Here is a 57671-nt window from a genome sequence, read left to right on the forward strand (position 1 = left end):
ATTCGGCAAGCCCGTCGGATCCTTCCAAGCCGTGAAACACATTGCGGCGTCGATGGCACAGGCGGCCATCTCGATGGAGGCGCTCTGCGAGGCAACGGTTTCCGATATTGCCTCTGCCGAGGTTGATTTCGACATCGAGATGGCAACGTGGACGGCCAAGGCCTATGCCGCCGGCGCCGGACGACAGGTGGTCGAGGACGCCTTGCAGTTGCATGGCGGGATCGGCTTCACCACCGAATACGACCTACACTGGTACTACCGCCGCGTCCTCGCCCTGCGGACCTGGTATGGGGACGAGCACGAACTCCACGCACTCATCGGTTCGCGGCGCCTGACCGACGGAGTCGACCGATGATCACCGCAACTCACACCGATTCCGCGCGCCGCGACCGCTACCTCACCAGCGGCGAGTGGAGCCACAGCACGATCGATTCTGCTTTGGCCGAGTATGCACACCATCATCCCGATCGGCTGGCTGTGGTCGATGGCGATCGTCAGGTCAGTTATGCCGAACTCGACGCCATGATCCGCCGGTTGGCCGGCGTGCTACTCGAGCGTGGGATCCGGCCGGGGGACTCGGTGGTCTGGCAGTTGCCGAACTGGCTTGAAGCGATTGTCGTACATCACGGCGCGCTGCGGATCGGCGCCGTCTCCACCCCGATCATCCCGATCTATCGACATCGCGAAGTGCAGTTCATTCTGAAGCAGTCGCGAGCGCGTATCGCGTTTGCGCCCGGCATGTTCCGCACCTTCGACCACCGCGGGATGTTCGACGAGCTGGCGCCCACGCTTCCCGACCTCGAGCATGTGATCACCGTTCGCGGTTCCGACAACGAGTTCGACCACCTCCTCTCGGGCGCAACTCCACTCGACAATCCCGTCGAGCACGCCAGCACCGATATCGCATTGCTTCTGTACACATCCGGAACCACCTCCGATCCGAAGGGTGCTCTACACACCCACGAAAGCCTGGATTACGAGAACCGGAGCATCATCGAACTCTTCGATCTGACCGGCGAGGACATCGTGTACATGCCCTCACCGGTCGGTCACATCACCGGAATTCTGTACGGACTGCAGTTGCCGTTCATGCTCGGCAGCCATGTCGTGTTCCAAGATATCTGGGACCCCGGCGCCGGTCTGGAGTTGCTGCAACGCCGACACTGCACGTTCGTCGTCGGTGCCACACCCTTCTTGCACGGACTGGTACACCACCCGGATCTCGCCGAGTACGACATCGCCCTGCGGGTTTTTGGTTGCGGTGGCGCCGACGTACCCCCCGAACTGATCCGGCAGGCCGAGGAGCAGCTGGGCTGCACCGCGACCCGCATCTACGGATCGACCGAATTCCCGACTCTGTCCGGCGGAAACGCGAGCGATCCGCTGGACAAGCGCGCCACCACAGACGGGCGTCCTATCGGGTCCGCAGAAGCGAGGACTGTCGATGAGCACGACACTCCGGTCCCCCCGGGCGCGGTCGGCGACCTGCAGGTTCGCGGCCCTGACCTGTTCACCGGATACCTCGATTCGAGACTCAATGCGGATGCCTTCGCCTCGGGTGGCTGGTTTCGGACCGGTGATCTGGCGGTGATCGACGAGGACGGGTACATCCAGATCACCGGTCGGCGTAAGGACATCATCGTTCGGGGCGGGGAGAACATTTCCGCCAAGGAGATCGAAGACCTGCTCTTCGAATATCCCGGTATTGCCGATATCGCGGTGGTCGGCATGCCCGACCCGATCATGGTCGAACGCATCTGCGCCTATGTGGTACCGAGCGACCAGGCGCATCCACCTGCGCTGGACGAGCTCACGTCGTTCCTGCGCGAACATCGGATGGCTACCCAGAAGCTGCCCGAGCGGCTCGAAGTCGTCGAACAACTACCGCGGACGGCGACAGGCAAGATCCAAAAGTTCATCCTGCGTGACCGAATCCGGGACGCTCTGACCTCCGACAACGCTGTCTGATTGCACTCCCCATCTCCCTCGTACCCCTTCCGGAAGGAAATCCAGTGAACACCACACTCCTCGAGGAGCTCGACGTCCTCGTCATCGGCGGCGGCTTCTCCGGCGTCTACCAGCTCGACCGGCTGCGCACCCTCGGCTACAACGTCAAGATCTACGAAGCCGGCACCGGACTCGGCGGCGTCTGGCATTGGAATTCCTATCCAGGTGCACGCGTCGATACCTGGGCGCCGGTCTACCAGTTCTCGCGTGAAGAGCTCTGGCGCGACTGGAACTGGAGCGAGATGTACCCCGGTCGTGACGAGCTGGTTCGCTACTTCGAATACGTCGACGAGAAGCTCGACCTGAGCAAAGACGTCCGCTACGAGACCCGTGTCCTGGCAGGCCGATTCGATGAAGAAACCCATAGGTGGACATTGGTCTCCCGCAACGAGCGCACCGGTGAAGAATTCACCACCCAGGCGCAGTTCGTGATCATGTGTCTCGGTGCCGGCTCCAAACCCCTCTTCCCCAACATCCCTGGCCTCGAGAAGTTCGGGGGCGACTGCTTCCACACAGCACGCTGGCCACTGGAGGGCTACGACCTTGCGGGCAAGCGGGTCGCCGTCATCGGCACCGGAGCCAGCGGCGTCCAGGTAATCCAGGAGGCCTCGAAGGTCGCAGATCATCTGACGGTGTTCCAGCGCACCCCCAACACCGCGCTTCCGATGAATCAGCGGGCGCTTGGCGAGGCGGACAATGCCGAGATGAAGAAGACCTACCCGGAGCGATTCGCCAATCGCAAGAACACCTGGGCCGGTTTCGATTATGACTTCCTCAAAGAGAACATCCAGGATCTGACCGAGGAACGTCGCAACGAAATACTCGAGGAACTCTGGACCAACGGTGGACTGCAGCCCTGGCTGGGCGGCTTCCTGAATGTCCTGTTCGACAAGGACGACAACGACATCCTGTACGCGTTCTGGCGGGACAAGACACGTCAACGTATCACCAGGCCGGAGCTGGTGGAACTGCTTGCACCGACCGAGCCGATCCATCCGTGGGGCGTCAAGCGTGTCTCCCTGGAGCAGAACTACTTCGAGAGCCTGTGCCGTGACAATGTCGAGCTCGTCGATACCTCTGCCAATCCGATCCGGGAGGTCGCCAGTGACGCCATCATCACCGCGGACGGTACCCGACACGAAGTCGATGTCATCGTGCTGGCCACCGGTTTCGACTCGGTCACCGGAGGCTTGACTGCCATCGATATTCGCGGCACCGGAAATGAGACCTTCGAGGAGGTGTTCCGCGGCGGCAGCCGTACAGCACTAGGCAAGGCGACAGTAGGCTTCCCGAATCTCCTGTACGTCTACGGACCCCAGAGCCCGAACGCATTCTGCAATGGTCCGACATGCGCCGAACTTGAAGGCGAGCATCTGATCCAGATCGTCGAGCACATGCGGAACAACGGCTACACCCGTATCGAGGCCAAGCCGGAAGCCCAGCAATATTGGGGTGCGCATATCGCAGAGCTGACCTCGGCCACCCTTTTCCCGCTGGCCAAGTCTTGGTACATGGGCGCCAACGTGCCCGGCAAAACCGTCGAAATGCTCATGTATCCCGGCGGACTTTCGGTATACCTCGAGATCCTCGAGAAGGCTGCTGCCGGTGGATATCAGGAGCAGTTCGAACTCGTCTGATCTCACCTGACCAGCCACCCGATCGGAACCCGAGGGTAGACATGCTCATACATGTCGTGACATTCACCTTCAAGCCGTCCATCTCGACCAGTTGAAATCGACGAATTCCAAAGGGACTTCAAATTTTTCGGCGACCCAATACCGTACGCGCGCAATGTCCGACACGGTATCGACCTCGGAAAGCGACCGAACAACGCCAGCTACGCACTGGTTCCCCATTTCCAGGACGAAGCCGACTTCCAGCAGTATCTCGACCACCCTCTCCACAAGGAGCTGATCCAGTCCACAATCGTGCCCAAGTGTGAATCCTGGCTCGGGGACCAATTCCTGACAGCCGAGTGACAATCACCCAGTACCTCAACCCGCACGGACTAAGGAGTTCACGCGATGGCTATCTACCAACCCACAGTATTCTCGACCGGGCATCAGTTTCTCGAGGCACCTCGCTGGCATGACGGAAAATTCTGGGCCAGCGACTTCTTCAGCGAACAGGTGCTCACCTTCGCCGAGGACGGCACCGCAACGCCGATAACCAAAGTGCCCGGACGACCGTCCGGACTCGGTTTCCTACCCGACGGGACCCCCCTTGTCGTCTCGCAGAACGAGCGGTTGGTGTATCGCATCACCGCCGGCGGCAAGCTCGAGCAGTATGCCGACTTCAGCGCACTGGCTGGAGGGATCGGCAACGACCTGTATGTGTCACCGGCGGGCGACGCGTATGCCGGCAATTTCGGATTCGCACTCGGTGAAGAGGATCCCAAGCCGACCCACCTCGTGCACATCCGGGCCGACCGCAGCGTCTCGCAGGTTCCTGGAGATCTGATCTTCCCCAACGGCTGCGCACGTACCCCCCATGGCACCCTGCTGGTCGCGGAAACCTTCCCGCACCGCATCAGCGCGTTCGACATGGCGGAGGATGGCGGTCTGACCAACCACCGAGTATGGGCGCAGCTCGACGAATCGTTTCATCCCGATGGCATCGCCCTGGACAGTGACGGCGGCCTCTGGTTCGGGAACGCGTTGACCCTCGGCGCCGACAGTGGCTTCTATCGCGTCGTCGAAGGCGGCCAGATCACCGATAAGGTCGAGGTCACCGACGCGTGGGCAGTGGCGTGCGCATTCGGCGGAGAGAACCTCGACACCCTCTACCTCTGCTGCAACACAACAACGCTCGACGAGTTTCACGAAGGACGCTCGACCGCTCATGTGGCCGTCGCGCAGGTCGGGCGCACCGGAGTTCCGGCGTCCATCTGAACGTGAGGAGACAGGCGTGAACACCATGATCGTCACAGAAGGCCGCGGCGGGATCGGGCTTGCGACAGCGCGTACCCTTCAGAAGATTGTCCGAAGCGCCAGGTCGTCCTGGTGGACCTCGACGCTGGCGAGGCCCCCGGCCTTCACTGATCGAGTCCCCGCGACGGCCGGGTTCATCGCGGGCGATCTTTTCGACCGGGCGGATTCATGCGGTCGTTGCACCATCGAGTAGTTCGTTGAGCTTTTCGGCTGGAGTATGCCAGTCGTGGGTTTTGCGGGGTCGGTCGTTGAGTTCATCGGCAACGAACCGCAGGTGCTCCTCGGAGTGCACGGACAGATCGGTGCCCTTGGGGAAGTATTGGCGCAGCAGCCCGTTGGTGTTCTCGTTCGAGCCTCGTTGCCACGGGGAGTGCGGATCGCAGAAGTAGATCTGCACCCCCGTGTCGACGGTGAACCGGGCGTGTTGGTGCATCTCGGTGCCCTGATCCCAGGTGATCGACCGGGCCAACGCCGACGGGAGCTCGCCGATCTTCGCCGCCTTCGCCTCGCGCACGTTCCGGGCGGAGTGCCCGTCGGGCAGGTGCAGCAGCAGCACGAACCGGGTGCTGCGTTCGACGAGGGTGCCGATCGCCGACCGGTTGGCTTCGCCCATGATGTAGGGGTCGGACCGGGGCGCGGTGCCGGGGTTGCTCCCGGTCCGTTTCCCCGGCCCGCCCTCCGCACCGGACGTGCGACTCTTCGGAATAAGTCTTTCCGCCACCGGCAGAGGAGCAAAGGTCCGAGACTTCAATTGGTCTCGAACCTGCCCCAGGAATGCGACCGTCTCGGCGTCCCCGGTGATGGATACAGGTGCCAGACGGTCGACACCGGCCGAACGTGCGCCCTTGTTGCCCCGCACCCGCTCCCACGCGACGGTGAGAAAATCTTCGGTGGTGGACGAGGTTGAACACATCATCGAAGAGGCGGTCGGGATCGTCGACCGCCCAGTGGTGCAGCTTGCGTTGCATCTGTCGTACCCGCCATGCCGCCCGATCGGGATCGGGCCATGACAGCTCACCGGTATTCACCAGCGCCTCCGTTCGTGTCGTACTCGCTGCATCAAATTCCGCTGGGGCCCTTCGCCATGTGCGAGGCTTTCCCCGCTCGGACTACTACGGCCCCTCCGCCCCACCGCGTGGCCATCGTCAGACGACGCGTCAACCCGACCAGCCGACCCCTGGAAGAGGCCGATGCTCGGGAGCCTCGCGGTGGTTCATGCTTGCCGGACCCAGACCATCCGGTAGTGCTGGCCTGTCCCGTCGTCCCACGTTCACTGCTAACCGCTCGAGGAGTGAGGTGCCCACCTATGCCCCTGCGATATCGCCACGGCTACGCCGCAGGCATTCACCGTGGCCTCCGGAGCCGACGACCTAAACCGACGTGGCGATTGAGCCGGTCACCGACGACGCTCGCGAACGAGACGGCGGATGTGACGCCAGTTACTTTCGAGCGATACCCTTCAGTATCGTTCGCCGTGTCGCTACCATCAATTGCACACCGTTTACCACCTCGTTAGAGGTGGCCGAGTGTGGATCATCCGGGTTCGTCCCGGCCCCACCGATGTCGAGCCCAGGCATCAACGCACCGAACCGCCCTGCGGACGTGGTGCCGCACCGATCACAGTCCCGGACCCAGGTCTGTCGCTGCCGCTACCCGACTGCCGCCTCCCGGGCATCAGAAGTGACACCGCGATGTGTCGAGGGGTCATGTCGCACAACATCTTCGGATGAAAAGTATGACAACGTGGTTGTTCCCGGGAGGCCACGCCAACCCACACCGATCCGCTTGGCATACCACGACAGCAAGCAAGCCCACCTCCGCCGGCCACACCCACGCGCTCCACCCTTACCGACAGATCGGCCCACCGCTCCACTCCGAAAGCGACCCAGCCCGCTGTGCCTAATCACTTCCACCACTCCCCCGCCCGGGACTGGCAACACCGCGCCTCCTGCCGCGGCACCGACACCGACCTGTTCTTCTCCCCCGACGGTGAACGCGGCAACGTCCGCGCCCGACGTGAGCGCGCCGCCAAACAGATCTGCCAAGACTGCCCCGTACTCGCACAGTGCCGCGCCCACGCCCTCACCGCCACCGAGGCCTACGGCATCTGGGGTGGCATGTCCGAAACCGAGCGCACCCGCCACATCCGACGCACCCGTTTCCCAGCCCGCCACCGCGACGCCACACACGCCCCGGCACCACACCACCACCGCTCTACCACCTGCTCGCGCACGTGACGAACACGCGGGCGGTGACATCGATACCCCCGTCACGGCTCCGCCTCCGAAACCTGCGAACGTATCTCCGCAAACCGGCAGACGGCACTCCTGAAGTCCCCATCCTCGACAACGGACTTTCTCCCGGAAGGAGTGACAACGAGCGGATCGATCGAATCATCGCCCCACGACGGTGCCCGTGTGCTCGTCGTCATCCTCTCCGCGGTGGTGGCGGTCGTGGGTTCGATCATCGGTTCAGGGGCGCCTGGTGGGAACCCCGATCTCCCAGGTCGCCGACGCCACCGCAGTGGCCCCCGGCGGAGCCTGCCTTCTTCTCCAACTGGACCCTGATCTACCTCGGGTTCCTCACGCTCGCGATCTGGCAGGCACTGCCCGCGCACCGCACCGATCCTCGGCAACACCGCGCCGGGTGGTGGCTCGCCGCGGCGATGATCCTGAACGCGGCATGGATAGCCTAGGTGAACGTCGTCAACGGCGCGAAGACGTTCATCGCCGGTGGCCGCCATGCCGGACGTGTCCTGGTGGTCTGCCGCACCTCGCCGCCGGAGAAGGCCAATCGCCGCGCCAGGTTGACCATCCTCGCGATCGACAGCACCTCACCGGGGTTCACCATCGGTCGTATGCTCGACAAACTGGGCCTGAAAGCTCAGGACACGTGCGAACTTTCGTTCGACGACGTCTGCGTCCCGGTCGAGGACCGCATCGGGGAAGAAGGGCACGCCTTCCGGTACCTTTCTCAGAACCTGCCGCAAGAGCGCCTGGTCAATGCCATCGGCGCCGTCGCCTCCGCCCGCCGGGCAGTCGAGCACACGGTGGACTACACCCGCAGCCGTACAGCGTTCGGCACGCCGATCGCTGGGTTCCAGAACACGAAGTTCGTCCTTGCCGACTGCGCAGCCGACATCGCGGCGGGACAGGCACTGATCGACGACGCCATCGAGAAGCACGACACGAACGCACTCACCCCTGCACAGGCCGCACTGGTCAAGCCGTCGACCACCGAAATGCAAAGTCGGGTCGTCGACAAGTGCCTACAGCTGCACGGCGGCTACGGCTACATTACCGAATACCCCATAGCCAAGCTTTACGCCGATGCGCGGGGAAACCCGCATCTTGGGTGGAACCAGCGAGGTGATGTGACACGCACGACCAAGGCCCCCGCTCCCGCAAGGGATCGGGGGCCGTTCGCGTCTTCCACCGTGTCGGTTCGGTCAGGTGAGCACAGCGGCGGGTGCGCCGCCCGGTGCGCCGGTGACTGCATACACGGCGCCGTCGGCGTAGTCGGTCACGTACAGCGTTCCGCCGGTGTCCGGATCGACGAGCAGGATTCGGTAGGGTCCATACGATCCGGAGGTCGAGCCGTCCGGGTCGGTCACGAAGGTCCCGAGCACGGCGTGTGTCGAGGTGTCGACCACCGAGACGGTCCGGCCGTCCGCGCCGGAGACATACAGCAGATCGCCGTCCGCGCTGATCGCCACGTCTTGTGCTCCCTCGGGCAGCCGGACCGTCGCGAGCTGGGTCCCGTAGGTGGTACTGGACGGGTCGACGTCGATCACCGCGACGACCTCGTATCCGCCCGTCACACGCCAGAGCCGTCCGGTGCCGTCGACGATGAACTGTCCGTTGGAGTAGCCGCCGCTGGCGAGCTCCACCGTGCTGACGTGGTACGTGGCATAGGCCCGGGTGCCGACCGCGTTGACAGCGACACTGCTGACGACATCGGTGAACTCGCTGCTCGAGCGGGTGAGGTCCCACACCGGCCCGACGGTGACCTCCGCCGTCCTGGTCATGGACTCGGTGTCGATCACGGTAACGGACGCACCGCTCGTGCCGTACAGGTGACGGCCGTCCTCGCTGACGGCCAGATCGGTGAAGTATCCGAGGGACTGCGAGGTCACGAGGGTGTTCGTTGCAGTGTCGACCACCGACACCGTGCCGTCCTCACCGCTGGCGTAGAGGCGCGTCCCGTCGGGGCTGACGGCCAACTCCTGCGCCAGGGAATAGCCCTGGTAGTCGGGGGAGGTGGGCAGCCAGATCGTGTCGACGACGGTGTCGGTGCTCGTGTCGATCACCGAGATGGTGCCGGTATAGGGACTGTTGACGTACACGCGGTCGACCGCCGGGGCGGCCGCGATGTTCGACGACGCCCAGTCGACCGTGATCGGCGCACCGACGACCGTGTTGGTGTCGCGGTCGACGACCTGCACGAAGCCGTCCTCGCTCACGACGTACAGCCGGTCGCCGACGAGAACCGCGCCGGTCGGGCTGCCTCCCGCCGGGATCGATGTCGAGTCGATGTCGAACCCGCCCGCGGCAGGCGCCGGCGTGACCGGGACGGTGACGTCGACGTTGGTCACGTACTGGCCGTCTCTGACGGTGAAGGTGACCGTGTCGGTGTCCGGTCCCTCCGACTGTCGGGCGAGGTCGCGGGCGGCGGCGGTCGGGGTGAAGACGAACGCCCCGTCCCCGGTGGCGACGACGGAACCGGACGGTGGTGCGGTGTAGGTGAAGGTCACGGGGTCGCCGTCGGGGTCGGGAGGGAGCGTGATCGTGACCGCGCCGTCGGACGTGCTAGGAGCGCCGACCGTCGATGCCGCGGATGGCGCGGAGTTGACCTGGGTGAGAGACAGTGCCCGCACCCGCCCGTCGACTGCGTCGGTCACACGCCACCGAGTGCCGTCGGCGCTCATGGCGATGCTGTGCGCGCCGGCCTCGGGGGCCGAGTCGATACCGACATTCGACACCACCTTGGCGGTCGCGGTGTCGATCACCCACAACCGATCCGAGTCGGTCACGACGTACGCGGCGCTGCCGTCGTAGCTGACACGCACGGCGGTCGGCCGAGCCCCGACGGCCACGGTGCCGACGACTTTGTTGGTGGCGGTGTCGATGACCGAGAGGGTGTTGCTGCCGCTGTTGGTGACGTACGCGCGGGTGCCGGTGGGGTTGACGGCGACGGCGTTGGGTGTGGTGCCGACCCCGACGGTGGCGAGGACGGTGCTGGTGGCGGTGTTGATCACCGACACGGTGCCGCTGCCGCTGTTGGTCACGTACGCGCGGGTCCCGGCCGGGTTGACGGCAACGGCGTTGGGTGCGGTGCCGACCCTGACGGTGCCGACGACCTTGTTGGTGGCGGTGTCGATCACCGACACGGTGCCACTGCCGCTGTTGGTCACGTACGCGCGGGTCCCGGCCGGGTTGACGGCGACGGCGTTGGGTGCGGTGCCGGTCGTGACGGTGGCGACAACCTTGTTGGTGGCGGTGTCGATCACCGACACGTTGCCGCTGCCGCTGTTGGTGACGTACACCCGGGTCCCGGCCGGGTTGGCCGCGACGCCGGTCGGCGAGGTGCCGACGGGCACCGAGCCGACGACGGCGTCGTTTGCGTCGAGCACGGAGACGCTCTTCGAACCCTGGTTTGCCACATAGGTTCTGGTGCCGGCGAACACCACACCGGACGGGTTGGACCCGACAGTGGTGGACTGCACTTCCTGCATCCGTGCCGCAGATACCGGAACCTGCACCTGCACGTCCACCTGGTTGCTGGACTGGACGTCGGTGACGGTGACAGTGAACGAGTCGTAATTGGCGTTCGGGTCCAGCGCGGCCGGGTTCAGCGCGGCCGCAGAGGCTGCCTGGCGCGCTGCCTGGGTTGGGGTGTACTTGAAGCCGCCGGTACCGTCGACGGTGACCGTTCCGCCGCTCGGCGGTCCGGTGACCTCGTAACGAAGTTGGTTGCCGGACGCATTGATCGAGCCGAGCACCGTACCGGTGCCGCGATCGGGCGCATAGACGATCGGCCCGGCAGTGGATGCAGAGCTCGTGCCGGTGGATGCGGCGCTCGCGACGGCGAACGATTCGATCGGCTCGCCGGTCGCAACGGGGGATGTTCGTGTTCCGGCGACCGATTCGATCGGCTCGCTGGTCGTGACGGGGGCGGCAGCCAGCGCTCGGCTCGCGTCGGTGGTGATGGCCTTCTCCTGTCGACGGCACCACGCCGCGGCCAGTGCCCAGAACGTCGGCGACTCGATCGGAACCTGTGGGTCATTCGACAGGAACGGACGAAGACCGAGGGCGCCGAGCACCTTCGACACGACGCTGGATGCGACATCCACCGCCGGGGTGGGCAGAGACGGGGCCAATGCCTGCGTCCCGACCTGCGGCGCGTCCGCACGGGCGTCGGATACCCGGCGCGCCAGGGCCGTCGTCCCGTCGATCGTGGTGATCGCGGGAGCCACCGCCGAAACTGCAGCCGGAATCACTGCCGGCGCGGCCGGGACGGGTCCGCGCATTGCCGGGCCCTCCACCATGGCCGGCGGGGCGAGTGCCGTGCCGAAGCTGCCCGTCACCGGGGTGGTCGATGGGTTCGACGCAACGGCGCTGCCCGCAGGTGCGCGGTCGTGACCCTGTGCGGGTGCCGAGGACGAGGACGAATCCGATCGCTCGGCGACTGCTCCCGCCGGAGGCCGGTCGGCCGGCGCGATCGCGGCCCCGGACACGTCGATGGTGTCCGGGGCCGTGGTGGCAGAACTCGATCCGACCTGCCCGGACTCGTCTGCTGTCGTGCCCGGATCCGGCATGCCACCGCCGTCCGCCGTCGACGAGCCGTCGGGTGTCGTGGGGTCGGGTGGCGTGCCGGTGTCGAGGGTCGTCGCGCCGGACCCGTTCGCCACGTCGTTCGAGGTGGAGGACGTGGATTCGGTGCCCGCGGTGGAGTGGGTATCGGTGCCGGAGGTGGATTGCGAATCCGTGTTCGAGTCGCCGGTCGTCGACGATCCGGATCTGCCGCTCGCCGAGTCCGAGTCGGTACCCGATGCGCCGGATGACGTCCGGTCCGACGAAGTCCCGTCCGTGGATCGGTCCGTGGATCTCCGGTCGGACGACGTCTTGTCGGAGGATGCCTGGTCGGAGGAGTCGGAACTCGACGACGTGGACGAGTCGCCGACGGACGGTGCTGCCACCGCCATGCCCGCCGGCGCGACCGCAAGCCCTATGCCCACTGCCACCGCCAGCTCGCCGAGGTGCTTCAGATGCTTGTCGTCAATCATGGGTTACTCCTCCATGAGGACGCTTCGAACTGCAGTCCGGACGCACCATCCAAGGGCTGGGCTGGCTTATCGCCTCGAAGCGCTTCTCGAGTTGCATGGGACAGCAATGATCGTCTCGCTCAGTCGCGGATCTGAACCGCGTAGTCGACTACGCGATTTTTCTGGTTACTGCGGCGACGCGCGATCAGCGCAGTCTGGCGTGGTAGCGGTGGCCTTCGACTGTGCGGACGGAGACTCCGAGGCGTTCGGCGATCTCTTTGTTGGTGAAGCCCTGGGAGACGAGGGCGACGATTTCGCGCTGCCGTCTCGTCAGTGGGGTGGTTTCGACGGCTTGGCGCAGTGCGGGGGTGTTGACTCCGCGGTGGGTGCCTGCCAGCGTCCTGGCACGTTCGATGGCTGTCAGTGCGGAACCGTGATGTTGCTGTTCGCGGAAGAGAGTTCCGGCTTGGGCCGAGGCATCGGTCGCTGCGACAATGTCACCGATTTCTTCGTACCGCCGTGAGGCTTCGGCGAGTTTTTCGCCGTTTACGCTGGTCAGACCATTGGCATGCAGTGCAACGGCGTGGACGCGTGGCCCGTCGACGAGCGCGGTGAGCTCGTTCACCCGGTGCGCTGTGGTGCGATCGCCGAATTGCGATGCGGCTTGCAGACACAGGAGTTCTTGGCCGAAGTGGCCGCGTTCGGCCGCGATCGAGGCCGCCTTCCGGGCGATGCGGATTGCATCGGCGATCATCTCCTGGGCGGCCGCAGCCCATGCTTTGGCGAGGGTGCACGCTGATCGGAGGAAGCCGTAGGGATTCAGCGTGTCGAGATCGCGCACCAGCTCCGCTGCGCGTTTCCCGTCCCCGCGACGCGATAACGCGAGAATCAGGTAAACCCGGCAGCTGACGACAGCTGATCTGTCGTACGTGGTGGTACGGAATTCGCGATCCGCCCTGTTCAGAACCTCGAGCGCAGCGCTCAGATGACCTTGGGACAGGTCCACATAGCTGTAAAGCAATGAGACGAACAAGCCTATGGTTCCGGGAGTGTTCGCGGCATACTCGACAAACTGGGTCATGACTTGTTCCGCGGCCTGAAGGTACCCCGCGATGAACATTGCTTCGATGTGGAAGTAGACGATCCCGTACTCCAGCGCGGAAGCATCACTAGATGTTGCGACCAAAGCGGAGGCACGCTTGGTCAACGGAGAAACCTTGGCGGCATTTCCCGAGTAACCGTGGGCAATGACCAGGGCGCATGAGGTGAGCACGAATGCCATATCGCTCGGCGCAGCCTGAAAGACCACGTTTCCTGCGGCGATCGCGCGGTCAGGTCGGCCTTGCACCGACTCGAGGAGTGCTTCGAATGCGGCTAGCTCGGATGATTTGTGGTTATAGGGCGCTACCTTGGCGATTGCCAGTTCGTGCCTCGCCCGTTCGGGATCGCCGAGGCTCCAGCAGAGGGTGCCGACTCGCATAACGGACAGTCGCCGTTGCTCCTCGATCGTTAGCGCGTTCTGATCGAGCGCCTCGAGCAGGGTGAATGCATCCTGCGCCCGACCGACGTGATGGAGCACCCAGTAGTGCAGCATCGCGCCTTGGAAGCCGCTGTCAGATATATGTCCGGCGTCCGCGAAACGAAGGGCGAGGGGAGCATCGTGGAGCCGTAGTGCGGTGGCGGTGGCGGCGAGGTGAAGCCCCAGGTCGGGTGGCAGGTCGGATTCGAGGGTCAGCAATGCGCGTCGCAACAAAGCTGCGGGTGTTGGATCAGGACGGGTGGACAGAGCGGTTGCGAGACGACCGCGCAGGCGGCGCAGTTGTAGGAGGTTGCCAGTGCTGCGACGGACTTCACCGTAGAGGGGGTGGCTGAGGCGGACGGCGATATCGCCGTTGTCGCTGGTCATGTCGATGAGGCCGCGGGAATGCACTTCCTTGACCGCATGCGGGCTGGTGAGGATTTCCAACACCGTGCCGTCAATGGGTTCGCCAATCGCGAGGTAGTCGAGGACTTCTGTCGTGTCATCGGTCAGCGAACCAAGCTGGCCGGTAATGAGTTTGGCGAGGGTGGGTGAGACGACGGGTTCACCGCTCCACCGCCAGGTGCCGACGTCGCGCACGAGCCGTCCGGCGTCCCGTTCCTGGCGAACGAGATGCCGGAGGAACAGCACATTGCCGCGGGTCAGGTTCCACAGTTCGGCCGCCGTTGCGGGGGCGACGGGCCCAGCTAGCGCTTGCGAAAGCAAGCGTTCAGTGTCGTTCTCGCCCAAGGGATCTAAATCGATCCGGTTGAGGAACCCGTCTTTCCAGAGGGTGGTGATGGTGTCGGGGACCGGTTCGGTGCTGCGCAGGGTGAGCACGACCCGGGCAAGGCCGCGCTGCACGAGTTGCTGGATGACGACGACGGACAGGTCGTCGAGCAGGTGAACGTCGTCGACGGCCACGACTACGGGCTTGTCGCCAGCAGTGAGCGCTTTGATGACGGTATGGATGACCATCATCGGGTCGGCCTGCGAGATCGGCGCCCATTGAGCAAACGCTCCCAACGGAAGAGTTCGGGCCGAGGCCGTAGCCGTGACCCACCGGACGGCGTGCCGTTTGGCAAGTACGGCGACGGCGGCACTCGCCAACCGACTCTTGCCAACACCGACACCGCCCGCCACAAGGACCCCAGAGTCATCACCAGAGCCTTCGATAACCGCCCAGATGCGCCGCAGTTCCTCATCCCGGCCAACAAGTGGCCAGACACCGTCCACGGCGCAATCTTAGCTACTGCGTTAGTAGGCGGCGGGAAATCATCGATCCCTGACGCTCCGCGTCTTTCAGCGGTAGTTGGCGCGACGGATCCCCCGCATTCACGCCGAAGCGATGAGACGCCAATACACCGCGCCATCTGTCATCGACCCTGAGACGGGTAAACGCCGTGCCGGCCAGGTCCATGGTCGTCCGATGCGACTTCGTGCACTCGAAGATCCGATTCTCCAACCAGTGCTTCGTAGTGACAGTCGCGGTTGGTACGACAGCCAGGACTTTTACCAGCGGGAGTACCTGTACGAACTGACCGATTTACCGCAAACCCGAGACCTGCCGCTGGTCGCTGAGTGGCCCGAGATCGGACTCGAACCTGTGACCACGCACCTGGTGCTTCCTGACCCGTCAGAGCTTGCCGGCGCGATCATTCCTCTGCCTTAGCGGAATTCGACGACCGTTGGTGGATCCGCTCGCGGGAACCACCTGTTCGCCGACGCGTTTCCGGACCGTTCCGCAGGTGGTTCGGTGACCTGTCATTGAGCGTCAGCGGATCCTCCGGCGGGTACTCGAAGATGGTTACAGAGTCGATCGGACTGGGGAAGGTGAGACGAGTGCGATACACGGGCGGCGCAGAGGTCGACCGCATGTTCTGTCTGAAGGACGAGGATGAACGCGCATGGGAGGAGCTTCCGCCACTTCCGGAAATCGGTTTCGGCCTAGCCGGCAGCGATCCCGGGATGGTCTACGTCTATACCGGGATGTACATGGGTCCGCTCGATCTCGAGGTGCAAGTGCTCGGCGACCGTCCAGTCACTGTCGACGACGGTTGGGAAGACATCGAGGAGGTTTCGTTCGAGACATTTTCCGACACTGTCACCGTGCTGACCGACTCGGAGACGCCGATCGCTGGTTTTCCGCCTACCGTTCTCTCCGCCGGCGCGGGAACCTATCGCGTCCGAGTCCACTCATTCGGGCGTGACCTTATGTGGGACCTCGTCGCGGAAGTGCCGTTCGAGCAGTACAAGATTCAGATCTGGCCCGCCAGACTAGCTGGCCCGGTCGTGGTCCAACATCGGAGTGTGCACGCAGTGATGGGCCGCTGAAAGGCCTCCGATTTTGTCTGCTCATCGATGGTTTAGCGGGACCGCACGCCGACGCCTCGCATGGTGTTGAGTTCTCGCAAAGGCCCGAGGTGAGGTCGCCGAGCGGATCGGCGGCTTCCGCGGAATGGACCGGGGGGCGGCGGCGTGTCAGCCGGATGCGGGGCCTGGCTGATCCGACGTGGGGCGGGGGGTGTGCTGGAGTTCAGCGTTGATGCGTCGGGCCTCGACGAGTTGGTCTTCCAGGATGATGATGCGGCACGCGGAATCGAGCGCGGTGCCCTGGTCGATCAGTTCGCGGGCTCGGGCGGCGAGACGCAGCTGGTACCGGGAGTAGCGGCGGTGGCCGCCCTCCGAGCGCCCGGGGGTGAGCAGCTTCGCGGCGTCGAGGCTGCGCAGGAATGCCTGTGTCACGCCGAGGATCTCGGCGGCGTGACCCATGCTGTACGCCGGGTAGTCCTCGTCGTCGAGCTTCCCGGCCGCGCGTCGGTCGGGCGAATCTTCCGGAATGGGGTGACACCTTTCCAACGGACAGGGCCCCCGGCGCCGTGAGGCACCGGGGGCCGGAGCGGGTTTCACTTCCTTGTTCACTGCACTTCTTCCGGCTGTCGGGCCTTCGTGCCGCCCGGCAGCCGCCGGATATGCCGGGGCCTTACACACTCATATCAACCCTTGCCCGGCACATCCTGGTCTTGCGTTACTTCTCTGCGGGCAGTTCATTCTCTCCCGCACCTCGTGAACTCTTTCCTTGCGACGAGAGGAACTCTACAACGGCGACGCCTCAATGTCTACAGTCACCACTACAGATATTCTGGAGCGGTTGACCGGGGATTTCACACCCGGCAGCCGACTTTTCTGTCCACGTCGGCGGCCGCTCGCTCGACGGACCGGCTCTCGTTGATCGATGACGGACGACGAAGTCAGCAGTCGCAGTAGGCGTCGAGATGTCCGTTTCCTCAGATCAGGTGTGGTCGTCCCGATCCGTCGTCGGCCGGATTACTGGTATCGAGATCGGGAATCAGATGTGAGTGCCGGATCGATATTCAGGGAGTATCGGCATGGCGCAGGGCATTACGAAGTGCGCAGAGTTCGGCGTGTACGGGGACCGGGACGAAGCATTCCGGGTCTGCGCCGGGCTACGCGCCCAGGGATACGACGCGGGCGTATGCGGCGGTACCGGTGAGCGGATCGAACACGTCGATCCCACGCAGCCGGCCCCCGATACGGACGCACATCTCGCACCTGCACCCGAGGGGGCGTCGGAGAGCACGCCGTGGGAAGCCGGGGTGGACGTGGTCGCTTGCCGTCCCCGGTGGGGTTGGCATCGTCGCGGAGTCCCTCCTGCAGCCGTCTTTTGCTGCAGCGGAAGGACTCACAGCATGTTCGCGCCGGCGCGAGCCGCGTAGCTCGGTGGCGGCTGCAGCAGCTACTGGTCTGAACTGATGCAGCCTGGACCGCTCCGATGCTCCGGACCATCGGAGTGCCTGCCTGGTGAATACCCCGGCTGCGCCGCACCAACGCGAACACCTGGGCGGAGATCCGGCGGGGCGTCGGGCGGCCCCGCAGATGCTGCGGGCACCTGCTGTGCCCGGCGTTGTGAGCGCCCGCTTCCCCATCACCGGTCGCGGGCACACGGACGCCACCCCTACGACAGAGAGCGTGTTGGCCGTGCCGGCCAAACAGGAACACCACACCCCCGGTTCCGATCAGACGGTGGCCTGAGAGCCCGCCGCCAGCCACCGGCGGCATCGAGGTCCACCGTCGGCGCCCTCTGGCCGCACAAACACACCTGACGCTGGAGTTGGTCCGGATCACCTCGTTCGACTCCGGGCTGAGCGTGCATCTGACGCTTACCGCCAACGGTCGACCCGCGGTGGCGGCGCGGATGTAGACCCGCCCCCTCACCGACGCCCGCGACAGCTCCAGGCACTGGTCGTACCTCGATGTCTGGATCGGAGCCGATCAGCTTGCGGTCGCCGACCCGTACCGTGCCCGTCCGGACCTGCGCGCCGGGGACGGCGGCGTGTGCATGTACCGCACCGAACCGCATTACTGGATCCCGATTTCCCCACCCACACCGTTCCTGACGATCACCGCCGAATGGGCCCAGATCGGCCTCGAATCCGTCGTCACCACCTTGAACCTGACCACCCAGCCCCGCAGCTGACGTTCCCCTCAAGGAACGCGGTCGCGACGTCAGGCGGCCAGGTCCGGGGGATCGGGAGCATCGACGTCCAGGAGGAAGTCGAGCCAGATCAGGGCGTCGGCGAGCAGCGTGGCCCGCTGCACCGGGTCCAGCTCCCGCCCGGCCGCCGCGAGCCGCTCCGCTCCTGCCTCGGGGTCGTCGGCCAGGAACGCCCCGGCCGTGCGCAGCACCCAGTCCCCGGATTGCGGAAGCTCCGCGGGGTCGACTACACCGCCGTCCGTGCGATGCACGTCAACGGCGAACTCCTGTCCCGACGGCGCGGGTCCGAGACGGGCCACGATCACCTCCGCGATCGCCTCGATCACCCAGGCCAGCACCTGCTCGTAGTCCGGATGCCCGGAACCGGGATGAGGATTGCACCCCATCGCCGACAGCGCATGCGAGAGGGTGGCACTGTCGCGGTCTCCGACCAGCTCCACCAACCGTCCCCCGATGACCGCCGCATCGACCGGCCGCGCCGCCTCTGAATCCATGACCACCGAGTGCCCCGCCACACCGGCGTGCACACCGGCACCCGCGTCCGACGCGACCGGACCGGCGTGCACGCTCGCTCCGGCCGTGTTCGGTGGTGACCCCGCCCGCGCCTCCATTGGGTTACGACACGATGGTCGGATCCGACTCCGTTTCCCACACCATCTTCATGGAGCAACCAGTGTTGCGAAATAGGACACAAGTCATCTCATCCCTACTTTTACCCTTCTCAGGTGCGCACTCCATATGCATATTCGGAACCGTTCCATGTCCCATCCCCCCGCTAGAGGAGGTCGCGAACTCGCACAGCCGGGCGATACTTCTACCTCGGCCCGCGCCCCACGTTGGTGCGCCCACGGCGGCGGCCCTCCCGAGGTGATCAGAACCGATTTCGGGATGGACACCGCAGCGTTCTGTCGGGCACTGGTCGCGTATCTCGACGTCGCCGCGCCGGCACCGCTGCGGCCGCTTGGTCGAGCAAGTGATCACCGTCGCTCGTCGAAGGTTCTGGCTGGGCACCTGAACCTAAAGAGACCGTCCGGACTGATTGTGAAGAATGTTGTTTGCGAAAGGATTACCGCGGTGACAGGTCCGCAGCGCAAATACCCGTGAGTGAGATGAGTGAGACCGATCCGATGACTTGTATATCCGCTCGTGCGCCGAACACTGTGCCGGCTTCCCGCCGTGAAGGTACGCCACGGACCGGACCGCCCGCCGACCGTGATCGTGGAGATTGGCGCATGCTGGGGTCGTGCCGGAATGTCGAGTCGTCGTTGTTCTTCTCTCCAGAGGGGGAGCGTGGTCGGGACCGGGCGCGGCGCGAAGCGCGCGCCAAACGCGTCTGCCAGGACTGCCCGGTGCTCACCGAATGCCGCGAGTACGCCCTGGCCGTTGCCGAACCGTACGGGACGTGGGGCGGGATGTCCGAGAACGACCGCAGACGGCACATCCGGCCCCGGCAACGAGAGGGGCGGGCCGCCGACCTTCCTGTCGAGGAACCGCTGCGCTGACAGACGATGCGCCGCCCTGAGAACTTCCACATCCTGTCTGGAATGCACGGGGTTGCTCGAAATCGACCCGCGAGCCCCCTACGAGATTCTTCGGACTGAGTATTGATGTAAGCGGTAGTGGTACTGAGCATTTGGTAGGTAAATCGGATGCGGATGATTCTGGCGTCTTCGATCACCTCGCGGCCGCCGGTGCTGTGCCGGGGCGGCATGAGCACCGCGGAGATCAAAGCGAGGATCGAGGCCATGTTCGCCGACGACCGACGACCGGTCAGCCAGACGGGTCCACTCTGACACATCAAGGGGGACAGGATGAATGTGCTACTTCTGCTGGTTTTGCTGATCACCGCGGTCGCTGTCGTGCTGGCGATGCAGACCGACGAGTAGTCCCGCTTTCGGCACTGAACGGCGCGTCACCGACCGGCGTTCTACTGGTCTTCGTTCCCTTTCAGCAGTTCATCGATGGTTGCTGTCTCGGTGGCTTCCTCATGGTCGTCGAACAGCGTTCCGATTCCTCGATCACCACCAGCGGGAACTTCCGCACCCCGGCCCTTTTGAACACCATTCAAGAAGTCGGTGCCGACCGGCTGCTGTTCTCCGCCGACTACCCGTTCGAGGACATGCGCGAAGCCGCGGAATGGTTCGACCGGCTGGAAATCAACGACAACGACCACATCAAGATCGCCCGCACCAACGCCCCAAGCACTGCTGAAACTCTGAGCACCACCAGCCCGCGGCGGGACCACGGATATCAAGCTGCTTTTTCTGCTGAACGATGAGGAGCATCGAAGGGGCGACAGCGGCAGGCACGTAACGGAATCCATCACCAACCTGCCGAATCCACACCACACTCACGGTATCCGTCCATCAACGCGTGAAATCGTGCGACAGCTCTCAGTGCGAATCGGGTACTCCAGGGCAAATCCATCCGGCGTCCTTTGTGCGACACAGAAGCGTGCTGCAGGCGACGCCGTGCCGACATAGGACACGTGCCGCGGGCCCAGCCGATTCGCCCGTATGTGGTCGAGATCGTCATGGGCGCGGTGAAGGGTGCGGGCCCAGTGCTGGGTTCGTCCATGTGCGGCGGAGTCCAGGGCATGCGGAACAGGTGGAGGTCGTGGTGCGCACCGCGACCGGGCGAACGAGTCGGGATGCTCTCCGACGGGTGCTCTACATCTTCTCGCCGGGCAGGTTGCTTGCCTGCTCGATCCAGGAACGCAGCCGTCCCTCGTCGAGATCGTCGTCTTCGCAGATGTCGACGTAGCGCACCTCGGCGTGCTTGGACGCCTTGGGCGGAACAGGGTCCAGCGAGGTCCCACGGAAGAACTGAACCTGGACGTACTTCGTGTAGCAGCGGAAGCTGAGGAACCAACCCTCGCCGTCGTGCCCGTAAAACGGTTGGTTCCACTTCACGGCCTTGTGCACATCGGGGACGGTCCGCACGATCAGGCTGTCGAGCCGCTCGCCCAGCGAGCGCTTCCACTCGGGCATCGCGGCGATATAGGCCTGCACCGGTCCGTCACCCTCCCCCTTCGGGATCTGCGGGTTCCCACCGGAGAGCAGCTTCGGTTCGGAGCCAGCGTTCTTGTTCGCGTTGTTCCTACTGGTCGGCATCGATCCTCCATCGTTTGTGCTCGTCAAACGGCCGAGGTGGCGGTCTACGCGTCGAGCTGTGAGCGCCGCCCCCCGGCGCCCGGCACCACGAAGGAGCCACCCACTCGAAGCCGGCGGGCGAATGAGACACATTTCGTCGCCGTCCACCACTCGCGGAGACCGCAGCAGCGCCCACAAAAAACCCGTCGCGGCCCCGCAACCACAACTTACCTACGGTGAACTCGCGGAGCCGGTGCACCGCGCTCGCGGTGTTCACCAACAGCGCCGAGAAGGGCGGATGGCACCCCGCACCACTCACACTGAAGATCACGATCATCCGCCGCCGGGTCGGAGCAATTCCTCGACACGTAACCCAACGGGAACCTGTGCGGAGGTCAACCAACCAGGGGACGGTAACTCTCGAGCTCGAGAGGCGACCGCACATGTCCCGCTTCCGCCACGGCCGTCACCTCATCGAGGTAGGCCGGGACGGGCCGGATCGGCGGTCGAGGTCGTGCCCGGGTCGCAGAACTGGACCTCCAGACGATCACCGGCCGTGGTCGCCTCCCTACTGACTGCACCGACATTCAAGTTGTACTGCGCAGTCCCGCTGTGCCGTTAATCGAGCCAGGCTCGGCTGCGCGACCATGAGCGAACAGGCAGGCATCACGCTTGCGGCATTCGCCGAGCGCGCTCACATACGAGTCGAATCCAATTCCGGCTCCGCAGAGACGTTCTCGTTGGGCTCCGGTGCCGATGCGAGCTTGCTCGGCCACCAGATCTTCTGCCCGATGTCGACGGTGAGGGCGGGCACCAGGAGTGACCGCACGAGGAGTGCGTCGAGGAGCACGCCGAACGCCACGATGAAGGCGATCTGCGCGAGGAAGATCAGCGGGATGACGGCGAGCGCCGAGAAGGTCGCCGCCAGAACCACTCCCGCCGAGGTGATCACGCCGCCGGTGACGGTCAGGCCGCGGAGCGCTCCCCGGCGCGTGCCGACGCGCCGGGCCTCTTCCCGGACCCGGGTCATGAGGAAGATGTTGTAGTCGATTCCGAGGGCGACGAGGAACACGAACGCGAACAGCGGGACGACGGGATCGGCACCCGGGAACCCGAATACGTGCTCGAAGACCAGGGACGAGATGCCCAGCGTCGCAGCGAAGGACAGGACCACCGTTCCCATCAGCAGTAGCGGCGCGAGTAGCGAACGCAGCAGCAGGCACAGGATCGCGAACACCACGAGGATCACGACGGGGATGATCAGGGTGCGGTCACGCGTCGACGTGGTCTTGGTGTCGAGGTCCGTGGCGGTGGTGCCGCCGACCAGGGCGTCGGCGCCGTCGATCGGGTGAACGGCGTCACGCAGGCGGACGATGGTGTCCTCGGCCGCGAGGGAATCAGCCGGATCGGTCAGGGTGGCTTCGATCGCCACCCGGCCGTCCACCACCAGTGGGTCCTGCATGCCAGGGGTCGACAACACGGTGATGTCGCCGACGCCGTCGACCCGGGCAGCGTCGGCTACCGCATCGCGGGAGTCCTCGTTCGCGATGATCACGGCCGGTGAACCGGAGCCGGCATCGAAGTGATCGCCGAGGATCTGCTGGCCCGCAACGGAATCGACTTCGAGCAGGAACGTCTCGGACTCCGCGACCCCACTCGCCTCGAACTGGGGCATCAGGAGCGCGAAGAGCACCAGCACCAGGCTGGACGCCACCCAGAATCGGCGCGGGTGCGCACCGATACGCGCCGCGAGCGCGGCCCAGAACTTGTGGTCTGCCGCCTCGTCCTTCTCGGCGTGCCGCGCGTCGAAGGCGGGCCTGCTCGGCCAGTACGCCGTCCGGCCGAGGAGCACGAGCACCGCGGGGAGGTACGTCATGGACGCGACAAAGGAGGCCGCGATTCCGATGGCCGCCACCGGCCCGAGTCCGCGGTTGGAGTTGAGATCGGACAGCAGCAGGCAGAGCACGCCGGCGATGACGGTGCCCGCGGAGGCGGCGACGGGTTCGAGCGTCGCCCGCCACGCGGTCCGCATGGCGCGGTACTTGTCCCGCTCGATCCGCAGTTCCTCGCGGTAGCGGGCCACGAGCAGCAGTGCGTAGTCGGTCGCGGCACCGAATACCAGGATGAACAGGATTCCCTGGCTCTGGCCGTTCAGCGCGATCACACCGGCGTCGGCGAGCAGGTACACGAGGAGACTCGATAGTCCCAGCGCGAAGACGGCGGAGGTGATCACCGCGAACGGGAGGATCGGGCTGCGGTAGACGACGATGAGGATGAGGATCACGACGACACCCGCCACCAGGAGCAGCAGTCCGTCGATTCCGGCGAACGCCGCGGACAGATCCGCTACCTGACCGGCCGGCCCGGTGACGAGGACGGTGAGACCGTCCGGTGCGTCGCCGAGCGCGTCGCGGAGTTCTGTGACGCTGTCGCCGACCTCGCCGGCGCTGTCGACGGGCACGAACATCTGCAGTGCCCGGCCGTCTGCGGACGGGATCGGCGGCGACACCTCGTCACCGAATCCCTCCGAACCGGCGAAGGACGCCGCGGTGCCGGCGAGGAACTCGGTGTCGGCCGCGGTGATCCCCGACGTGCGTTCGGCGACGACGATCGCGGGCACGAACTGCGTGTCGGTGAAGTCCTTCTGCAGCGCGGACACCTCGGTGGCCTCGGCGGACGCGGGCAGAAACGACGTGCTGTCGTTCTGCTGGACCGAGGAGAGTTTGCCGGCGAACGGACCACCGAATCCGCCGACGGCCAGCCAGACGATCACGAGCAGGGCTGGCAGAATCCACCGCAGGCGACGAACCGGGCGTGGTCGGGCAGTTGTGGTCACGTGCTCTCCAATGCTGGACGGTTCGACGACCGGATGTCCGGATTGCGATGTTCCCATTTTGTTCAGCCTGCTGAGCAAATTGCAAATGGAGGCGAAGAGATGACGAGCGACGGCATGGACGAGTGGCCAACCGGACGGCTGTTGTCCACGGCTGCGCGGCTGGTCGAGCACTCGTGGGAGGACATCCTCCGGTCACAGAACATGACCCACGCGGGCCTCATCTGCCTGCACACGATCGCCGACCGGCCGGCCTCGCAGCGGGACATCGCGAAGGTCTCGCGGGTGACGGACCAGACGATCAGCCGCACCATCGACCGCCTCGAGCGAGCCGGGTACGTCACCCGGGAAACCGACCCGCTCGACGAGCGGCGCAAGCGGGTCGCGATCACCGAGTCCGGTCGCGCGATCTACCGCCGCCTGCTGGCCCTGGAGAAGGAGGATGCGGCCCTCACCGCCGCCGTCGGCGACGTGGGGCCGCTGCGCGAACAACTCCTCCTCCTCGTCCGGTCGCTGGGACTTCCGACCCGGGACTGATCGTCGTCGTCACACATTCGCAGGCAGGGCGATGACGACCTCCCGCTCGTTCCCCGGCAGATAATGGACCGTCACCACCCGGCCGACCTGAACGTGCCCGACACTGCGCGGCGGCAGGAACTTCTCGACACGGGTGGTGAACGTCGTGCCGTCGGGCCGCGTGACCGCCAGCCCCAGTTCGATCTTCGAACTCCCGTTGCGGATCTCGCCGGGCACACTGAGCGACTGCACCACCGCCTGCGCGGGAACGCCACGAGCCGCGATGTCGAGCTTGCCAGGGGTGGTGAGTCCCTGACGAATCACGGATCGGTTCAACGCGTCCTGCGCCGTCGACGCGTCTCCCGACCGGTCGATCTCGACCTTGTCGGTGCGCCCCGGCAGGTAGCGGACGGGGAGAACGACACCCGGGCGGAAAAGAGCCAACTCGGTGAGCGGCACGATCATCCTGGCGTGCGATTCGAAGGTCTCGCCGTCGGCGCCCTCGACGCCGAGGTCGATCCGCACTTCCGGTTGATCGTTGAGCGTCATGCCGGTCTGGCGCACCGACCGCACCGTCCCGATCCCGACGGCGCCCTGCCGGAACGCGGCACTGTTGCGCCCGGTGAACGCCGCCAGCACGCTGTCGCCGGTGAGGGCGAAACAGACCACGACCACGCTGACCGCGACGATCGGCCAGATCATCTGCGGGCCGACCCACGACAGGGCGTCGATTCCGTGGTTCGACCGTCCCCGATCGCCGAGGCCGTACCACAGGTAGTAGCCGACCGACCCGACGAGAAACACCAGGGCGGCGGCACGCACGATCTTCTTCACGATGAGTCCTCTCCGTGCCTGAACTGGGGGGAAGAACGGGTGGGACGCGCGCGAACTCGACTGCCGCGACTCCGCGCGCGTCCCGGGTGAGCCGGCTCAGCCGCCCACGACGGTCGAGCATGCGAACGTGATGTCGAACTTCGACGAACTCGGCGCGGTCGGGTTGCTCATGTCGGGCGCGCCGACGCCTTCGCCGCTGATCGTGTAGGTGTCGCCGTCCTTCACGACGGTCGCGGAGCCGCCGGGCATTCCCTGCCCGAAGCCGAGGGCGTACGGGAGGCCGTTCGACCCGCCCTTGCTGCCCGCGATTCCGACGGCCTGCACGGTGTCCGCGCCGGTGATGGTCGCGGAGACCGCCAGGTCGCCGTACGTCGAATTGGCGGTGTCTGCCAGCGCCAACGCCAGGGTGTCGCCCTGCTTGGCGCAGGTGGCGTCGAAGTCGGCTTCCAGTGCCTTGCCGTCGACGGCGGCCGAAGACGCGCCTGCCGGGTTCGCGGCGGCCGGGGACTGTTCGGAGCTTCCGCCGCCGGAGTTGCTGTCACCGGTGTCGCTGCAGCCCGAGACGAGCAGGGCGACAGCGGCCGCTGCCACGATGCCGGCGGTGTAGACGCGCTTCTGAGTCCGAACGATCTTGTTCATGATCCGTCCTTCACGTTTTCGTGAGGGGCGCTCGGCGCCCGTGGTCGATTCCTTCGGCTCGCGGAGTGGAGCCGATGTGAGAAAGGTAGGAACGTCTCGCGCCCTACCGATCCCATATTTGTCGACCCGTCGACGGGGCATCCCTGCGGTAGCCTGCTCGAATGCGGACGGCATCGAGGAGCTCAGTGGCTGCTCGGCGACCGCGAGCGATGGTCCTCGACGAGGTGTGGCGCGAGTTGGACGGGGTCGAACCGCTCAGTGGGCCGGACGGCGGACCCCTGAGCCGCACCGTGAAACTGATCCTCGATCCGCTGGTCATCCGCCCGGTACAGAACCCGCTGTGCGCCGGTCCGATCGTCACGGCCGACGGGGCGCAGTTGCTCGCCACCCGGGTGCACGCCTCCGCCGACGCGCTCCGCGCCACCGCCGCCTGGTTCACGCTGCTCAAACGGGTTCGCCGGGCGCTGCGCATCACGGACGGCAACCCCCAGGACCTGTATTTCCAACGCTGTTTCGAACTGGCGACCGGTTCGGGCACCCCCGACCCGCTCCGGAGCGAATCCGTCGCCGAGGACACGTTGCGCGACGTGCACGATGTCGCCGCAGGCCGCACCACTCAGGCGTTGAAGGCCCACGTCACCGACCCGGAACGGGCCCGCGAGCTGAACGCCCTGATCGACGTCGCGTGGGGACGCCGACCGCTGTCGGGCGCGGCCACCGTCGACCACGCCGACGCGATCCACGTGGTTCTCGACGCCTGTCCCGGCGCGCGCCTGGAGCAGGACGGCGACGACGGACGGCAGGCACTCGACAGCCTGCTGGCCGGCCACGCGGGAACCCACCGCGGGATTGCGCTCTGGACAACCGACGCCTCTGCCCACCGGCTCGGGCTGACGGCGCATCCCGTGCCCGCGCCGCCGCGTCTGGGAGCGTCGGCGTCCACCTCGACCCTCGGGCTCCCGTTCGACCGGTCCGTCTGCGAACGCGTCTTCACGGTGCTCCGCGCGTCGACCGACCGTGCGGAGCTGCCACCGATCCACGACCTGGTCACCACCGAGATCGCCCGAAGTTGCTCGCCCTGGGCGCTTCTCGACGAATCCCTGCGGGTTGCGGCGACGACGGGTGTTGCCCTGGCGACCGGTCTCCGTCCGATCGGTACCGCGCCCTCTCCTGCGGGCACGGACACCACCGCCGTCCGGGTGATCAACGGCCGCTGGCAACGGGAGGCGTATGTCCTGCAGGCACGCCGCCTCACGGTGAGCGCCGACGCCGCGTCGCTGCCCGAAGCGAATCCGCTGACGGCCATCGCCGCCGAACTCCTCGAGCCGTGGCGGCCCTACCTCCGCCGCCTGTGGGTCCGCCTCCACGGCCGCGACGTGCGCGAGTTCTCGGTCCACGAACCGGACGAGCTCTGGGACCTCCTCGACGGAGTGGCGCGATCGGTGATCCTCGACCACCGCATGCGGGTCAAGCAGGCGCTCGGTGCAATTCCGCTGACGGATGCGGCGGGTGCTCCCGAATCGAGGGCGAGTTGACCCCCGGCACGGTGCGGATCGAGCGCGCGCCCGACGGGGTATGGGTCATCGCCCCCGACGACGCACCGAGTGTCCTGGACGACGCCGCGGGCATCCACGTGGCAGTGCTGGAAGTGCTGGGTGGGCACCTGTCGTGGAGTGTGCTCGCCGACCACACGGTCCCGGTCGCGGTGCTCGACGACGTCGCGTCGGCGCAGAACTGGGTGTGGGCCGTGTTCGGCGAGGAAGTCGCGCTCGCCGTGGCCGCCGGCTCCGGGCGCGGCGTCACGGTCGAGCCGGCGCGACCGCGGGTGGCCGCCGGTGCGAGGCGACTCGCGTACGCGCACTGGGCGGCGCGGTGGTGGCCGGCCTCGACGATCGACGCCATCCCCCCGCTCGACGAGGGGCTGTTGAACGGCGAGATCGCCACCCTCGTCGAGGAATGCGATCTACTCGTCGACGGAGACGACGCCGTCGTGCCGACGGGCCCGGCGCTCGCCGACCGGCCCCGCCGGGCAGACGACTACGCCCTCGCGGCCGGCGCGGCGGTCGCGACGCTGCCGAGCACGCTCGTCCTGGCGCGCGGTACCACCGGATCCGACTGGCGCCGGTGCCCACCCGGGCTCGTCGACGCGTCCGAGCGTGCGGTGTCGTGGGAGGTGGTGCGCGCCGCCGGGAACACGACCGTGCGAGTGAGCGTGGTTGCGGCACCGGGCCTTTCCGAACCCATGCCGGCGCATGTGCGTCCACACGCGCTGATCGGCGCCGCATCGGGCACCGCTGACGTCGTGCTTCAGCTGTCAGGGGATGTGTGGTCCGGCGAGTCCGCCGCACCACCGGGCTCGGAATCCGGGGTGTCCGTGAACGTGCACCTGCCCGGGTTCGGTGTGACCGGTCAGGCCGACGACGGAGGTCCCGAGGCCCGGGAGCGCGTTCGGGCCCTGGTCCGCCGGCGGCTACGCCGAGCTTCGGAGACGGCGGCGGACGACGGGCCGGACGCGCCCCTGCTCGCCGAGATAGCCGCGGCCGCCTCGGATTCGGACTTCTGACGTGGGAGATCAGATGGGGCGTGACCTCCTCGCGGCCGGCGCGGCAGCGTACTCCCGCGGAGAGGTCGCCGAGGCACTCCGGACGTTCGAGCAGGTCGCCCGCTCGACCACCGGCGATCTTCGGACGAGCGCGATCATCAACGCGGCCAGCATGTCCGACGAGCTGGGCGATCACACGAAGGCCGTCGACCTCTACCGGGAAGCCCTCGCGGAGATGCCGGCCGACGCGATCCGGAAGCGTCCCGCGGCGCTGGTCAACCTGTCGCAGGCCCTGCAGCACATCGGCGACCTCGACGGCGCGCAGGACGCGCTCGAGCAGGCACGGCGACTGCTCGCGGCAGCCGACGATCAGGGCGACCTGCGCGTCGCGTGCCTGCTGTCACTGACCGCGGTCGCGATGCACCGGCAGCAGTGGGCGCACGCGGCCGACATCGCCACCGAGTCCCTCGACGCGGCGGTGCGTTTCGCCCCCGCGCTGGCGGGCCACCCGCTCATGAACCTGGCCGCCATCCACTTCGAGACCGGGCGCTTCGACCTCTCCGACGACTTCGCCGGGCAGGCGCTCGAGGCGTTCGAGACCGCGGGCGACGTCAGCGCGGTCGCCGAAACGCAGCAGAACCTGGCCATCATGCGCGTCCGCTCGGGGCGGCCCGACGAAGCGGAACCGCTGGTGCTGTCGAGCCAGACGTACTTCGAGCGCGCCGGGATCGGCCACCGGGCGGGGATCGGATCGAAGGTGCTCGCCTTTCTCGCCGAGGGCCGGGGCGACACCGAACGCGCGGCGACGCTCTATCGCCGCAGCCTCGACTGCTTCCGGGCTTCCGGAGCAATACTCGACGTCGCGGACGTCGAGACCCGCCTCGCCACCGTCGCCTTCGGTGAAGGGCGACCCGACGAGGGAGAGACACTGCTCGCCGCCGCGTTCGACACGTACCGCGGGCTGGGGCTCGGGCTGCACTGCGCGCAGGTCGACTTCTGGCACGCAGCCCTCCTCGAGTCCACGCTCACAGCGTCCGAAACTCCCGACAGCGCGGTGCCGGCACGCGCCACCGCGCTCGCGGTGCCCGCGGCGATCGCCATCGACGCCGTGCGGTACACACTCCCGAACGGGCGTCAGCGCGAGCAGTGGAACCGCGAGATCGCGGATCCGGCGATGCAATTGGCGTTCCGGCTCGCGTACGCCTCGGGTGACGCGCGCCTGGTGGCCGATCTCGTCGAGGCACAGTGCGCGGGGACGACGGTGGACGTCGGCCGCGCCGGGCACCGCACCCCGGCGCGGCTCCCCCTGCAGTTGCCGGACCTTCCCCCGGCAGGCACGACCGACACCGAGGGGTCGTTCCTGCTCGGCGCCGCACTGGCCGGAGTCGCGGCCGGCGCCGGTCTGCCGGTGCCCCTTCCCCCACGGCTCGCCCTGACGTCGGATGGGCGAATCGCGCTGGACAACTCGATCGCGGTCGCCGAGGAACGCTACCGACGCGCGGTCCGGGACAGCCGGGTAGTGCCTGCATGGTGACCTCTCCCAGGTGTCATCGTCGTCACACCACACGTTCTGCGACCACCTCAGGTGGTGTGGGTGGAATGCGGCACTGACCTGCAACGCTGCCGATTCTGCGACCATTGATAGCCCCACCCAATCTATGGAATAGGTCTCATAGATTGGACCTATTCCAATCTGCTGGATAGCCTCGTCACTGTTGGATTCCCCGTCTCCCCGAATAGAGGTTTCAATGGCCCTGATCAACACGCAGATCAAGCCCTTCGCCGCCAACGCCTTCAAGGACGGCGCGTTCATCACCGTGTCCGCAGACGACATCAAGGACAAGTGGGCGGTCTTCTACTTCTACCCGGCCGACTTCACCTTCGTCTGCCCGACGGAACTCGGCGACCTCGCCGACCACCACGAGGAACTTCAACGACTCGGCGTCGAGGTCTTCTCGGTGTCCACCGACACGCACTTCACGCACAAGGCGTGGCACGGATCGTCCGACACCATCGGCAAGATCAAGTACGCCATGATCGGTGACCCGACCCAGGAGATCAGCAAGAACTTCGAGGTCCTCCGCGAGAACGAGGGACTGGCCGACCGCGGCACCTTCCTCGTCGACCCCGACGGAGTCATCCAGTTCACCGAGGTCACCGCAGAAGGCATCGGGCGCAACGCCGCCGAGCTCGTACGCAAGGTCAAGGCCGCTCAGTACGTCCGGTCGCACCCGGGCGAGGTCTGCCCGGCCAAGTGGGAAGAGGGCGAAGAGACCCTCGCCCCGTCGCTGGATCTCGTCGGCAAGATCTGACGCAGCCAGTCGTACCGCAGGCACGGGCTCAGATTTCCTGAGCCCGTGCGGGCGGTTCCCGGTGCTCAGCTCCCGTGGGGGCAATCGGTGTCGCACCAACACCTTCCGGACCACCTGAACCAGAATTTCCGGTTTCCGATCCCCTTGTCCTCCCGACCGATGGAGTAGATCCTCATGCTCGAAGCCTCGCTTGCCGGCCAACTGAAGTCCCTGCTCGAAAAGCTGACCCTGCCGATCGAGCTCGTGTCCTCACTCGACGACGGACCCAAGTCGGTCGAACTCGCCGAACTGCTCACCCAGATCGCGGCGATGTCGGAGAAGATCACCTACGAACGCCGCGACGACGACACGCGACGCCCGTCGTTCGCGGTCCGCCGCAGCGGCACCGACATCGAGGTCCGCTTCGCGGGCATCCCTCTCGGCCACGAGTTCACCTCGCTCGCACTCGCTTTGCTCCAGGTCGGCGGTCACCCGTCGAAGGAGGCCCCCGAACTGCTCGAGCAGGTCCGCGACCTCGACGGCGACTTCCACTTCGAGACCTACTTCTCGCTGTCCTGCCAGAACTGCCCCGACGTGGTGCAGGCCCTGAATCTGATGTGCGTGCTCAATCCGCGCATCAGCCACGTCGCGATCGACGGCGCCCTGTTCCAGGACGAGGTCGACGGCCGCCAGATCATGGCTGTCCCGACGGTCTTCCTCAACGGCGAACTCTTCGGCTCCGGCCGGATGAGCCTGGAGGAAATCGTCGGCAAGCTCGACGTCGGTGCCGCCGACCGCGCCGCCGCCGCGATCGCGCAGAAGGATCCCTTCGACGTGCTCGTCGTCGGAGGCGGTCCGTCCGGCGCCGCGGCCGCGGTATACGCCGCGCGCAAGGGAATTCGCACCGGCATCGCCGCCGAGCGCTTCGGCGGTCAGGTGCTCGACACCATGGCGATCGAGAACTTCATCTCCGTCCCCTACACCGAGGGACCCCAGTTCGGGTCGGCGCTCGAGAACCACGTCCGTCAGTACGGCGTCGACATCATGAACACGCAGCGGGCCGCGAAGCTCGTGCCTGCCGCCACCGAGAACGGCCTCGTCGAGGTCGAACTGGAAAGTGGTGCTTCTCTTCTCGCGCGCACCGTGATCCTGTCGACGGGTGCGCGGTGGCGTTCGATGAACGTGCCCGGCGAGGACGCGTACCGGAACAAGGGTGTGACCTACTGCCCGCACTGCGACGGACCGCTGTTCAAGGGCAAGCGCGTCGCCGTGATCGGTGGCGGTAACTCCGGCGTCGAGGCCGCAATCGATCTCGCGGGACTCGTCGAGCACGTCACTCTCGTCGAGTTCGATTCGGTACTCCGCGCCGACGAGGTGTTGCAGCGCAAGCTGCGCAGCCTCCCGAACGCCGACATCCTCCTGAGCACGCTCACGACGGAGGTCCTCGGGGACGGCAACAAGGTCACCGGCCTGACCTACCAGGACCGCACGACCGACACCTCGCACACGCTCGACGTCGAGGGTGTCTTCGTCCAGATCGGCCTCCTGCCCAACACCGAGTGGCTGGCCGGATCGGTCGAGTTGTCCGACCGCGGCGAGATCGCGATCGACGACCGCGGCCAGACGTCGGTGCCCGGAGTGTTCGCTGCCGGCGATTGCACCACCGTGCCGTACAAGCAGATCGTGATCGCCGCCGGCGCCGGAGCAACGGCAGCGCTGAGCGCATTCGATCGGCTCATCCGGACGGGCGTACCCGCCGAGGAGTCCACCGCCGCGACGGTCGCGTAGCTCGGCCGAGGTCGACGAGCCGTGCCTGCACGTCAGGCACGGCTTTCGGCTTTCAGATCGACCCGGGTGCCGGTACTCGCGCCACAACCCGGGTGGGTAGGGGATGCTGGGACGGTGCCGACTCACCCGTGTCACCCACCGACCGCGATCGTCCGGATGGCCGACGCCGGCGATCTGTACACGTCGTGGCGGTGGACCCACGACTCGCACGCCGGCGGGGTCGGCGTCGCACCCGCCGCGCAGGTGGACGCCGCCCTCGCCGCGCTGGCCCGGGCTCTGCCCGACCTCACGGATCCGCAGGGGCTGCAGCACGCGCTGACGGCGGGCGGCTTCTCCGCCTACGAGTCGGAGCATGATCTGGCTCAGCTCCTTTCACGCACATTTCTTCCGTTCGGCCTTGCGCAGCAACTGCACGAGCTGCTCACCCGCGGGGTGCGGCCGCACCTCCGGATCCAACCGTCGCCCCGCGTCGCGCAGGTGCCGTGGGAACTGATCGCACCCGACGCCGGGCTGCGTCTCGTCGACATCGCGGACGTCAGCCTGCTGGCTCCGCTCAGCATCGTCCACTCGCCCGGCCGGCCGGTCCGAACCTGGACGCACACCCGGCAACTCCCCGTCGTCGCGGTGCTCGACCCGCGGGTGCCGGGCTACCGTGCGGATTCGGAACTCGGCTCGGTCCTGGGGCGGATGGCCGCGGACAGTCCGCTGTCGCAGCGGGTCGCGACGTACGCCGGCGAGGGCCGGCTGCTCCCCGACGTGGACGGACCGACGGACTGCTTCCGCCGTGAAGACGTGGACCGGGAGTGGCTCGGCGCAGCGTTGCGTGAGGGTGCGGGCCGGCTGATGTATGTCGGTCACGTCACCGCGGCGGCACCCGAATCCGGTCAGAGCGAGCACGCCGAGCTGCACCTCGCCTGCGCCGCGGACTCCGTCGGGTTCGCGGAGCCGACCCGTGCTCACCGGCCGTTGTCCGCGAAGGACCTCCTGCTGGGAACGCACACGCTCACGGCCGAGCCGATCCGCGGCGCGGAGTTGTGGCCGATCCCTAGCAGGGTGGCGCTGATCGCCTGCGAGAGCGGTGGTGACCTGCGGTTCAGCGAGGCACTCGGGTTGGTCTCCGCGATGATCGCCGGCGGGGCGGAACTCGTCACGGCCAGCCGCTGGGCCCTGCCCACGGACCTCGCGTTCCAGCGCATCGCCGGCGCCGCAGCACACGCGCGTCCGCTGCAGGACGCCATCTGCTCGATCGACGCGGCGCACGAACTGCCCGACGCGGTCGGCGCGCTCTGCGACTGGCAACGCGAGCGGGTGGCCGCCTGGCGGGACGAGCGGACGATCGAGCACTCACCGGTGCTGTGGGCGGCGTTCGCGACGGTCTCCACCCACTGATCCGCCTCGGCCGTCCGTTCCCCACATCGTGTCGGCCGGTCGTTGTACCGTCGTTGCTGTCGGTTCCGGCACGAAGAAGGAGCATGTCCCATGACCTCTCGGCTCAACCCCTACATCAGCTTCGACGGCAACGCGCGGCAGGCAATGGAGTTCTACAAGGACGTCTTCGGAGGCACCCTTGCGTTGAACACGTTCGGTGAATACGGTGCGCCGGAAGGCGAAGGCGCCGACAAGATCATGCACGCCATGCTCGAGTCGGACACCGGCTACACGCTCATGGGTGCAGACACCCCGCCCGGGATGGAACACAACCCGGGAACCAACATCGCGGTGAGCCTGAGCGGAGACGACGGCGACGAACTCCGCGGCTACTGGGCCAAGCTCGCCGACGGCGGATCCGTGTCCGTGCCCCTGGAGAAGCAGATGTGGGGAGATGAATTCGGCGCCTGTACTGACAAGTTCGGCATTTCATGGATGGTCAACATCGCCGGCACACCGAGCTGATCGCAGCGCCGGGTAGTCCCGCAGATCGATGTCGGTGGCGAAGGAGTCGGTCAGCTTCATCATCAGGCCGAACAGGAAAGTGGACTTGAACGTCCAGTTGCGCAGCCTGATTCGAGTAGCCGACTTCGGCGCGAGAAACGGTCCGGCGCTGCCCTTGCGGGCGATCTTCGCGTACCCGAGCATCTGTTCGTTGTAGCGTCCGAACGCCACGCGGTGGTCGCCGTCGGCGGCGGCGAGCTCACCCGCCAGGACGTACGCACCCACGAGGGCGAGGCCGGTCCCGAAGCCGCCCAACGTATTTCCGTACGCGGCATCACCGACCAGGGCCACACGGCCGGCGGTGTAGGTATCGGTCTCGACCCTCGCGATCGAGTCGAGGTAGAAGTCGGGCTCGTCGTCCAGGCGCGCGAGTAGCCGGGGCACGCGCCACCCCGCTCCGGCATACGCGGCGGTCAGCATTCGTTTCTGCTGGGTGATGTCGGCGCGGTCGTACTCGATCCGGTCGGAGGCGAGGACGAACAATTCCGGAGCCTTCGGTCCGCCGACCACGGCCATCCGTCCCGGCTCGTTGTACATCAGTCCCGTCCCGCGTTCCCTGTCCGGCGAGGCGTCACTCGCCGAACCGGTGGTCCCGACGACGGCGTAGTAGTACCCGAGGAATCGGACGAACTCGTCCTCCGGCCCGAACCGGTGGCGACGAACGGCCGAGTGGATGCCGTCGGCGCCGAACACCAGGTCGAACCGGCGTGCGTCCGACTTCTCGAACGTGACCTCGACACCCGAGTCCGTGTCGACCAGCGCGGTGACGGAATCGCCGAAGAGGTACTCGCACGACTCGGCGGTGCGCCGGTAGAGGATCTCGGTGAGGTCGCCCCGCGCGATCTCGATGTCGCCGCCGACGAATTCCCCGGGGATGGTCGCCAGGTGCCTGTCGCGTTCGTCGACGATCAGGAGGTCGGTTTTCCCGGTCTCGCGACGGAGCACGTCGTCGAGGATTCCCATCCTCCAACACTTTTCGGTGAACCTCCCCCTTGAAGTCGACGGCCTGGCCGCCGAGCCGAAGGTCGGGCGCCCGCTCGACGACGGTGACGGCGTATCCGCAGCGGCCGAGCCAGAACGCCAATGCAGGTCCGGCGATGCTTGCACCCGAGATCAGGACGGTTCTGTTCGACATGGGAGCCTCCGCGGATTAATTGTGTCTGACGGACACAAATCAGTGTATGGTAGACACTATTCCGGATCAAGAGTCGTCCGGAGGAGCGCAGATGGTCACCCAGCCCCGTACCGCCGAGCTGCTGTGGGGATCGCCGGAGAGACCGAAGCGGGGACCGAAACCCGCGCTGAGCCTCGAGCAGATCGTCGCCACCGCGATCTCGATGGCGGATGCCGAGGGCCTCGCCACACTGTCGATGCAGCGCCTCGCCGAAGACCTCGGGTTCACCAAGATGTCCCTCTACCGCTACACCCCAGGCAAGGCCGAGTTGACCGCCCTCATGCTCGATGCCGCTCTCGGACCCGCGCCCGACCTGTCCGAGATCGACGGCGGCTGGCGCGCTGCGCTCCACGAGTGGGCTCTCCGGATGTGGGCGGGCCTGCGGCGGCATCCGTGGGTGGTGGACGTCGCGGTCGGCCCGCGAGTGATGGGCCCGAACGAACTGGACTGGCTCGAAACCGGCCTCGATGCCCTGCGCGACACGGGACTCACCGGCGGGGAACGCCTGGACGCGGTGGTCCTGATCACCGGTCACGTGCGCAGCCTCGCTCAGCAGACGACGGCGCCCGGCGCCGAAACCGACACACCGGAGAAGTCCCTGAACGCGATCATGACGGACATCCTCGCCGACCACGCCGACCGCTACCCCCAGGTGACGGCCGCGTTCGCGTCGGCCAGTGCCACCCCTGGGCAGGACGACGCGCTGGAATTCGGTCTGGCCCGTATTTTCGACGGGCTCGCCGCCCTCGTCGCGGCCCGCGCCGGATGACACCCATTCCGCTTGCGGCTCGGCGCTCCTAACGTCATGGGTAGACCACATCGAGGAGACATCATGACGATCGACCGAGGACTGGCACTGCTCGAGGCAAAGCCGGGCAAGGGCGAAGAACTCGCCGCGTTCCTGAAGCAGGGGCGCGCCCTGGCGGCGGAAGAACAGGGCACCGTCACCTGGTACGCGTTCAAGGTCAGCGACACGACATACGGCATCTTCGACACGTTCGAGAACGAGGACAGCCGCCAGGCGCACCTGACCGGAGCCATCCCCCAGGCACGGGCAAGGTCGGCCCCGACCTACTCGCCACCGACCCCGACATTCGTCCTGTCGACGTCATCGCCGTCAAATAATCACACCCCCTGTCGAGCACGGTTTACCTCCACCTCCCGTCGGGCACCCGACTACGGACATCGACCGACGAGAGGTTTGGTTCCCAGTGCGAGCAGTCACGTGGCAAGGCAAACGAAAGGTCAGCGTCGACACCGTCGCCGATCCGAAGATCGAACACCCGACCGACGCCATCATCAAGGTCACGACGACGAACATCTGCGGTTCCGATCTGCACCTGTACGAAACTCTCGGCCCGTTCATGGGAGAAGGGGACATCCTCGGCCACGAACCGATGGGGATCGTCGAGGAGGTCGGCACGGCGGCGGGCAACCTGAAGGTCGGCGACCGCGTCGTGATCCCGTTCCAGATCTCGTGCGGCGACTGCTTCATGTGCAACTTGCAGCTGTACACGCAGTGTGAGACGACGCAGGTTCGCGAGCAGGGCATGGGAGCGGCATTGTTCGGTTTCTCCAAGCTCTACGGCGAGGTGCCGGGAGGACAAGCCGAGTACCTGCGTGTTCCGCAGGCCCAGTTCACTCACATCACAGTGCCCGAGGGCCCGCCGGATTCCCGTTTCGTCTATCTGTCCGATGTGCTGCCCACGGCGTGGCAATCCGTCGAGTACGCCGCGATCCCCGAAGGCGGGTCGGTCACCGTGCTCGGCCTCGGACCGATCGGAGACATGGCAGCGCGCGTCGCCCACCACAAGGGCGCACGGGTCATCGCCGTCGACAACGTCCCCGAGCGCCTTGCTCGCGCCAAGGCCCGGGGCATCGAAACCCTGAACCTGGACGAACACGGCGGCGATCTCGCCGACGTCATCCGCGACGCGACCGACGGCCGTGGCACCGACTCGGTGATCGACGCGGTCGGCATGGAGGCGCACGGTTCACCGATCGGCAAACTCGCCCAGCAGATCGTCGGGTATCTTCCCGATGCGGTCGCGGCGCCGCTCATGCAGAAGGCGGGGGTCGACCGTCTCGGCGCGCTGTATTCGGCGATCGACATCGTTCGTCGCGGAGGCACCATCTCCATCATCGGGGTCTACGGCGGCATGGCCGACCCGATTCCCATGCTCACCCTGTTCGACAAGCAGATTCAGCTGCGCATGGGCCAGGCCAACATCAAGAAGTGGGTCGACGACATCATGCCGCTCCTCGGCGACGACGACCCGCTCGGCGTCGACACTTTCGCCACTCACGAACTCCCCCTCGAACAGGCACCCCACGCCTACGAGATCTTCCAGAAGAAGCAGGACGGGGCGGTGAAGATCCAGCTCAAACCCTGAAAAACTCAGGCGCAAGCGGCGGTGGCCGGGATCCCGTGACGGGTATCCCGGCCACCGCCGCCGTTTTGCGCAAACCGGATAGACCTCTCTGCGAGAATCCCGCTGACCAGCATGGATGCCGGGGAAATCCGAGTCACGCCCGGCGCATAGCGGATTGCTCCTTTCGGTGACGGCCCTCACACTTGTAAGCAAGGAAACCTGATATTCAGCGAACAGCTGTCGCAGGTCTTGCGTACGACCCGGCCGCAGCGAGGCGGCCGCCGAACGAGGAGCAGTCAAGAATGACGCGAACCCTTCCCCCAGGCGTTTCCGACGAGCGATTCGACGCGGCGCTCCAGCGCTTCCGCGACGTCGTCGGCGACAAATGGGTCCTGTCGACCGCAGACGAACTCGAAGCGTTCCGCGACCCGTACCCGGTCGGCGCCGCCGAGGCCAACCTGCCGTCGGCCGTCGTCTCACCGGAGTCGACCGAGCAGGTCCAGGACATCGTCCGGATCGCCAACGAGTACGGCATCCCCCTCTCCCCGGTCTCGACCGGAAAGAACAACGGTTACGGCGGCGCCGCCCCGAGGCTGTCGGGTTCGGTGATCGTCAAGACCGGCGAGCGGATGAACCGAATCCTCGAGGTCAACGAGAAGTACGGCTACGCACTGCTCGAACCCGGGGTCACCTACTTCGACCTGTACGAGTACCTCCAGAGCCACGATTCCGGCCTGATGCTCGACTGTCCCGACCTGGGATGGGGCAGCGTGGTGGGAAACACCCTGGACCGCGGCGTCGGGTACACCCCGTACGGCGATCACTTCATGTGGCAGACGGGACTGGAAGTGGTCCTGCCGCAGGGTGAAGTGATGCGCACCGGGATGGGCGCACTGCCCGGCAGCGACGCGTGGCAATTGTTCCCCTACGGGTTCGGCCCCTTCCCGGACGGCATGTTCACCCAGTCGAATCTCGGGATCGTCACCAAGATGGGGATCGCCCTGATGCAGCGGCCGCCCGCGTCGCAGTCGTTCCTGATCACCTTCGACAAGGAGGAGGATCTCGAGCAGATCGTCGACATCATGCTGCCGCTGCGCATCAATATGGCTCCGCTGCAGAATGTTCCGGTGCTGCGCAACATCTTCATGGACGCGGCCGCGGTGTCGAAGCGCACCGAGTGGTTCGACGGCGACGGGCCGATGCCGGCCGAGGCGATCGAGAGGATGAAGAAGGATCTCGATCTCGGGTTCTGGAACTTCTACGGCACCCTGTACGGACCTCCGCCGCTGATCGAGATGTACTACGGGATGATCAAGGAGGCGTTCGGCAAGATTCCCGGTGCCCGCTTCTTCACACACGAGGAACGTGACGACCGCGGTGGACATGTGTTGCAGGACAGGCACAAGATCAACAACGGCATCCCCAGCCTGGACGAACTGCAACTCCTGGACTGGGTGCCCAACGGCGGGCACATCGGATTCTCCCCGGTGTCGGCGCCGGACGGTCGCGAGGCGATGAAGCAGTTCGAGATGGTCCGCAACCGCGCCAACGAATACAACAAGGACTACGCCGCGCAATTCATCATCGGGCTCCGCGAGATGCACCACGTGTGCCTGTTCATCTACGACACGGCGATCCCCGAGGCCCGTGAGGAAATCCTGCAGATGACGAAGGTCCTCGTCCGCGAGGCCGCCGAAGCGGGCTACGGCGAATACCGCACCCACAACGCCCTGATGGACGACGTGATGGCGACGTTCAACTGGGGCGACGGTGCACTGCTGAAGTTCCACGAGAAGATCAAGGACGCCCTCGACCCCAACGGCATCATCGCGCCCGGCAAGTCCGGTATCTGGTCGCAGCGGTTCCGTGGCCAAAACCTCTGACACGCAACGCGCCTCAGTGCGCGGGCGTCTCGGCCAGGGCGATCCGGCAGCGGCCGAGGTATCCGCGGAACGCATCGCGCTGACGAACACTCATGTCGGCGAGCATCTGTTCCTCCAGCCCGCAGATGCTCGTGTCGTATTCGGCGAGAAGGTCCAGAGCGTCCGCGGTGAGGCTGGTGAGCATCCGGCGACGATTGGCGGGGTCGACGCGCCTGGTCACCAGTCCGCGGCGCTCCAGCGCGGAGAGCATCTCGCCCATCGTCTGCGCGGTGACGAAGGAGTTTCGTGCCAGCTCGGCGGACGACAACCCGTCGCGCCGGCGCAGGACGGTCAGCGCCGTGTACTGCAGCGCGGTGATTCCCATCGGCCGCAGCAGGGCATCCATGTGGGATCGGATCGCCAGCTCGACCTGCTTGATCGCGTACAGCAGGGTCGGCGAGGAGTCGTGCGCGTACTCCCCGTCGAGCGGTGTCTCGTCGATCTCGTCCGGAAGGTCCGCCGTCATCGTCCACTTCTCCCCGCGCCTCGAGCTCGAGGCCCACGAACTCGGACCTCAGGTTTCCTGACCATCTTAGGTCGCTCGAGCCGGGTTCGACCGCAACAACGAACACAAGGAACCCTGCCGAATACGGTCGGCAGCTCACACGAAGCGAAGGCAGCGACATGACAGTCACCGACGACACCGCCGTCATCACCCGCCCGCAGATCGGGCCACGCCAGCTGTTCATCGACGGGCAGTGGCGCGAGGCCGGTGCCGGGGAACGATTCGAGATCGTCGACCCCTCCACCGGGAAGCCCGTCACCACCGTCGCCGAGGCAGACGCGGACGATCTCGACTCCGCCGTACGCGCCGCCCGTACCGCGTTCGACGACGGTCGCTGGTCGGGACTGCCGGGCCGCGAACGGGCCCGGATCCTGCTTCGCGTCGCTGCGCTCGTCCGCGAACGGGCCGACGAGATCGTCGCCGTCGAGAGCGTCGACGTCGGCAAACCCGTCTCCCTGTGCCGACCGGTCGACGTGATGACCACCGCCGAGCAGTACGAGTACTGCGCCGCGCTCGCGCAGACCGCGGGCGGCTCGAACCGGGAGACTCCACTCGACGCCCACGCCTACACTCGCCGCGAACCACTCGGCGTCCTCGGCGCCATCACCCCGTTCAACTTCCCGCTGATCCTCAGTACGTCGAAGATCGCACCCGCCCTGGCCGCCGGGAACACCGTGGTCCACAAGCCCGCCGAGGACACTCCGCTGAGCGCCCTGCTGATGGCGGAGATCCTCACCGAGGCAGGGGTTCCCGCGGGCGTGGTCAACGTTGTCACTGGCAAGGGGTCGACCGTGGGCGAGGCCCTGTTGCAGCACAAGGGGATCGACAAGATCGCGTTCACCGGATCGACGGTCGTCGGCCGGCACGCCGCGAGCGTCGCGGGAGAGAACCTCACGCCCGTCACCATGGAACTCGGTGGCAACGCAGCGCACATCGTCTTCGAGGACGCCGACGTGGACAAGGCGATCGGCGCGATCATCAAGGGCTTCGTGTTCAACACCGGACAGTTCTGCATGGGCGGGCCGCGGCTGCTGGTCGCCCGCCCGCACTACGAGACGGTGCTCGGGATCCTCGGGCAGGCCGTTCCCGGTGTGCCGGTTGGTGACCCGTTCGACCCGGCCACCGTCGTCGGACCGATGGCCGGAGACAAGCACGTGCGGAAGGTCGAGGAATACGTGCAGATCGCCCGCTCCGACGGTGGCCGCATCGTCGCCGGCGGCGAACGACTCGACCTGGGCGGCGGCTACTACTACAAGCCGACCGTCATCGCCGACCTGCCCAACACCTCCCGTGTTGTGCAGGACGAAATTTTCGGGCCGGTGCTGACGGTGCAGCCGTTCGACACCGAGGACGAGGCGATCGCGCTCGCCAACAGCACCGAATACGGACTCGCGTCGGGCCTGCAGACGTCGAACGTCGCACGGGCCCACCGCGTCGCGGCCCGGTTGCAGGCCGGCATCGTGTGGGTCAACGACTGGGCGATGCTCGACCCCGCCGTCCCGTTCGGCGGCGTCAAGAACTCCGGATTCGGCCGCGAATACGGCCCGGAGGCCCTCGAGTCGTATTCCAAGGTCAAGTCCGTCGTCATCTCCCTCGCCTAAAGCGCACCCACCTTTCAGGAGCAACCATGCCCACCAGCACCACCGCCGCCGTCGTCGAAACCGGCGGAGCGAAGTTCACCGTGTCCACCGTCGACCTCGACGAACCACGCTCCGACGAGATTCTCGTTCGTCTCGTCGCCGCGGGCCTCTGCCACACCGACCTCGGAGTGGCCTCGGGCGCGTTGCCGTTCCCGCTGCCCGGCGTGCTCGGGCACGAGGGAGCCGGGATCGTCGAGAAGGTCGGCGCCGGCGTGACGACAGTCGACGTCGGTGATCACGTCCTCCTGTCGTTCAGCTCGTGCGGCTCGTGCGGGAACTGCCGCGACGGGCATCCGGCCTACTGCGCAACGTGGTTGCCGCTCAACCTGATCGGGGGCGGGCGTGCCGATGGAACCAGCCCCGTCAGCCGCGGTGGCGAGGCGATTGGTGGGCACTTCTTCGGGCAGTCCTCCTTCGCGCACCATGCCGTCGTCGACGCACGCAGTGCAGTGAAGGTCGACCCGGACGACCCACTGGACATACTGGCGCCGCTGGGGTGCGGTGTGCAGACCGGTGTCGGGGCGGTGTGGAACGTACTGAAACCCCGCCCGGGCCAGACCGTACTCGTCACGGGGGCGGGCGCCGTCGGGTTGTCGGCGGTGATGGCCGCGGCTCTGACTCCGGCGTCGAAGGTAATCGTCGTCGACCGGGTTCCGGCGCGGCTCGATCTCGCCCGCGAACTCGGCGCGACCCAGGTGATCAACGCTGCCGAGGTCGACACCGCTGAGGAACTGGCGAAGATCCTTCCCGACGGCGTCGACGGCGCGGTCGAGACCACCGGCAACGTCGGGGTGCTGCGGACCGCGATCGACGCGCTCGCACCTCGCGGCACCGCCGTCATCGTCGGTGCACCGGCCTTCGGCACCGAGGTGCCGGTCGACGTCAACGCCATGATCCCTGGCCGCACTCTCGTGGGTCTGACGCTGGGCGACAGCGAAACTCAGACTCTCATCCCCGTTCTCGTCGACCTCGTCAAGTCGGGCCGGCTGCCGATCGACCGCCTCATCACCCACTACGGTTTCGACGACATCAACACCGCCGTCGCGGACATGACCAGCGGTGCCTCGATCAAACCGGTCCTCCGGTTCTGATCATCGAGAAGTGATCGCCCGCAGTGCCGCAGAAGGGCTTTCACCGAACATCTCGCGGTACTGCCCCGCGAAGCGACCCAGGTGGTTGAAACCCCACCGGTACGCGATCTCGGCGACGCCTGCCGTCTCGGGATCGGCCGCCAGCAGGTCGCCACGGACCTTCCGCAGGCGGAGGTCCCGCAGATAGCGCATCGGGGTGGTCTGCAACGACGTCTGGAAGCCGTGCTGCAGCCCCCGCAGACTCACCCCGACCGCGCCGGCGATCTCGAGGGCGGTCAACGGCTCGTCCGCGTGCGCCTCGATGTACTGCTTGGCGTGCTCGACCGCCGCCGGGCACGCGGGGGCGACGGTGGCCGCCAACTGCTCGCTGTAGTCGTGCCGCGACGCCAGGAGCAGCGACACGATCACGCTCTGCGTCAGCGGCGCCAGCAGTAGCGGGTGGCGGAAGAGGGCGTCGGTGTCACGCAGTTGCACCGACAGGGCCTGCATCACGGACCACCACTGCTGCCCGTGGCCGGTGGTGATGTCCAACGCGAGATCGAAGGCGATCGGATTGCGGATCGGACGTCCGAGAAGCAGCGCGAGTTGCTCCTCGACGGCGCGGCGTTCGATCTTCATCCCCAGGATCCGTCGGGTCTCCTGCCCCCAGCCCTGGAGCACCGATCCGCGGTCCGCGCGGTACACGGCGGCGCACGACGGGGTCGCGATGATCCGGTCGGCGCCCGAGCTCGTCTTCAACCGGCCGCTCACCGGCACATTGACCTGATACCAGTCCTGGAGTTCGCCGGTCTCGATCTCGACCTCGGTGTCGTAGGACAGCCAGCCCATGGTGACGGGGCCCAACTCGGCGGCATCGAGGTGTATGCCGAAGCTCTGCTGATCGCCGAGAACTTCCACGGAGTGCGGGTAGAACAGTCGCCCACCCACGTGACGCGCCTCTTCGACGTCTCGGCTGACGAGAGAGACAGACGCTGGGCCGCCGACAGAGGTGGACATCCCATAATGAGACCAGAGTCACATCCGGATTGCAAGGTTTCCTTATCTTGATGTCTGTCAAGGACAGTCTTCGAACCGTCCGATTGGGTAGTACCCGGACCGGTGGGTCCAGGGGCATACTTGGCCGGCTCGGGGGTTTCCGCAGACGATACGGAGAAACTGATGTTCGACCGGCTGTACGCCGCTGTCCTCGCCGTTGCCGGCCTCGGCTACGGGGGATACATCCTCCTCGACGAGCTGACCGGCAGCTCGGACACACCCGGCGAGGACGACCATCACCTCCGCCGAGAATCCTCCGAGCAGGTATTCACGGCATAACCGCTGCGTGGGACGGCGGTCAGGGAAACAGTCCCCGCGCCTCGTGCGCCTCCGCTACCTGCCCGACTCCGATGACGTGGGCGGCGCGCCGCAGCGTCAGCGATTTCTCCGCGGCAAGGGCCCACACGCTACGGGAGGCGTTCTGCATGAACACGCAGAGCTTCCGGTCCACCTCGGCACCGGTCCAGGAGAACGCCTGCAGGTTCTGGACCCATTCGAGGTACGACACGACCACCCCGCCGGCGTTCGCCAGGATGTCCGGGACCACGGTGACGCCGTTGCTCTGCAGGATGGCGTCGGCCTCGGGTGACGTCGGCCCGTTGGCGCCTTCGACGATCATGCGGGCGCGGGCGTCGGCGGCATTGTCTGCGGTCAGGACGCCGTCCATCGCGGCGGGAACCAGAACGTCGACGTCGAGGCCGAGTAGTTCCCGGTTGGTGACGGTGTCCGCGTCCGGATACGTCGCGAGGGTTCCGCCCCCCGCGACCCACGCCTCGAGTTTCGGGATGTCGAGCCCGCCCGCCCGGTAGCAGCGGCACCGACACGGTCAGCGATCGCCGGGGTGTGGCCAGCAGCCGATACATGCCCTCGTCGAGACCGAGGATGCCCGTCGCATCACGCAACTGCGGCAGGGAGCGGCCGGCTCACTGGTCGACGGTGAGGCCCTTCGCCTCGAGCACCTGGGCGAGATTGCTGACCTGGATCGGGGTTTCACCCTTCTTGTAGCGCTCGATGTAGGCGGCTTCGGCGGCGTCGCGCTCACGGGAGGCGTCGATGGCGAACTGGACCTCGTCGCGTCGGATCACGACCACTCCATCGCAGTCACCCTTGATCACGTCGCCGGGATAGATGATCTGGCCGCCGAACACCAACGGCTGGTTGACGGGGCCGAGGGATTCCTTCACCGTTCCCTCGATGCACACGTGCTTGGAGAAGACGGGGAACCCGAGTTCGCGGATCTCCCGGCTGTCCCGCACTCCGCCGTCCGTGACCAGTGCGCTGATGCCCCGGGCCACGCACGCGTTGGCCAGCACGTCGCCGAACTGGCCCGCGGGCTGATCGCCGGAGGATACGACGAGCACGTCGCCGGGTTGCGCGTAGCTGATGGCGACCTGGAGCATGATGTTGTCGCGCGGATGGCAGACGACCGTGAAGGCCGTTCCACAGAATGACATGTCGCGATCGATGGGCTTGATCCCCGAATCCAGCGCACCCTTGCGGCCCTGGGCTTCGTGGATGGTGGCGGCCGAGAAGGCGCCCAGACGGTCGATCGCGGCCTTGTCGGCGCGGTCGATCTTGGTAGTGACGTGAACCATGATGTCTCCGTTGGTCGGGTAAGAGCGGGTGGGGTCAGCTGAGCGACGCGACGGCCTTCTCGACCGCGGCGGCGGCGTTCCGCAGAACGTCCTCGGACGTGGCGAAGGAGACTCGGAAATACGACTCGGCGCCGTACGCGGAGCCCTGGATGGTGGCCACCGACGCGTGGTCGAGGAGGAAGAGCACCACGTCCTGGTCGTTCTCGAGCAGCGTGCCGTCGGGAGTCCGCTTGCCCACGAGGCCCGCGCATCCGACGAACAGATAGAACGCGCCCTGCGGCAGTACGGGTTCCAGACCCTCGATGCGGGAGGACAATTCGAAGATGAGGTCCCGCCGTGCGCGATAGCTCGCGACGGACGTGGCGACGAAACTCTGGTCGCCGGTGAGCGCCTCGGCCGCGGCGGCCTGACTGATCGACGACGGGCAGGAGGAACTCTGCGACTGCAGCTTGTTGATCGCTGCGATCAGGCCCTTGTTCCCGACGCCGTACCCCAGACGCCAGCCGGTCATCGCGTAGGCCTTCGACACACCGTTGGTCACCAGGATCCGATCGCGGAGGTGCGGCGCGGCCGACAACAGGTTCGGAACGGGCGAGTCGGTGAACACGATCTCGTCGTAGATTTCGTCACAGAGGACGTTCACGTGCGGGTTCCGGTCGAGTACCGCTGCCAGTTCCGCCAGTTCCCGTTCGCTGTACACCGCACCGGTCGGATTCGACGGCGCGTTGAGGATCACCCATTTCGTCGAGGGAGTGATGGCGGCGGCGAGCGTGTCCGCGGTGAGCAGGAACCGGTCGGACTCCTGGCAGTCGACGACGACGGGTGTTCCGCCGTGGACGGTCACCATGTCGGGGTACGACACCCAGTACGGCGCGGGCACGATCACCTCGGTGCCCTCCTCCACCGTCGCCATCAGCGCCAGGAAGATGACCTGCTTGGCACCTCCGCCGACGGTGATCTCGTTGTCCGTGAACTCGACCCCGGTCCGGTCGAGCATCCGCTTCGAGATCGCGTCCCGCAGTGCGGGGATACCGTTGACGGGGGTGTATTTGGTGAGACCGGATTCCATCGCCGCGACGGCTGCCGCCTTGATGTGGTCCGGTGTGTCGAAATCGGGTTCTCCGACCGTCAGGTCGAGGATCTCCCGCCCCGACGCCCGGAGCTCGCGAACCCGTTGCGCAGCTGCCACACTCGGTGACTCACGCATCTGGTCGACTCGTGCTGCAGGGACGAAGGTGGACATTGTTCCTCCTGGTAGAGGGCGTGGGAACGAAGTAAGCCGGGAACTCGGGCGGTACCTTCACACCCAGGTTATCGGGGGCACATCGCACCTGTACAAGACCGATTACTTGTCGGGTGATAGCCGTTCGGCATGGCTGGAATCAGAACGCCAGCAACACCTTCGCGGACGTGGACGCGTCCTTCGCGACGGCGAAGGCCTCGATGCCGTCCTCGATGCCGAACTCGTGACTGATCACCGGTTCGACATTCAGGCTGCCGTCCGCCAAAGCGGCGAGCACCGAATCGATCTCGTCGTTGAATCGGAACGATCCGACGAGTTCGAGCTCCCGGGTGATGACGAGCGAGAGCGGCGCGGGCTGAAGACCGGTAGGGAGCAGTCCGAGCATGACGACTCGGCCGCCGCGCGTCGCGCCGCGAATGGCCGATTCGAGCCCGAAGCGGTTACCGGAGCATTCGACGACAATGTCGGCGTCGATGTCCGCGATGCTCGCGGAGTCGGCGGCGTCCAGGGTCCGGTCGGCGCCGAGCGCCCGTGCGACCGTCTGGGGATACTCGTGCACGTCGACTGCGGTGATCTCGCGTGCACCCGCCCGGCGAAGGACCGCCACCACGAGGGCACCGATGGGTCCGCATCCCACGACGAGTGCGCTCTTCCCCGACACGTCGCCCGCGCGGGCCACGGCATGCCACGCGACTGCGGCGGGTTCCGCGACCGCAGCGGTGCGCAGTGGAAGGTCCGGTGGCAGCGGCCGCAGCATCCGGGAGGGCAGAACGGCGTACTTCGCGAATGCCCCTTCGGTGTGGGGGAATTGCGCCGCACTGCCGAGGTACGTGCATCCCGGCGAGAGGTTCGGGCGATCCGCGGGGAACCTGGCGCCGCGACCGCCGGGGGTGGCGGGGTGCACGGCGACACGTTCACCCGCTGCGGGACCGCTGCCGTCCGCCGCGGCCTGCACCACCGTTCCCACCACTTCGTGGCCCAGCAGCATCGGCGCCTTCAGAATCGACTCACCCGCCGCCCCGTGCGTCCAGTAGTGCAGGTCGGATCCGCAGATCCCGCCGTAGGCGATCTCGACCACCGTCTCGGACGGTTCGGGTCGGCGCAGCGGCACCGCTTCGATCCGGAGGTCTCCCGCGGCGTGCGCCACCACCCCGAGGGTCTCGGCCGGAAGCGGGGCGCCGGACTCGCGCTGTGCAGTGTTCACCGCGGGTCTCGATCGTTGCGCCGGATGAAGTCGAGTCCACCCGGTACCTGGAATGTGGGCATGATTTCGATCAGGCCGAGATTGACGTGGCCCGGGGCGTCGATCGCGAACTCGATCGTGTCGGCGATGTCCTTGGTGGTGATGGATTCGAAGCCTTCGTAGTACGTCTCCCACGCTTCCTTCATCGCCTCCGGCGACCCGCCCAGGTTGCGACCGAAGATCTCGGTTTCGACTCGGCCCGGGCAGATCTCGGTGACGCGGATGCGCTTGCCGATGGTGTCGTTGCGCAGCTGTCGCGAGATCTGGTGCACCGCAGCCTTCGTGGCGTGGTAGGCGGTGTGGCCGTAGAAGTTGTACAGCCCGGCGATGGAGCTGATGTTGACGATGTGGCCGAGGTCGCGCTCCACCATTCCCGGCATCAGCAGCCGGCACAGGTGCAGCACCGCACGGAGATTGACGTCGACCATCGCGTCGACCGAGGCGGCCGAGGCGTCCAGGATGTTGCCGGTGGCCGACACTCCCGCGTTGTTGATCAGGACGTCGATCTCGAGCCCGTCGACGGCCGCGCTCAGTGCGTCGATGTCTGTGATGTCGACGGCGAGCGGGATCATTCCCGTCTTGTCCGCAACCTCGTCGAGCCGTTCCTTGTTGCGGGCCAGACCGTAGACGGTCAGTCCGCGCTTGGTCAGGATCTCGGTGACCGCGGCACCCATTCCGGTGTTGGCACCGGTGACCAGTGCCGTCCGGTAGTCGTTGAATGGCATAACGCTCCCTTGCCTTACTGGTGGTGAAAGTTGGTACAGCCCGGTGGTCTTCGAGTGGTCAGGAGACCACCGGGCCGAGTCTGAGTCCGTCAGAGCGTGTCGCGGAGAGGCACGTGCGCCCGGTCGGTGATGGTGCTGACGGCGATGAGGGTTCCCACCGCGGTGACGACGGCGTAGACCGCGGGAACGTAGATTCCGAACTGAGGAATCAGCCAGGTCATGAGCAGGGGCGCCGTGCCGCCGAAGACCGCCGAGGAGATGTTGTAGCCCAGCCCGTACGCCGAGTACCGGACCCGGGTGGGGAAGAGTTCGACGATGAGGATGTGGATGACGGCAGTGTGACCGGCGAAGATCACCGCCATGATGCACGCGCCGACCACTGCGAGAACGAAGTTGCCGGTCGCGATCAGGGCGTAACAGGGGATGGCGCCGATGGCCATGGCGATCGCCGCGCCGGCGATGACCTTCTTGCGGCCGACGCGGTCGGAGAGAGCACCCATGAACGGGATGGCGATGCAGATCGCCACGAGACTTGCCGCGGTCACGAGCAGGGCGGTGCCGGTCGAGAAGCCGATGTTGTCGCCCTTGAGGAACGTCGGCATGTAGGAGAAGAGCACGTAGTAGCCGGAGCCGTTCATCAGCGGGATGAACAGCGCGAGCAGCATCGCCTTGCGGTGCTCGGGGGTCGCGAACGCTTCCTTCAGCGGGTTGCGGGACAGTCCGCCTTCGGCCTTGAGCTTCTCGAAGTTCGGGGTGTCGCTGATGGCCCGGCGGATGTACCAGCCGATGATGCCCATCGGGATCGCGACGAGGAACGGCACACGCCAGGCCCAGCTGGCCGGTCCGCCGCCGTTGATGGCGGCCTCGTTGAGCCACGGTGACATCGCGAACGCCACGAGCGTGCCCGTGAGCAGGGCCAAGAAGGACGCGATCTGTGCGTAGCTGGTGATGAGTCCGCGCTTGCCCTCCGGTGAGTGCTCGGCGAGGAAGGTCATGGCTCCCGCCGCCTCACCGCCCACGGAGAATCCCTGCAGGATGCGCAGGAGAATCAACAGCGCGGGTGCGGCGACGCCGATCGCGGCGTAGGTCGGGAGAATGCCGATTCCCGCGGTGGCGACGCTGATCAGCATGATGACGAAGACGAGCATCTTCTGCCTGCCGATCCGGTCGCCCAGGATGCCGCAGACGACCGCGCCGAGAGGTCGCACGAAGAACGAGATCGCGTAACCGGCGAAGACGAGCATCAGCGCGTCACTCGACTTGGAGACGTCGAAGAAGACGATGGCCAGGGCGGTCGCCATGAAGGCGAAGATGCCGTTGTCGTAGAGCTCGACGAAGATGCCCACGCAGCCTGCGAGAACGACTTTGCGTAGCTGGCGGGGTTGCACCTCGTGTTCGGACGTGTGCCCGGCCGTGTCGGGTGAGATCGCGTTGGTCATGCTGACTCCATCTGGGGTACCGAGCTGTGCTGGGCGGATGTCGTTTCTGTGTGAAGGGGGATCCGAAGGCTGGCGAAGGCGTTGGCCACGCGGGAGCGGAGGAGATCGATCGAGCGTCGTTGTGTCCGGTACGCGTCCACGGCGTCGGGGACGGTCACTTTCCTGAATCGGACCTCCTGGCCGGGCCGTGCCTGGCCGAGCTGGGACAGAGCGGTGGCGGTCACGACCGCGAGCACCGGATATCCGGCGGTCACCCCTCGTCCACGATGCAGAACGAGGATCTCGTCGCCGGCGGGAACCTCGACCGCACCGATCGGCACTCCGCGGGAGAGCACCTCCGTCGACCGGTCCCGCTTGGGGACCGCGCTGTCCGGATCGGTCGGCGTGAGGCGGAGGCCGATGTGGTTCGAGTTGCCGCCGATGGCGAAGGGGGTGTCGAACAATCGGGCGGCGGTCGAGCCGAATTCGTGGACGTCGGGACCATCGGTCACGTCGATGGTCCAGCATCCGGTGAAGGCCGCGGGCCGGGCGCCGAGCCGGAACAGCGGCATCCGGAAGTGCGGGTGGTCGATCGGCGGTCCGTCGACGTCGATGGCGACGGACTCGCCGACCGTCAGTTGCCGGCCGAAACCGAGAACCGAGTCGGGGGCGCAACTACCGAGCAGGTAGGGCGCGTCGATCGTTCCGTGCACGGCGAGGTAGACCCTGAGCCCGTCGCGGATTCCGCGGACGGTGAGTTCTTCGCCCGCGGTCCACACGAACGGCTCCCACTGCGGGCGGGTGACACCCCCGACCTGCACCTCCGCCGGCGCTCCGGTGACCGCGACGAGCAGGTCGATGCTCGCGACGGCGCCGAAGTCCATGGCGACCATCTCGAGCAGGGGTGCCGTACGCGGGCTCCCGACCAGTGCGTTCGCCACGTCGGCGCTGTACTGGTCCGAGGCCCCGCCGGTCATCTGGCCGAACCGGGACGCTCGGAGCCGGCCGAGGTCCTGGATCGAGGTCAGCCCGGGTGTCGTGAGGGTGATCGATTCAGCCATGCCGGACCCCCTCGTACGTCGACCACTCGGCCGCGGCGATCGGAACGAAGAGGAACGTGTCGCCGGGCCGGAAGTCGGACAGTGGGTCCGTCGCCGGATCGACGATGGTCAGCGGCGTTCGGCCGATCACCGGCCAGCCTCCCGGCGCGGGACGCGCGGAGACGACGGCCTGCCTGCCCGCGACTGCGACCGCGCCTGCCGGTACGTGTGGCCGCGGAATCGTGCGGCGTGGGACGGGCCGCGGGAAGGCGGGACCGTCCAGCATCGGGGCGCCGCCCGGGGAACCGAAGCAGCGCATGGTCAGTGGGCCTGCGCCGTGCAGTCGGATCACCTCGGCCGGTGAGAGTTCGAGGTGTGCTGCCACGTCGTCGAGGTCGGGGCCGAATTCTCCCCCGTAGACGACGGGGATCTCGAACTGCCGCGGGCCGCGCGCCGCGGCATCCGCGGGGAGCTCGACAAGTCGTTCGACGTGCGCACGAATGGCCCCGTGGGTGGTTGCACCACAATCGAATTCGACCAGCACCGCGTCGTACGTGGGAATGATGCCGGTGACCGCGACCTCGTCGCCGCGTGCGTCGAGTGCGGCGGCGACCGTGTGGACCACCCGCCAGCGCTCCTCGGCATCCGGGGACAGCGACGTCAGACGTACCGCGGAGTCTCCGCAATCCGAGAGGACGAACTCCCGGTGCGGCCGGATGCACGTCACGCCGGACACGTCGCGGACTCCTTCTCTTCCTTGGCTGCTTCCTTGGCCGCGAGGACCTCGGTGACCGGGGCGATGACGACGCCCGCACGCAGGAGCGCCTCCCGGATCGCTCGCGCGTTGCGTACGGCGTCGGCGCCGTCACCGTGCAGCAGCACCGTATCGGCCTCGATCGGGATGCGTGTGCCGTCGACGGCCTCGACCACACCCTCGGTCACCATCTGCACCGTGCGCGCCACCAGAGTGTCCTGGTCGTGAATCACGGCACCGGGCTCGGACCGCGGCACCAGGGTGCCGTCCGAGCGGTACGCGCGGTCCACGATGGCGACGATCGCCACGCGAATCCCCCGTTCACGGGCGTGGTCGGCGAGTTCACCGTCCTGGGCGAGCACGATCAGCCGAGGGTCGAACGCTTCCACCGCGTCGACGACGGCGCGGGCGTAGTCCGCCCGCGTCGCGACGAGATTTCCCAACCGACCGTGCGGTGCGATGTGCGAGAGCGTCGTGCCGTGCGAGGTCGCGAAGGCGTACAGCGCGCCGAGTTGGTACAGAACGTCGGTGCGGACCTCGTCTGCGGTGAGGTCCATCGCGCGCCGGCCGAACCCTGCCAGGTCGGGAAAGCTGGGGTGCGCGCCGATACCGATTCCGCGGGCGACGCATCCTCGGACCGTGGCGTCCATGGTCCTGGGGTCACCGGCATGGAATCCGCACGCGACGTTGGCGGACGTCAGCACGTCGAGCAGCGCGTCGTCGTCGCCCATCGTCCATGCGCCGAAGCTCTCGCCGAGGTCGGCGACGAGATCGATCTTGACAGTCACGGTGCCTCCCATGGGGACCTGCAGTGGAACCGCTGGTGCAGTTCCTGTGAACTTTCGATGTAAACGGACGCTACGCAGGATCCGGTTCGGGCGGTTAATACCTGTTTTACGTGAGGCGATAACGAACGTCTATGGTGTTTGAACAGCGGCGATGCAAAAACGGAAGAACAGCGCCTCGCATTTGGCTACGGCGGTGTTTCCGCCCGGCAACCTTGTCGAAACCGCGGCGTGCTTGCGTCGCCGCATTGTCAGAAAGGCAGATCGCTCGTGGATACCCGACGCTTGTTCTCATTCGTCCGCATCGTCGACGCCGGAAGCATCACGCGGGCGGCCGACATTCTGCACATCGCCCAACCGGCACTGAGCCAGCAGATGACGGCGCTGGAGACCCACTTCGGTCAGCAGCTGCTGATCCGCAGCAAGCAGGGCGTGGAACCCACCGATGCGGGGCGCGCGCTGTACCGGCACGCGCAGGTGATCCTGCGGCAGGTGGAGAGCGCTCACGCCGAGGTGAGCGTCGTCGGCCGAGAACTAGCGGGCGGTGTCTCCGTGGGGCTCGCGCCGTACAGCACGGTGAGTTCCATCGCGTTGCCGCTGCTCACCGCGGTGCGGTCGCGGTACCCCAGCATCCTTCTGCACATCAACGAGAATTTCGGTGGCGTGCTGAGCGAGGCCATGATGACTGGCCGCATGGATATGGCGCTGCTCTACGACGCCGGGCCGATCAAGGGCGTCAACTTCGAGCGTCTGCTCACCGAGGAGCTGATGGTCGTCGCGCCGGCAGGCACCGGTCTGCCCGGTGACACCGGGACGGCCGTCGCCATCAAGGATCTCGTCGACCTGCCGCTGCTGCTGCCGGGCCCGATGCACACCATTCGCAAGGTGGTGGAGCAGGCCTACGAACACGCCTTCGAGCACGCGCGGGTGGTCGGCGAGGTGGAATCGGTGACCTTGATGGCGCAGGCGGTCCGGAACGGTTTGGGCGCGACGGTATTACCGTTCTCCGTGGCCCGCCGCATCATGAATGTGGAGAACCTGGAACTCCGCCGGATCGAACCGACCATCGAAGTCCAGGTCTCCCTCGGAACACCCGCCAATCAGCCGCTCTCGGGACCTGCCGAGGCGGTACGCGAGGTGTTGCGCAGTGTCGTCGCCAACTACATCCGGACCAGTTCGGAAGCCGAACGAGGCCTTCAGTAACCCCGGCTCCGGTCGATCGGCGCCATCAAAGGCGCTCCGGCAGCGAAGCGTTCGACGTTGGACGCGACGTGATCGGCAAGCAACCGCGTCAGACCGGTCGCCGGATTCGCGACGTGCGGCGTGATGATGGCATTCGGCAGGGTCCAGAGCGGATGTCCGTCGGGAAGTGGTTCGGGATCGGTGACGTCGAGGGCGGCCCCGCCGATCGATCCGGCCTTCAGCGCGTCGACGAGTCCCGCGGTGTCGATGAGGGAGCCGCGCGCCACGTTGACGATCCACGCCGTCGATTTCATCTGCGCCAGCGCGTCCTTGTCGACGATGTGCGCGGTCGCCGCCGTCGCCGGCGCGGCGATGACGAAATGGTCCGCTCTGGACCAGATTTCCGACGTCCGATCGGACGGCAGCGTCTCGACTGCACCCGGGACCGGGATTCCCGAACGGGTCACGGCGAGCACCCGCGCCCCGAACGCGTCGAGCAGTGGGATCATCGCGCGACCGATGCCACCGCACCCGACGATGGCGACCGTCGCCCCGCGCAGTGTGCCCACCTGCGGGTCGAATTCTGCCTTGCGCCACGAGGTCGCGCGCACCTGCTCGGTGAGAGCACGGACGCCGGCCAGGAGCAGCAGGACTCCGTGTTCCGCGACGTTGCCGGCGTAGGCGCCGGCCGCGGACGTCCAGGTCCGCTCGGTGTCGACGATCCCCGCGGAGATCCACGGCTCCACACCCGCTGAGGGGAGTTGCACCCAGCGCACCGAGTCCGGCAACTGCGCCGGGAACGTGTCAGGGCCGTGCGCCCACACCACGGCTTCGGCGTCGTCGAGCGGGGCGAGTACGCCTCCGCCCCGCTCGATCCCGCGCATCAGCGCGGCGTCCGGGTGCGGTCCGAGGTGGATACGAGGCGTTGCGGTGTTCGGCATCATGGTCTTTCGAGTCGATCGGGTGGGGATCACACTACGGCGGTGAGGCCGCCGTCGACGTACAGGATCTGGCCGTTGACGAAGTCCGACGCCGGCGACGAGAGGAAGAGCAGTGCACCCACGAGTTCCTCGGTGCGACCCCACCGCCCGGCGGGCGTGCGCTTGGTCAGCCACGCACTGAAGTCGGCATCGTTCACGAGCGCCTCGGTGAGCTGGGTGTCGAAGTACCCCGGTGCGATGGCGTTGGTCTGCAGGCCCAGTGGCGCCCAGTCGGCGCACATTCCTCGTGTGAGCATCTTGAGCCCGCCCTTGCTCGCGGCGTACGGGGCGATGCCCGCCCGGCCGAGCTCACTCTGGACGGAACAGATGTTGACGATCTTCCCCTGCCCGCGCCGGACCATCGCCCGCGCAAACTCGCGGCCGACGAAGAAGGCGCTGCTCAGGTTGGTGTCGAGCACGCGACGGAAGTCGTCGTCGCCGAACTCGAGCAGGGGGCTGCGGTGCTGGACGCCGGTGTTGTTCACGACGATCTCGACGGGACCGATCTCGTCCTCGACCCGCTGCGCGGCGGCCGCGACCTCTCCGGGAGCGGTCACGTCGAAGGCGCAGGTGTGGACTGTCGCGCCGGTGGCGCGGACGATCTCGTCGCGGCTGCGTGCGAGGGCGTCGGCGTCGCGGCCGTTGAGCACGACCTCCGCACCCGCCTCGGCGAGTCCGTTGGCGAGCGCGAAGCCGATTCCCCGGCTCGACCCCGTGACGAGCGCGATCTTGCCCGCCACATCGAAATTCCCGTGCGAACTCACTGTGTGGCAACCTTTCGTTCTTCGTGCAGGTATTCGGCGGCGGCCCGTGCGATCGCATCCGGTGCCGGAGCGACGTCCAGGACCACGCCGAACTCGTCGGCGTCGAGCGGCTCGAGGAGCGCGAACTGGGAATCGAGCAGGGCAGGCGGCATGAAGTGCCCGCTCCGCGCCTGCATCCGGCCGTGGATGACCTCCCGCTCTCCCGTGAGGTGGACGAACAACACCGGGTCGGAGACGTCGCGGAGGATGTCGCGATAGCTCTGCCGTAGCGCCGAGCACGCCACCACACCCCGGCGTCCCTGATCGGACAGCGCCTGCAGGCGGTCGCGGACGACTGCGAGCCACGGCGCCCGGTCGTCGTCGGTCAGCGGGATACCGGCGGCCATCTTCTCGACATTCGACGGCGGATGCAGATCGTCGGCGTCGAGGAACCGGTGGCCGGTCAGTTCGGAAAGTTGCTGCGCGACTGTCGTCTTCCCGCAGCCGGTCACCCCCATCACCACGATGTGGGGTCGCTGATCGCCACTCATGAAATGTTCCTGTCCGCCGGTGTGGAGAGATGCAGTTCGAACATGCCCGACCGGACAACAGCTTGGCAATGGCGGAGGGGATACCGGTTGACGTTGCCGTCATAGCGAAGCGCGAGGGATGCGGATGCTATCGGCTCACGAGTTTGACCGCCGCGGCCTCGATCGTCTCCTCGGAGAGCAGGACCTCGAGGGCGGCGTCGCCGAGGGGGATGAAGCTGTCGTCGCTCGTGACGCGTGCCAGCGGCCCGGTGAAGCCGTCGTCGATCAACGCCGTCACCACACCTTCGGACACTCCCCCCGACTTGCGGGTTTCGTCGACGACGAGCACCCGGCCGGTGGCGTTCGCCTCCCGGAGAATGTCGTGCACCGGCAGCGGTGCGAGCCACCGCATGTCCACCACGCGCGCGGCGATGTTCGCCCGTTCGAGACGGCGCGCGACCCGCAGACTCATCCGGACCCCGTTGCCGAACGTGACGATCGTCAGGTCGGCGCCGTCACCGTACGTGCGGGCGGAGCCGATCGGCACGTGATTCCCGGCCCGCTTCGCCGGATCCGGATACGGTGCCAGCCACTGCTCGTCACCGTTCTCGTACAAATCGCGGGTGTGATACAGGGCAATCGGTTCCAGATACACACACACCGCCCCCGCGGTGCGGGCGGCCGCGACGCACGTGTGCATCATGGCCGCGGCGTCGTCGGGACGCGCCGGGGACGCCACCACGATGCCCGGGATGTCGCGCAGTGCGGCGACGGCATTGTCGTTGTGGAAATGCCCGCCGAACCCCTTCTGATACCCGTATCCGGCAACCCGCACCACCATCGGGTTGCGGTACTGGCGGTCGGAGAAGAACTGCAACGTCGCACCCTCCCCGCGGATCTGATCGGCCGCATTGTGCAGATACGCCAGGTACTGGATTTCCGGGATGGGCAGCAGCCCGGACACTCCCGCTCCCAGCGCGAGACCCAGGAT

At 66.6% G+C, this 57671-nt stretch carries 49 protein-coding genes and 5 pseudogenes (2 of these 54 only partly in view); 29 read left to right on the plus strand and 25 right to left on the minus strand.

What is annotated here, in order from left to right:
* The 5 genes from RHA1_RS15745 to RHA1_RS15765 all read left to right on the plus strand — a co-directional run.
* Positions 1-355, plus strand: partial view of an acyl-CoA dehydrogenase family protein gene (locus RHA1_RS15745; RefSeq protein WP_011595902.1) — the end only. The gene continues 719 nt to the left of window position 1, outside the view; 355 of the gene's 1074 nt are visible here — the last part of the coding sequence; its start codon lies beyond the left edge, outside the window; its stop codon occupies positions 353-355.
* Positions 352-1968: an AMP-binding protein gene (locus tag RHA1_RS15750; protein ID WP_011595903.1), complete on the plus strand. Its 1617-nt coding sequence runs from the start codon at positions 352-354 to the stop codon at positions 1966-1968. Before RHA1_RS15745 ends, RHA1_RS15750 begins: the two co-directional genes overlap by 4 nt.
* Before the next feature lie 44 nt (positions 1969-2012).
* On the plus strand, positions 2013-3644 hold the full coding sequence (locus RHA1_RS15755) for a flavin-containing monooxygenase (RefSeq protein ID WP_011595904.1): 1632 nt from the start codon (positions 2013-2015) through the stop codon (positions 3642-3644).
* 138 nt (positions 3645-3782) lie between these two features.
* Entirely contained in the window at positions 3783-3986 is a 204-nt protein-coding gene (locus RHA1_RS53605; protein WP_083853074.1) for a Dabb family protein, read from the plus strand.
* 45 nt (positions 3987-4031) lie between these two features.
* Positions 4032-4898: an SMP-30/gluconolactonase/LRE family protein gene (locus RHA1_RS15765; protein WP_011595906.1), complete on the plus strand. Its 867-nt coding sequence runs from the start codon at positions 4032-4034 to the stop codon at positions 4896-4898.
* A 205-nt stretch (positions 4899-5103) separates the two neighbouring features.
* Here RHA1_RS15765 and RHA1_RS51880 read toward each other — a convergent pair.
* Positions 5104-5553 (minus strand): annotated as a pseudogene (locus RHA1_RS51880) (IS30 family transposase); the annotation flags it as partial.
* A gap of 1279 nt (positions 5554-6832) precedes the next feature.
* On the opposite strand from RHA1_RS51880, the gene RHA1_RS15775 reads away from it, so the two are divergent.
* From RHA1_RS15775 to RHA1_RS46110, 3 genes and pseudogenes are all read left to right on the plus strand, one after another.
* On the plus strand, positions 6833-7174 hold the full coding sequence (locus tag RHA1_RS15775; protein WP_011595908.1) for a WhiB family transcriptional regulator: 342 nt from the start codon (positions 6833-6835) through the stop codon (positions 7172-7174).
* Positions 7175-7306: 132 nt separating this feature from the next.
* A pseudogene (locus tag RHA1_RS51885) lies at positions 7307-7629 on the plus strand (TspO-related membrane protein); the annotation flags it as partial.
* 9 nt (positions 7630-7638) lie between these two features.
* Positions 7639-8314: pseudogene (locus tag RHA1_RS46110) on the plus strand (acyl-CoA dehydrogenase family protein); the annotation flags it as partial.
* Positions 8315-8385: 71 nt separating this feature from the next.
* On the opposite strand, the gene RHA1_RS15790 reads toward RHA1_RS46110, so the two are convergent.
* Together RHA1_RS15790 and RHA1_RS15795 are read right to left on the minus strand one after the other, a co-directional pair.
* Positions 8386-12222 carry a YVTN family beta-propeller repeat protein gene (locus RHA1_RS15790; protein ID WP_041811519.1) on the minus strand — a complete coding sequence of 1279 codons (3837 nt, stop codon included), beginning with the start codon at positions 12220-12222 and terminating at the stop codon, positions 8386-8388.
* Positions 12223-12406: 184 nt separating this feature from the next.
* The gene (locus tag RHA1_RS15795) at positions 12407-14956 is read right to left on the minus strand and encodes a LuxR C-terminal-related transcriptional regulator (RefSeq protein WP_237726911.1); all 2550 of its coding nucleotides are present in this window, start codon (positions 14954-14956) and stop codon (positions 12407-12409) included.
* A 193-nt stretch (positions 14957-15149) separates the two neighbouring features.
* Here RHA1_RS15795 and RHA1_RS15800 point away from each other — a divergent pair, with 193 nt between their 5' ends.
* Together RHA1_RS15800 and RHA1_RS15805 are read left to right on the plus strand one after the other, a co-directional pair.
* Positions 15150-15392 carry a hypothetical protein gene (locus RHA1_RS15800; protein WP_148228402.1) on the plus strand — a complete coding sequence of 81 codons (243 nt, stop codon included), beginning with the start codon at positions 15150-15152 and terminating at the stop codon, positions 15390-15392.
* A 170-nt stretch (positions 15393-15562) separates the two neighbouring features.
* Complete coding sequence (locus tag RHA1_RS15805) at positions 15563-16054, plus strand: hypothetical protein (RefSeq protein ID WP_148228403.1); 492 nt, start codon at positions 15563-15565, stop codon at positions 16052-16054.
* Positions 16055-16201: 147 nt separating this feature from the next.
* Here the strand turns inward: RHA1_RS15805 and RHA1_RS44590 are convergent, their stop codons facing one another.
* Complete coding sequence (locus RHA1_RS44590) at positions 16202-16642, minus strand: MerR family transcriptional regulator (protein WP_237726912.1); 441 nt, start codon at positions 16640-16642, stop codon at positions 16202-16204.
* A gap of 1438 nt (positions 16643-18080) precedes the next feature.
* On the opposite strand from RHA1_RS44590, the gene RHA1_RS50520 reads away from it, so the two are divergent.
* Positions 18081-18218, plus strand: coding sequence for a hypothetical protein (locus tag RHA1_RS50520; protein ID WP_167540944.1), 138 nt, complete (start codon positions 18081-18083; stop codon positions 18216-18218).
* Between the two features lie 29 nt (positions 18219-18247).
* On the opposite strand, the gene RHA1_RS15815 is transcribed toward RHA1_RS50520, so the two are convergent.
* Entirely contained in the window at positions 18248-18802 is a 555-nt protein-coding gene (locus tag RHA1_RS15815; protein ID WP_011595918.1) for a hypothetical protein, read from the minus strand.
* Between the two features lie 543 nt (positions 18803-19345).
* On the opposite strand from RHA1_RS15815, the gene RHA1_RS15820 reads away from it, so the two are divergent.
* The 3 genes from RHA1_RS15820 to RHA1_RS15825 all read left to right on the plus strand — a co-directional run bounded on the left by RHA1_RS15820 (position 19346) and on the right by RHA1_RS15825 (position 20514).
* The gene (locus RHA1_RS15820; protein WP_011593806.1) at positions 19346-19738 is read left to right on the plus strand and encodes a WhiB family transcriptional regulator; all 393 of its coding nucleotides are present in this window, start codon (positions 19346-19348) and stop codon (positions 19736-19738) included.
* Between the two features lie 147 nt (positions 19739-19885).
* Positions 19886-20029, plus strand: coding sequence for a hypothetical protein (locus RHA1_RS50525; protein WP_016881952.1), 144 nt, complete (start codon positions 19886-19888; stop codon positions 20027-20029).
* Positions 20030-20223: 194 nt separating this feature from the next.
* Positions 20224-20514: an amidohydrolase family protein gene (locus RHA1_RS15825; RefSeq protein ID WP_011595921.1), complete on the plus strand. Its 291-nt coding sequence runs from the start codon at positions 20224-20226 to the stop codon at positions 20512-20514.
* A gap of 391 nt (positions 20515-20905) precedes the next feature.
* On the opposite strand, the gene RHA1_RS15830 is transcribed toward RHA1_RS15825, so the two are convergent.
* On the minus strand, positions 20906-21349 hold the full coding sequence (locus RHA1_RS15830; RefSeq protein WP_011595923.1) for a DUF1801 domain-containing protein: 444 nt from the start codon (positions 21347-21349) through the stop codon (positions 20906-20908).
* A gap of 673 nt (positions 21350-22022) precedes the next feature.
* Entirely contained in the window at positions 22023-24221 is a 2199-nt protein-coding gene (locus RHA1_RS15835; RefSeq protein ID WP_081437448.1) for an MMPL family transporter, read from the minus strand.
* 42 nt (positions 24222-24263) lie between these two features.
* On the opposite strand from RHA1_RS15835, the gene RHA1_RS15840 reads away from it, so the two are divergent.
* Positions 24264-24698, plus strand: a complete 435-nt coding sequence (locus RHA1_RS15840) for a MarR family winged helix-turn-helix transcriptional regulator (protein ID WP_009476221.1) — start codon at positions 24264-24266, stop codon at positions 24696-24698.
* A 9-nt stretch (positions 24699-24707) separates the two neighbouring features.
* Here the strand turns inward: RHA1_RS15840 and RHA1_RS15845 are convergent, their stop codons facing one another.
* Together RHA1_RS15845 and RHA1_RS15850 are read right to left on the minus strand one after the other, a co-directional pair.
* On the minus strand, positions 24708-25511 hold the full coding sequence (locus RHA1_RS15845) for a hypothetical protein (protein WP_011595925.1): 804 nt from the start codon (positions 25509-25511) through the stop codon (positions 24708-24710).
* 96 nt (positions 25512-25607) lie between these two features.
* Positions 25608-26150, minus strand: a complete 543-nt coding sequence (locus RHA1_RS15850; RefSeq protein ID WP_009476223.1) for a lipoprotein LpqH — start codon at positions 26148-26150, stop codon at positions 25608-25610.
* A 209-nt stretch (positions 26151-26359) separates the two neighbouring features.
* Here RHA1_RS15850 and RHA1_RS15855 point away from each other — a divergent pair, with 209 nt between their 5' ends.
* The 7 genes from RHA1_RS15855 (at position 26360) to RHA1_RS15885 (ending at position 34664) form a co-directional block, all read left to right on the plus strand.
* A complete protein-coding gene (locus RHA1_RS15855; protein WP_050787315.1) occupies positions 26360-27685 on the plus strand; it encodes a hypothetical protein in 1326 nt (441 codons plus the stop codon).
* Positions 27682-28713 carry a hypothetical protein gene (locus RHA1_RS15860; protein ID WP_041811527.1) on the plus strand — a complete coding sequence of 344 codons (1032 nt, stop codon included), beginning with the start codon at positions 27682-27684 and terminating at the stop codon, positions 28711-28713. The genes RHA1_RS15855 and RHA1_RS15860 overlap by 4 nt, the downstream gene beginning before the upstream one ends.
* A gap of 13 nt (positions 28714-28726) precedes the next feature.
* Positions 28727-30226, plus strand: a complete 1500-nt coding sequence (locus RHA1_RS15865) for a tetratricopeptide repeat protein (protein ID WP_009476226.1) — start codon at positions 28727-28729, stop codon at positions 30224-30226.
* A gap of 214 nt (positions 30227-30440) precedes the next feature.
* Positions 30441-31004, plus strand: a complete 564-nt coding sequence (gene ahpC, locus RHA1_RS15870) for an alkyl hydroperoxide reductase subunit C (protein WP_005250059.1) — start codon at positions 30441-30443, stop codon at positions 31002-31004.
* Positions 31005-31178: 174 nt separating this feature from the next.
* Entirely contained in the window at positions 31179-32771 is a 1593-nt protein-coding gene (ahpF, locus tag RHA1_RS15875) for an alkyl hydroperoxide reductase subunit F (RefSeq protein WP_009476227.1), read from the plus strand.
* Between the two features lie 114 nt (positions 32772-32885).
* Positions 32886-34160, plus strand: a complete 1275-nt coding sequence (locus RHA1_RS15880; RefSeq protein WP_050787316.1) for a CHAT domain-containing protein — start codon at positions 32886-32888, stop codon at positions 34158-34160.
* A 90-nt stretch (positions 34161-34250) separates the two neighbouring features.
* Positions 34251-34664, plus strand: a complete 414-nt coding sequence (locus RHA1_RS15885; protein ID WP_009476229.1) for a VOC family protein — start codon at positions 34251-34253, stop codon at positions 34662-34664.
* Here the strand turns inward: RHA1_RS15885 and RHA1_RS15890 are convergent.
* Positions 34629-35838 (minus strand): annotated as a pseudogene (locus tag RHA1_RS15890) (FAD-dependent monooxygenase). The gene RHA1_RS15885 and the pseudogene RHA1_RS15890 sit on opposite strands and share 36 nt — an antisense overlap.
* A 91-nt stretch (positions 35839-35929) precedes the next feature.
* Here RHA1_RS15890 and RHA1_RS15895 point away from each other — a divergent pair.
* The 3 genes from RHA1_RS15895 (at position 35930) to RHA1_RS15905 (ending at position 40132) form a co-directional block, all read left to right on the plus strand.
* On the plus strand, positions 35930-36646 hold the full coding sequence (locus RHA1_RS15895; RefSeq protein WP_011595931.1) for a TetR/AcrR family transcriptional regulator: 717 nt from the start codon (positions 35930-35932) through the stop codon (positions 36644-36646).
* 442 nt (positions 36647-37088) lie between these two features.
* The gene (locus tag RHA1_RS15900; RefSeq protein ID WP_011595932.1) at positions 37089-38270 is read left to right on the plus strand and encodes a zinc-dependent alcohol dehydrogenase; all 1182 of its coding nucleotides are present in this window, start codon (positions 37089-37091) and stop codon (positions 38268-38270) included.
* A gap of 281 nt (positions 38271-38551) precedes the next feature.
* Complete coding sequence (locus RHA1_RS15905) at positions 38552-40132, plus strand: FAD-binding oxidoreductase (protein ID WP_011595933.1); 1581 nt, start codon at positions 38552-38554, stop codon at positions 40130-40132.
* A gap of 13 nt (positions 40133-40145) precedes the next feature.
* On the opposite strand, the gene RHA1_RS15910 is transcribed toward RHA1_RS15905, so the two are convergent.
* Complete coding sequence (locus tag RHA1_RS15910; protein WP_009476236.1) at positions 40146-40637, minus strand: MarR family winged helix-turn-helix transcriptional regulator; 492 nt, start codon at positions 40635-40637, stop codon at positions 40146-40148.
* Positions 40638-40795: 158 nt separating this feature from the next.
* On the opposite strand from RHA1_RS15910, the gene RHA1_RS15915 reads away from it, so the two are divergent.
* Both RHA1_RS15915 and RHA1_RS15920 read left to right on the plus strand, forming a co-directional pair.
* Positions 40796-42277, plus strand: a complete 1482-nt coding sequence (locus tag RHA1_RS15915; RefSeq protein WP_011595934.1) for an aldehyde dehydrogenase family protein — start codon at positions 40796-40798, stop codon at positions 42275-42277.
* Between the two features lie 26 nt (positions 42278-42303).
* Complete coding sequence (locus RHA1_RS15920; protein ID WP_011595935.1) at positions 42304-43407, plus strand: NAD(P)-dependent alcohol dehydrogenase; 1104 nt, start codon at positions 42304-42306, stop codon at positions 43405-43407.
* Here the strand turns inward: RHA1_RS15920 and RHA1_RS15925 are convergent, their stop codons facing one another.
* Positions 43408-44403 (minus strand): AraC family transcriptional regulator, encoded by a 996-nt coding sequence (locus tag RHA1_RS15925; RefSeq protein ID WP_202800450.1) that lies wholly within the window; start codon positions 44401-44403, stop codon positions 43408-43410.
* Between the two features lie 162 nt (positions 44404-44565).
* Here RHA1_RS15925 and RHA1_RS50530 point away from each other — a divergent pair, with 162 nt between their 5' ends.
* The gene (locus RHA1_RS50530) at positions 44566-44721 is read left to right on the plus strand and encodes a hypothetical protein (RefSeq protein ID WP_167540945.1); all 156 of its coding nucleotides are present in this window, start codon (positions 44566-44568) and stop codon (positions 44719-44721) included.
* Between the two features lie 19 nt (positions 44722-44740).
* Here RHA1_RS50530 and RHA1_RS15935 read toward each other — a convergent pair.
* The 9 genes and pseudogenes from RHA1_RS15935 to RHA1_RS15975 form a co-directional block, all read right to left on the minus strand.
* Positions 44741-45238: pseudogene (locus tag RHA1_RS15935) on the minus strand (Glu/Leu/Phe/Val family dehydrogenase); the annotation flags it as partial.
* Between the two features lie 127 nt (positions 45239-45365).
* A complete protein-coding gene (locus tag RHA1_RS15940; protein WP_011595939.1) occupies positions 45366-46037 on the minus strand; it encodes a 4-carboxy-4-hydroxy-2-oxoadipate aldolase/oxaloacetate decarboxylase in 672 nt (223 codons plus the stop codon).
* A 34-nt stretch (positions 46038-46071) separates the two neighbouring features.
* Positions 46072-47280, minus strand: coding sequence for an aspartate transaminase (locus RHA1_RS15945; RefSeq protein ID WP_011595940.1), 1209 nt, complete (start codon positions 47278-47280; stop codon positions 46072-46074).
* 139 nt (positions 47281-47419) lie between these two features.
* Positions 47420-48484, minus strand: a complete 1065-nt coding sequence (locus RHA1_RS15950) for an L-idonate 5-dehydrogenase (RefSeq protein ID WP_011595941.1) — start codon at positions 48482-48484, stop codon at positions 47420-47422.
* A complete protein-coding gene (locus RHA1_RS15955) occupies positions 48481-49248 on the minus strand; it encodes an SDR family oxidoreductase (RefSeq protein WP_011595942.1) in 768 nt (255 codons plus the stop codon). The genes RHA1_RS15950 and RHA1_RS15955 overlap by 4 nt, the downstream gene beginning before the upstream one ends.
* Before the next feature lie 89 nt (positions 49249-49337).
* Positions 49338-50687, minus strand: a complete 1350-nt coding sequence (locus RHA1_RS15960) for an MFS transporter (RefSeq protein ID WP_005250039.1) — start codon at positions 50685-50687, stop codon at positions 49338-49340.
* Positions 50684-51727, minus strand: coding sequence for a 5-oxoprolinase subunit C family protein (locus tag RHA1_RS15965; RefSeq protein WP_011595943.1), 1044 nt, complete (start codon positions 51725-51727; stop codon positions 50684-50686). Before RHA1_RS15965 ends, RHA1_RS15960 begins: the two co-directional genes overlap by 4 nt.
* Positions 51720-52442: a 5-oxoprolinase subunit B family protein gene (locus tag RHA1_RS15970; RefSeq protein ID WP_011595944.1), complete on the minus strand. Its 723-nt coding sequence runs from the start codon at positions 52440-52442 to the stop codon at positions 51720-51722. Before RHA1_RS15970 ends, RHA1_RS15965 begins: the two co-directional genes overlap by 8 nt.
* Positions 52430-53260 carry a LamB/YcsF family protein gene (locus tag RHA1_RS15975; RefSeq protein WP_011595945.1) on the minus strand — a complete coding sequence of 277 codons (831 nt, stop codon included), beginning with the start codon at positions 53258-53260 and terminating at the stop codon, positions 52430-52432. The genes RHA1_RS15970 and RHA1_RS15975 overlap by 13 nt, the downstream gene beginning before the upstream one ends.
* A 270-nt stretch (positions 53261-53530) precedes the next feature.
* Between RHA1_RS15975 and nac the strand changes: the two genes are divergently transcribed.
* Positions 53531-54448: a nitrogen assimilation transcriptional regulator NAC gene (nac, locus tag RHA1_RS15980; protein WP_016881936.1), complete on the plus strand. Its 918-nt coding sequence runs from the start codon at positions 53531-53533 to the stop codon at positions 54446-54448.
* Here the strand turns inward: nac and RHA1_RS15985 are convergent.
* The 4 genes from RHA1_RS15985 to RHA1_RS16000 form a co-directional block, all read right to left on the minus strand.
* Entirely contained in the window at positions 54442-55371 is a 930-nt protein-coding gene (locus RHA1_RS15985; RefSeq protein ID WP_011595947.1) for a D-isomer specific 2-hydroxyacid dehydrogenase family protein, read from the minus strand. The two genes, nac and RHA1_RS15985, sit on opposite strands and share 7 nt — an antisense overlap.
* A gap of 26 nt (positions 55372-55397) precedes the next feature.
* Entirely contained in the window at positions 55398-56171 is a 774-nt protein-coding gene (locus tag RHA1_RS15990) for an SDR family oxidoreductase (protein WP_011595948.1), read from the minus strand.
* Entirely contained in the window at positions 56168-56701 is a 534-nt protein-coding gene (locus RHA1_RS15995) for a gluconokinase (protein ID WP_041811533.1), read from the minus strand. Before RHA1_RS15995 ends, RHA1_RS15990 begins: the two co-directional genes overlap by 4 nt.
* Positions 56702-56828: 127 nt before the next feature.
* On the minus strand, positions 56829-57671 hold the end of the coding sequence (locus RHA1_RS16000; RefSeq protein ID WP_011595950.1) for a thiamine pyrophosphate-dependent enzyme. It continues 1380 nt past the right edge of the window; 843 of the gene's 2223 nt are visible here — the last part of the coding sequence; its start codon lies off the right edge, out of view — the gene reads right to left on this strand; the stop codon is at positions 56829-56831.

Source organism: Rhodococcus jostii RHA1, from assembly GCF_000014565.1.
Lineage (GTDB): Bacteria > Actinomycetota > Actinomycetes > Mycobacteriales > Mycobacteriaceae > Rhodococcus_F > Rhodococcus_F jostii_A.

Coding starts and splice junctions, on each gene's coding strand:
- RHA1_RS50525 (WP_016881952.1), top strand. CDS start 19,886: ATGCGGATGATTCTGGCGTCTTCGATCACCTCGCGGCCGCCGGTGCTG.
- RHA1_RS15975 (WP_011595945.1), bottom strand. CDS start 53,260: ATGGGAGGCACCGTGACTGTCAAGATCGATCTCGTCGCCGACCTCGGC.
- RHA1_RS50530 (WP_167540945.1), top strand. CDS start 44,566: ATGTTCGACCGGCTGTACGCCGCTGTCCTCGCCGTTGCCGGCCTCGGC.
- RHA1_RS15925 (WP_202800450.1), bottom strand. CDS start 44,403: ATGTCCACCTCTGTCGGCGGCCCAGCGTCTGTCTCTCTCGTCAGCCGA.
- RHA1_RS15920 (WP_011595935.1), top strand. CDS start 42,304: ATGCCCACCAGCACCACCGCCGCCGTCGTCGAAACCGGCGGAGCGAAG.
- ahpF (WP_009476227.1), top strand. CDS start 31,179: ATGCTCGAAGCCTCGCTTGCCGGCCAACTGAAGTCCCTGCTCGAAAAG.
- RHA1_RS15960 (WP_005250039.1), bottom strand. CDS start 50,687: ATGACCAACGCGATCTCACCCGACACGGCCGGGCACACGTCCGAACAC.
- RHA1_RS15820 (WP_011593806.1), top strand. CDS start 19,346: ATGAGTGAGACCGATCCGATGACTTGTATATCCGCTCGTGCGCCGAAC.
- RHA1_RS15825 (WP_011595921.1), top strand. CDS start 20,224: ATGGTCGTCGAACAGCGTTCCGATTCCTCGATCACCACCAGCGGGAAC.
- RHA1_RS15965 (WP_011595943.1), bottom strand. CDS start 51,727: ATGGCTGAATCGATCACCCTCACGACACCCGGGCTGACCTCGATCCAG.
- RHA1_RS15985 (WP_011595947.1), bottom strand. CDS start 55,371: ATGATGCCGAACACCGCAACGCCTCGTATCCACCTCGGACCGCACCCG.
- RHA1_RS15800 (WP_148228402.1), top strand. CDS start 15,150: ATGCGACTTCGTGCACTCGAAGATCCGATTCTCCAACCAGTGCTTCGT.
- ahpC (WP_005250059.1), top strand. CDS start 30,441: ATGGCCCTGATCAACACGCAGATCAAGCCCTTCGCCGCCAACGCCTTC.
- RHA1_RS15835 (WP_081437448.1), bottom strand. CDS start 24,221: ATGGGAACATCGCAATCCGGACATCCGGTCGTCGAACCGTCCAGCATT.
- RHA1_RS15885 (WP_009476229.1), top strand. CDS start 34,251: ATGACCTCTCGGCTCAACCCCTACATCAGCTTCGACGGCAACGCGCGG.
- RHA1_RS15995 (WP_041811533.1), bottom strand. CDS start 56,701: ATGAGTGGCGATCAGCGACCCCACATCGTGGTGATGGGGGTGACCGGC.
- RHA1_RS15895 (WP_011595931.1), top strand. CDS start 35,930: ATGGTCACCCAGCCCCGTACCGCCGAGCTGCTGTGGGGATCGCCGGAG.
- RHA1_RS15855 (WP_050787315.1), top strand. CDS start 26,360: ATGGTCCTCGACGAGGTGTGGCGCGAGTTGGACGGGGTCGAACCGCTC.
- RHA1_RS15750 (WP_011595903.1), top strand. CDS start 352: ATGATCACCGCAACTCACACCGATTCCGCGCGCCGCGACCGCTACCTC.
- RHA1_RS50520 (WP_167540944.1), top strand. CDS start 18,081: ATGTACCGCACCGAACCGCATTACTGGATCCCGATTTCCCCACCCACA.
- RHA1_RS15850 (WP_009476223.1), bottom strand. CDS start 26,150: ATGAACAAGATCGTTCGGACTCAGAAGCGCGTCTACACCGCCGGCATC.
- RHA1_RS15940 (WP_011595939.1), bottom strand. CDS start 46,037: ATGGTTCACGTCACTACCAAGATCGACCGCGCCGACAAGGCCGCGATC.
- RHA1_RS15915 (WP_011595934.1), top strand. CDS start 40,796: ATGACAGTCACCGACGACACCGCCGTCATCACCCGCCCGCAGATCGGG.
- RHA1_RS15865 (WP_009476226.1), top strand. CDS start 28,727: ATGGGGCGTGACCTCCTCGCGGCCGGCGCGGCAGCGTACTCCCGCGGA.
- RHA1_RS15765 (WP_011595906.1), top strand. CDS start 4,032: ATGGCTATCTACCAACCCACAGTATTCTCGACCGGGCATCAGTTTCTC.
- RHA1_RS15955 (WP_011595942.1), bottom strand. CDS start 49,248: ATGCCATTCAACGACTACCGGACGGCACTGGTCACCGGTGCCAACACC.
- RHA1_RS15830 (WP_011595923.1), bottom strand. CDS start 21,349: ATGCCGACCAGTAGGAACAACGCGAACAAGAACGCTGGCTCCGAACCG.
- RHA1_RS15945 (WP_011595940.1), bottom strand. CDS start 47,280: ATGTCCACCTTCGTCCCTGCAGCACGAGTCGACCAGATGCGTGAGTCA.
- RHA1_RS15840 (WP_009476221.1), top strand. CDS start 24,264: ATGACGAGCGACGGCATGGACGAGTGGCCAACCGGACGGCTGTTGTCC.
- RHA1_RS15790 (WP_041811519.1), bottom strand. CDS start 12,222: ATGATTGACGACAAGCATCTGAAGCACCTCGGCGAGCTGGCGGTGGCA.
- RHA1_RS15910 (WP_009476236.1), bottom strand. CDS start 40,637: ATGACGGCGGACCTTCCGGACGAGATCGACGAGACACCGCTCGACGGG.
- RHA1_RS15905 (WP_011595933.1), top strand. CDS start 38,552: ATGACGCGAACCCTTCCCCCAGGCGTTTCCGACGAGCGATTCGACGCG.